Raw genomic sequence first — 57,147 nt, forward strand, 5'->3', positions numbered from 1 at the left:
AAAAATTCGGTGGAGCGGTAGTTCAGTCGGTTAGAATACCTGCCTGTCACGCAGGGGGTCGCGGGTTCGAGTCCCGTCCGTTCCGCCACTTATTTATATTAAGCCTGCTATATTAGCGGGCTTAATAGCGAGAAAGATTTAGGGGCGTAGCTCAGTTGGTAGAGCACCGGTCTCCAAAACCGGGTGTCGCGAGTTCGAGTCTCTCCGCCCCTGCCATATATAATCCTTTGCTTCGGCAAAGGATTTTTTTTGTCTTTAATTTCTCCTCTTACTCTGCCTTTCCTGTTGTTTTGTCACTCCGTCCATGGAGTCAGATCGCTATTCCAGGATGCTGCTTTTCAGAATCTCGCGAATATGGGCCTGCTTATCGCTATTTTGTAGCCAGATGGCATACAGAGGACGTGAAAGCGTCGCGCTATCGGTCACCGTGTGCAGGCCGGTTTTCTGCTGTGCCCAACTAACGGGTAACCATGTACAACCATTCAGCGTACTGAGTTGCTGATAAGCCAGTTCTGCGGAACTCGTCGTCAACAGGGGTACATCATCACTGCCGATCAAACCCACTTCGTTTTGCTGGAAATCCGGCCCCCATTCCAGCCGCAGATAGTTCAAATCATTCTTATTTTTTCCCGGTGCGGCACAATAGAGCGCCAGGGTGAAATGACCCAATAACTGGCTGCTTAATTCATCCATCTTCGGTGATTCTGTGGTGATCAGGAGATCGAGCTGGCGTTCATGCAACTGCTTAACTAACGACTGGCGCTGGGCTATCCGCGCCTCAAATTGCAGGTTATAGGGATCTTTGTAGAGCGTTCCCAGCCAACCGTTCAACAGGCATTCCCATAGCGACGCGCTGGCGCCGATCGAAAATTCATTATGGCGAGAAGAGTGGGCGACCTCCTTACGCGCGGCCTGCCAGGTATTCATCAACGTTTCTGCATAGGGCAGGAGCTTTTCGCCGGCTGACGTCAGACGAATATTGTTACGATGGCGGGTGAATAAATTTACGCCCAGCTGGTTCTCCAACTGACGAATGCGGAAGCTAACCGCTGATTGTGTTAAATAAAGCGCTTCCGCTGCCCGGCCAAAGTGGCGAGTTCTGCTCACTTCAAGGAAAGTTTTGAGCAATTCCGTGTCCACACTCTTCTCCGCAAAATTATTTGTCGTGATGATTTAAATGTTTTGTTTGACGCTCTGTCAAGCGTAACTAATACTCCGCGCCATAAATAGCTCGGCCAAAGAATCAGGAGCGTGTAGGATGGCGGAAAGCTTTACGACGACTAATCGTTTTTTCGACAATAAAAATTATCCACGCGGGTTCTCCCGTCACGGTGATTTCACCATCAAAGAGGCGCAACTGCTTGAACGTCATGGTTACGCCTTTAATGAGCTGGAATTGGGTAAACGCGAGCCTGTTACCGAAGATGAAAAACAATTCGTTGCGGTATGCCACGGCGAACGTGAGCCGGTAACCGAAGCGGAACGCGTTTGGATTAAGTATATGGCGCGAATCAAACGTCCGAAGCGTTTTCATACTTTATCTGGCGGCAAGCCGCAGGTTGAAGGCGCTGAAGACTACACTGAAAGCGACGATTAAAAAAAAGGGCGAAAGCCCTTTTTTTATGCCATCAGCGTCTGCAGGTGATTTAACATACGGTCGATAGCCCGGTAGCTTAGCGCCTCCTGCAAATGATGACGTTCGATATCCCTATCCTCATTCAGATCGGCGATAGTACGCGCAACTTTCAGTAAACGTTGCCATGCGCGGATTGAGAGCCCTAACGCTGAGAGCGTCTGTTCCAGCCAAATAGCGTCGTCTTCTTTCAGCTTGCACCAGACTTTTATCTCCCCGCTATCCAGTTGTGCATTAAGTTTATTCTGCCGTGCGATCTGTCTGTCGCGCGCCGCGAATACCCGTAGACGAATGGTGGCGCTTCGCTCTTCGCCAACGCCACCCCGGCTTAATACGCCCGGTGGAGGAAGTGGAATCTCAAGCGAGAGATCGAAGCGGTCGAGAAATGGCCCTGACAATCGGCCCAGGTAGCGCAGGGTCTGTTCCGGTGTGGCCCGATTATGCTGACCCTGGTAATGTCCTGTTGGGCTGGGATTCATGGCGGCAATCAGCTGAAATCGCGCAGGATAGTCAATCTTAGCCCGAGTGCGGGAAAGATGAATTTTTCCTGATTCAATGGGCTCTCGTAGTGCATCCAGAACCCGACGCTCGAATTCAGGTAGTTCATCAAGAAACAGAATACCGTTATGCGCGAGAGAGATCTCTCCAGGGGCCGGGATTGAGCCGCCGCCGACCATCGCCGTTAGCGACGCGCTATGGTGAGGGGCGCGAAAAGGCCGCCGACGCCACTGACGCGTGACGTAATGAGCATTGACGAGGCTGAGGATGGCCGCGCTTTCCAACGCTTCCTGGTTGCTTAGCGGCGGTAAAAGCCCCGGCAAACGGCTGGCGAGCATCGTCTTTCCTGTACCCGGTGGACCCATCAAGAGTACATTGTGACCGCCCGCTGCGACTATCTCCAGCGCGCGTTTTCCCTGCTGTTGGCCAATGACATCGCCGAGATCGTCATAATCGTCGTCTCCCGCTGTTATTTCGCCTGCCGGCGGATGCAGAGTATGTTTCCCTTCCAGAAACGCGCAGACTTCCTGCAGGTGCCTGGCCGTGAGGCACTCATTGCCGCCAATCAAGCCGACCTCTTCGGCGTTATCTCCAGCAACGACAATCTGCCTTCCGGCTTTTATCGCTTCCATGGCGCTGGATATTGCCCCAGGAACGCCGCGTAACGCGCCTGTAAGCGCCAATTCGCCAATAAACTCATACTGATTAAGTTTCGATGCGGCAAGCTGCTGCGAAGCGACCAGGAGCGCGAGAGCGATAGGTAAATCATATCTTCCACCCTCTTTCGGCAGATCGGCTGGCGCAAGGTTTATGGTTATCTTCTTTGCCGGATAGCTGTAGCCGCTGTTAATAATGGCGCTACGTACCCGATCGCGGGCTTCCTTTACCGTGGTTTCCGGCAGACCTACCATCGTCAAACCGGGGAGTCCGTTGCTGATATGGACTTCGACGGTAATTAGCGGCGCGCTGACCCCGAGCGCCGCGCGGGTATAGACAATTGCGAGTGACATAACGCCTCCTGAGCGGAATGATTATGTCTATTTCTGTGGTTTCATGAACCTATGAATGCTTAACTTTACGCTGCCTGTTCCAGACAATTGTCTGCAAAGTTTTGCATTTTCATTGTTTTCGGAGTGCGCGCGCAAATCCGTCATGACGCCGTTTTAATGCCGTAAAACACGGATGCAAAAGCGAGAATAAGCTGAATTTTTTTCATTTAATTTTTTTCTTTTTAAAAACAACTGGTTTAATAAAAATCGTTAGCAAGATCAGAAAATGGAACATAAAAAAATCTTGTGCTTAATGTGATGTCTGTGGTAACTCTTTAGGTATTCCTTCGAACAAGAAGCCAGAAAGAACAGAAAATGACAGCCCTTCTACGAGTGATTAGCCTGGTCGTGATTAGCGTGGTGGTGATTATTATCCCACCGTGCGGGGCTGCACTTGGACGAGGAAAGGCTTAGAAATCAAGCCTTAACGAACTAAGACCCCCGCACCGAAAGGTCCGGGGGTTTTTTTATAACTTAAAAAACATAAGCGAGGAGCAGAAGATGGGTTTTAGCATAAAATTCTGTTTCTCCCGATCTATGACGGGGAAGTAACTATGAACGGGGCGCAGTGGGTGGTACATGCTTTGCGAACACAGGGTGTCGACACGGTATTTGGCTATCCGGGTGGCGCGATTATGCCGGTTTACGATGCTTTGTATGATGGCGGCGTGGAACACCTGCTGTGTCGGCACGAGCAAGGCGCCGCAATGGCCGCCATCGGTTATGCCCGCGCGACCGGCAAAACTGGTGTTTGCATCGCCACTTCCGGCCCTGGCGCCACCAACCTGATCACCGGTTTGGCTGACGCGTTACTTGATTCTGTGCCTGTTGTCGCCATCACCGGTCAAGTGGCGGCGCCATTTATCGGCACCGATGCTTTTCAGGAAGTGGACGTTCTCGGTTTGTCGCTGGCCTGCACCAAACACAGTTTCCTCGTGCAGTCGTTGGAAGAGCTGCCGCGCGTGATCGCGGAAGCTTTCCAGGTGGCAAACTCAGGCCGTCCTGGCCCGGTACTGGTGGATATCCCTAAGGATATCCAGCTGGCTAAAGGCGAATTAGATCCGCATTTCTCTACCGTTCCTGACGATGTTGAGTTCCCGCACACACAAGTCGAGCAGGCGTTAGCGATGCTTGCACAGTCCCATAAGCCGATGCTGTACGTGGGCGGCGGCGTCGGAATGGCGCAAGCGGTGCCGGCCGTGCGCGAATTTCTGGCGGTGACGCAGATGCCTGTCACCTGCACACTGAAAGGGTTGGGCGCCGTTGCCGCAGATTATCCCTATTATCTCGGCATGCTGGGTATGCACGGTACCAAGGCGGCAAACCTGGCAGTGCAGGAGTGCGATTTATTGATCGCCGTCGGCGCCCGTTTTGATGACCGGGTGACCGGCAAGCTGAATACCTTTGCCCCGCACGCCAAAGTAATCCATATGGATATTGACCCGGCCGAGCTGAACAAGCTGCGCCAGGCGCACGTCGCTTTAACTGGAGATTTAAACGCCATGCTGCCAGCGTTGCAGCAGCCGTTGGCCATTGATGCGTGGCGCGAGCACAACGCACAGCTGCGCGCGGAGCACGCCTGGCGTTACGATCATCCCGGCGAGGCAATCTACGCGCCGCTGTTGCTCAAGCAGCTTTCCGATCGCAAACCGGCGGATTGCGTCGTGACGACCGATGTCGGCCAGCACCAAATGTGGTCGGCCCAGCACATGACCTATACCCGCCCGGAAAATTTCATCACTTCCAGCGGCCTGGGCACCATGGGCTTTGGTCTGCCGGCAGCCGTTGGCGCGCAGGTGGCCCGCCCGGACGATACGGTTATCTGTATCTCCGGCGATGGCTCTTTCATGATGAACGTGCAGGAGCTGGGCACCGTTAAACGTAAGCAGTTACCGTTGAAAATCGTGCTGCTGGATAACCAACGTCTAGGTATGGTTCGCCAGTGGCAGCAGCTGTTCTTCCAGGAGCGTTACAGCGAAACCACGCTTACCGATAATCCTGATTTTCTTACGCTGGCCAGCGCCTTCGGCATTCCAGGCCAGCACATCACCCGTAAAGACCAGGTTGAAGCGGCACTCGACACCATGCTTTCGAGCCAGGGGCCATACCTGCTTCATGTCTCAATCGATGAACTTGAGAATGTCTGGCCGTTGGTGCCGCCCGGCGCCAGTAATGCAGAAATGCTGGAGAAATTATCATGATGCAACATCAGGTCGCTTTACAGGCTCGCTTCAACCCCGAAACCTTAGAACGCGTGCTGCGCGTGGTGCGCCATCGCGGTTTTCAAATTTGCTCAATGAATATGGAAACCGCGTCGGATGCGCAAAACATAAATATCGAGCTGACCGTTGCCAGCCAGCGGCCCGTCGAATTACTGTTTAGTCAGTTACGCAAACTGGTCGACGTCGCCTGCGTCGAGATCCAGCAACCCACATCACAACAAATCCGCGCCTGAGCGCAGAGGAATAAAAAAAATGACGACGAAGAAAGCTGATTACATTTGGTTCAATGGCGAGATGACCCCATGGGGCGAGGCGAAAGTACACGTCATGTCCCACGCGTTGCACTACGGGACTTCGGTATTCGAAGGTATCCGCTGCTACGATTCTCACAAAGGGCCAGTGGTGTTCCGCCATCGTGAACACATGCAGCGTCTGCATGATTCAGCCAAAATCTACCGTTTCCCGGTTTCTCAGAGCGTTGACGAGCTGATGGAAGCCTGCCGCGAAGTTATTCGTACCAATAAACTGACCAGCGCTTATATCCGTCCGCTAGTGTTTGTTGGCGATGTTGGCATGGGCGTTAACCCGCCGGACGGTTACAAAACCGACGTTATCATCGCGGCGTTCCCGTGGGGTGCATACCTTGGCGCAGAAGCGCTGGAGCAGGGGATCGATGCGATGGTTTCTTCCTGGAACCGCGCGGCGCCTAACACCATCCCAACCGCAGCGAAAGCGGGCGGCAACTATCTCTCCTCTCTGCTGGTCGGCAGCGAAGCGCGTCGTCACGGTTATCAGGAAGGTATCGCGCTGGACGTTAACGGCTATATCTCCGAAGGCGCAGGCGAAAACCTGTTTGAGGTGAAAGATGGCGTGCTGTTTACTCCGCCGTTTACCTCTTCCGCGCTGCCGGGTATCACCCGCGACGCCATCATCAAACTGGCGAAAGATCTCGGTATCGAAGTCCGCGAGCAGGTGCTGTCCCGCGAATCTCTGTACCTGGCGGATGAAGTGTTCATGTCCGGTACCGCTGCGGAAATCACGCCGGTACGCAGCGTTGACGGTATCCAGGTCGGCGCAGGCCGCCGCGGCCCGGTGACCAAACGCATTCAGGAAGCCTTCTTTGGCCTCTTCACCGGTGAAACGGAAGATAAATGGGGCTGGCTGGATCCGGTAAGTAAGTGATTAAAAATGGGACGGCACGCACCGTCCCATTGCATAAACAGAGATGGGAGTAAAAAGAGCATGCCTAAGTACCGTTCCGCCACCACCACACATGGCCGCAATATGGCGGGCGCCCGCGCGCTGTGGCGCGCAACCGGGATGACCGATGCCGATTTCGGCAAACCGATCATCGCCGTTGTTAACTCCTTTACCCAGTTTGTACCTGGGCACGTGCATCTGCGCGATCTCGGCAAACTGGTTGCCGAGCAAATTGAAGCTGCGGGCGGCGTCGCTAAAGAATTCAACACCATCGCAGTGGATGATGGGATCGCCATGGGTCACGGGGGTATGCTCTATTCACTGCCATCCCGCGAGCTCATCGCCGATTCAGTCGAGTACATGGTTAACGCCCACTGCGCCGATGCCATGGTTTGTATCTCCAACTGCGACAAAATCACCCCGGGGATGCTGATGGCCTCCCTGCGTTTGAATATTCCGGTAATCTTTGTTTCCGGCGGCCCGATGGAAGCCGGGAAAACCAAGCTGTCTGACAAAATTATCAAGTTGGATCTGGTTGATGCCATGATTCAGGGGGCAGACCCGAAAGTCTCTGACGATCAAAGCGAACAGGTGGAGCGTTCCGCCTGTCCGACCTGCGGTTCGTGCTCGGGGATGTTCACCGCGAACTCAATGAACTGTCTGACCGAAGCATTAGGCCTGTCGCAGCCGGGTAATGGTTCTCTACTGGCGACCCATGCCGACCGTAAAGCGCTGTTCCTCAACGCCGGTAAACGTATCGTTGAACTGACCAAACGCTACTACGAGCAGGACGACGCCTCCGCGCTGCCGCGCAATATCGCCAGCAAGGCGGCATTCGAAAACGCCATGACTCTCGATATCGCAATGGGCGGCTCAACCAATACCGTTCTGCATCTGCTGGCGGCGGCGCAGGAAGCCGAAATCGACTTCACCATGAGTGATATCGACAAGCTGTCCCGCAAAGTGCCGCAGCTGTGTAAAGTGGCGCCGAGTACGCAGAAATACCATATGGAAGACGTGCATCGCGCCGGCGGCGTGCTGGGGATCCTCGGCGAGCTGGATCGCGCGGGGTTACTCAACCGCGATGTTAAAAACGTTCTTGGCCTGACGCTGCCGCAGACCCTGGAACAGTACGATGTGATGGTGACTCAGGACGACGCGGTGAAAAAAATGTTCCGCGCCGGCCCGGCGGGGATCCGTACCACCCAAGCGTTCTCGCAGGATTGCCGTTGGGATACGCTGGATGACGATCGCGCCGAGGGATGTATCCGTTCTCTGGAGCATGCCTATAGTAAAGACGGTGGCCTGGCGGTGCTGTACGGTAACTTTGCCGAAAACGGCTGTATCGTCAAAACCGCCGGCGTGGACGATAGCATCCTGAAATTTACCGGCCCGGCGAAAGTTTATGAAAGTCAGGACGAAGCGGTTGAGGCCATCCTCGGCGGCAAAGTCGTGGAAGGCGATGTCGTGGTTATTCGTTATGAAGGGCCGAAAGGCGGGCCAGGAATGCAGGAGATGCTCTATCCGACCACCTTCCTGAAGTCCATGGGTCTTGGCAAAGCGTGCGCGTTGATCACCGATGGCCGTTTCTCCGGCGGCACCTCCGGGCTTTCCATCGGCCACGTATCGCCGGAAGCGGCGAGCGGCGGCAACATCGCTATCATCGAAGATGGCGACATGATTGCTATCGATATTCCTAACCGCGGTATTCAGCTGCAGCTCAGCGATGCCGAAATCGCCGCCCGTCGCGAAGCGCAAGAAGCGCGTGGCGATAAGGCGTGGACGCCGAAAGACCGCGAGCGCCAGGTCTCCTTCGCGCTGCGCGCTTATGCCAGCCTCGCGACCAGTGCCGACAAGGGCGCCGTGCGCGATAAATCAAAACTTGGGGGTTAATCATGGCCGAATCGCAACCCCTATCCGCCGCCCCTGAGGGGGCGGAGTATCTCCGGGCGGTACTGCGCGCGCCGGTTTATGAAGCGGTGCAGAAAACGCCGCTGCAAAAAATGGATAAGCTCTCTTCGCGGCTGGATAACGTGATTCTGGTGAAACGCGAAGACCGCCAGCCGGTGCATAGCTTTAAGCTGCGCGGCGCTTACGCGATGATGTCCGGCCTGACGGCGGAACAAAAATCAAATGGCGTGATCACCGCTTCGGCGGGTAATCATGCGCAGGGCGTGGCGTTTTCCGCATCCCGGCTGGGTGTTAAGGCGCTGATCGTGATGCCGGTAGCGACCGCCGATATCAAAGTCGATGCCGTTCGCGGCTTCGGCGGCGAAGTGCTGCTGCACGGCGCCAACTTTGACGAAGCGAAAGCCCGCGCGATTGAGCTGGCGCAGCAGCAGGGTTTTACCTGGGTGCCGCCGTTCGATCACCCGATGGTGATCGCCGGTCAGGGAACGCTGGCGCTGGAGCTGCTGCAGCAGGATGCCCACATTGACCGCGTATTCGTCCCTGTTGGAGGCGGCGGTCTGGCGGCAGGCGTGGCGGTGCTGATCAAGCAGCTGATGCCGCAGATTAAAGTGATAGCGGTGGAAGCGGAAGATTCGGCGTGTCTGAAAGCGGCGCTGGATGCCGGTCATCCGGTGGATCTACCGCGCGTCGGTTTGTTTGCTGAAGGCGTGGCGGTGAAGCGCATCGGCGATGAAACGTTCCGTTTATGCCAGGAGTATCTGGACGATATCATCACCGTCGATAGCGATGCTATCTGCGCGGCGATGAAAGATCTGTTCGAAGATGTGCGGGCGGTGGCGGAGCCTTCCGGCGCGCTGGCGCTGGCGGGGATGAAAAAGTATATCGCCCAGCATAACATCCGCGGCGAGCGTCTGGCTCACATCCTGTCCGGCGCCAACGTCAACTTCCACGGACTACGCTACGTTTCTGAGCGTTGCGAGCTCGGGGAGCAGCGCGAAGCGCTGCTGGCGGTGACGATACCGGAAGAGAAAGGCAGCTTCCTTAAGTTCTGTCAGCTACTGGGCGGCCGTTCGGTTACCGAGTTCAACTACCGTTTTGCCGATGCCAAAGATGCCTGTATTTTCGTTGGCGTGCGGTTGAGCCGCGGGCTGGATGAGCGTAAAGAGATCCTCGATTTACTGAGCGAAGGCGGCTACAGCGTGGTCGATCTTTCCGATGACGAAATGGCGAAACTACACGTGCGCTATATGGTCGGCGGACGGCCGTCTAAACCGCTGCAGGAGCGCCTGTTTAGCTTCGAGTTCCCGGAATCACCAGGCGCGCTGCTCAAGTTTCTGCACACGCTCGGCACCCACTGGAATATTTCGCTGTTCCACTATCGTAGCCACGGCACCGATTTTGGCCGCGTTCTGGCGGCGTTTGAGCTTGGCGAGCATGAGCCGGACTTCGAAACCCGTCTTAATGAACTGGGCTACGAGTGTCATGACGAAACCCATAACCCGGCGTTCCGCTTTTTCCTCGCGGGCTAGTGGTTAGGCAGGATTTTCCAGAACGCATCAATAAGCGGCTCGTACAGCCGCTTTTTTTGTGCGCAGACGCCCAGCTCAAATGGCGTCTTCTCATCGCTGCGATCGAGGATCATCACGCGATTACGCACCGGCTCGGGGCTGTTTTCCAGCACCACTTCCGGCAGTAGCGCCACGCCGCAGCCGAGGGCGACCATAGATACCATGGCTTCATGGCCGCCGACGGTGGCGTAAATGGATGGATTGCTGATTTTATGGCGACGGAACCACAGCTCGATGCGGCGGCGCACCGGGCCCTGATCGGCCATGATAAACGGCACCGTTGCCCAGTCGGGATGCTCGACCGTGACCTGATTGCGCACCGGGCAGGGCAACGCCGGGGCAATCAGCACCACCGCAAGATTTTCCAGCATCGAAAACGCCACCGAGCCCGGCAGCGTCTCCGGCTTACCGGCAATGGCCAGATCGGCTTCTCCAGTGACCACTTTTTCCATCGCATCAGCGGCGTCGCCGGTCGATAACTTTATCTCTACTGAGGGATGCGCGGCGCGAAAGCGATCGAGAATCGGCGGCAAGTGACTGTAAGCGGCGGTCACGGAGCAGAAAATATGTAGCTCGCCGGAGAGCGACGGCCCCTGCTGGTCGATGGCGTGGCGCAGTTGCTGATACTGCAGTAAAGTCTGCTGGGCAAAGGTGCGAAGTTCTTCGCCGGCCTCGGTTAGGGTCACGGTACGATTATCGCGAACGAACAGCGGCTGGCCGAGGTCCTCTTCGAGGCGTTGAATCTGTCGCGAAAGCGTCGAGGGACTAACGTGCATAGCCCGCGCGCTGCGGCCAAAATGGCGGCTTTCCGCCAGATGCAGAAAGGTTTTCAGATCGCGTAAATCCATGGCTCAATCCCCTGAGAATAACGTTGCAGTTATTGCAATGTGATGTTGTGAATATATCAATTTTCGCAACAAAATTCCTGTCATATAGTGGGTTCATTCTCGCAAAACGCGAACCGAACAATAAGCACGACAACACAACATCACGAGGTATCACCATGGCTAACTACTTCAACACACTGAATCTGCGCCAGCAGCTGGCTCAGCTGGGTAAATGCCGCTTTATGGGGCGCGATGAATTTGCCGATGGCGCGAGCTATCTTCAGGGTAAAAAAGTAGTCATCGTCGGCTGTGGCGCGCAGGGCCTGAACCAGGGGCTGAACATGCGTGACTCCGGCCTGGATATCTCCTATGCGCTGCGTAAAGAAGCGATCGCCGAGAAGCGCGCATCCTGGCGTAAAGCGACGGAAAACGGCTTCAAAGTGGGTACCTATGAAGAGCTGATCCCGCAGGCTGACCTGGTTGTCAACCTGACTCCGGACAAACAGCACTCTGACGTTGTGCGTTCCGTACAGCCGCTGATGAAAGACGGCGCGGCGCTGGGTTACTCCCACGGCTTCAACATCGTTGAAGTGGGCGAGCAGATCCGCAAAGACATCACCGTGGTGATGGTGGCGCCGAAGTGCCCGGGTACCGAAGTTCGTGAAGAGTACAAACGCGGTTTCGGCGTGCCAACGCTTATCGCCGTACACCCGGAAAACGATCCGAAAGGCGAAGGTATGGCCATTGCTAAAGCGTGGGCGGCAGCGACCGGCGGCCATCGTGCGGGTGTTCTGGAATCCTCCTTCGTGGCGGAAGTGAAATCTGACCTGATGGGCGAACAGACCATCCTCTGCGGTATGCTGCAGGCGGGTTCTCTGCTGTGCTTCGACAAGCTGGTGGCTGAAGGTACCGATCCGGCCTACGCGGAAAAACTGATTCAGTTCGGTTGGGAAACCATCACCGAAGCGCTGAAGCAAGGCGGCATCACCCTGATGATGGATCGCCTGTCTAATCCGGCGAAACTGCGTGCTTACGCGCTGTCAGAACAGCTGAAAGAGATCATGGCGCCGCTGTTCCAGAAACATATGGATGACATCATCTCCGGCGAATTCTCTTCCGGCATGATGGCTGACTGGGCGAACGACGACAAAAAACTGCTGACCTGGCGTGAAGAGACCGGTAAAACCGCGTTCGAAACCGCGCCGCAGTATGAAGGTAAAATCGGCGAGCAGGAGTACTTCGATAAAGGCGTTCTGATGATTGCGATGGTGAAAGCGGGCGTTGAGCTGGCCTTCGAAACCATGGTTGATTCCGGCATCATCGAAGAGTCCGCTTACTACGAATCACTGCACGAGCTGCCGCTTATCGCCAACACAATCGCCCGTAAGCGCCTGTATGAAATGAACGTGGTTATCTCCGATACCGCGGAGTACGGCAACTACCTGTTCTCTTATGCTTGCGTACCGCTGCTGAAAGAGTTCATGGCTACCCTGCAGACCGGCGACCTGGGTAAAGCGATTGCCGAAGGCGCGGTAGATAACGCTCAGCTGCGTGACGTGAACGAAGCAATTCGCAGCCACGCTATCGAAGCGGTGGGTAAAAAACTGCGCGGGTATATGACCGATATGAAGCGTATCGCGGTTGCCGGCTGATAAAACAAAAGGTGCGGGCGGATGCCCTCACCCCACCCCTCTCCCACAGGGAGAGGGGGCAAACATTAAAGGCCTTCTCTTTGAGAAGGCCTTGTTGTTTATTTCCGGTACAGCACTTTGATGATGTGGTAACCGAACTGGGTATGCAGCGGGCCGGTTGGCTCCAGTTCAGGGCAGGAGAAGACCACTTTATCGAATGCCGGAACCATCTGGCCCTGGCGGAATTCGCCCAGATCGCCGCCGCGTTTTCCTGACGGGCAGATAGAGTGTTTTTTCGCCAGCTTGCCGAAGTCGGCGCCGTTTTTAAGCTGCTCAAGCAGATCGAGAGCTAGTTTCTCTTCTTTTACCAGGATATGCAGTGCTGCCGCTGTTTTAGCCATGATTGCGCCTTGATTGAGTTGGGATAAATCAGGGCGCCATAGTAACACGCGCTAGCGGCGATACAGCACCTTGATGATATGGTAGCCAAATTTGGTTTGTACCGGGCCATAGGGTTTGAGCAGCGGACAACTGAACACGGCTTTATCAAACGGAGCGACCATCGCGCCCTGCTGGAACTCCCCCAGATCGCCGCCATGACGTCCGGACGGACATTTTGAGTAGCGCTTCGCCAGATGATCGAAGCTGACGCCTCGTTCCAGCTTGGCGAGGATCTCGTGTGCCAGTTTTTCTTCTTTGACCAGAATATGCAGGGCCGCTGCGCTTTTTGCCATAACCGGAGCCTCAGGATAAATTGCGTGGCTGACACTTTACCATCAGCCGGTAAATCTCAGCCTCGCTTTCTGCTACAATCCACACCCCGTTCGAAGATTGAGCAATATTCCCATGCGTTTAAACCCTGGCCAACAACAAGCCGTCGAATTTGTTACCGGACCGTGCCTGGTGCTGGCGGGCGCCGGTTCCGGTAAGACCCGCGTTATTACGAATAAAATCGCCCACCTGATCCGCGGCTGCGGTTATCAGGCGCGCCATATCGCGGCCGTCACCTTTACTAACAAGGCCGCGCGCGAAATGAAAGAGCGCGTCGGGCAAACGCTGGGGCGTAAAGAGGCGCGCGGGCTGATGATTTCCACCTTCCACACCCTGGGGCTGGATATCATCAAACGTGAATACGCCGCGCTGGGAATGAAATCTAACTTTTCCTTGTTCGATGATACTGACCAGGTCGCGCTGCTGAAAGAGCTCACCGAAGGGTTGATCGAAGATGACAAAGTGGTGTTGCAGCAGCTGATCTCGACGATCTCCAACTGGAAAAACGATCTGAAAACGCCGGCGCAGGCGGCGGCTGGCGCGAAAGGCGAACGGGACCGCATCTTCGCCCACTGCTATGGCCTCTATGATGCGCATATGAAGGCCTGTAACGTCCTCGATTTTGACGATCTTATCCTGCTGCCGACGCTGCTGCTGCAGCGTAATGAAGAGGTGCGCGAACGCTGGCAGAACAAGATCCGTTACCTGCTGGTGGATGAGTATCAGGATACCAACACCAGCCAGTATGAGCTGGTGAAGCTGCTGGTGGGGCAGCGCGCGCGCTTTACCGTGGTGGGTGATGATGACCAGTCGATCTACTCGTGGCGCGGCGCGCGGCCACAAAACCTGGTACTACTGAGCCAGGATTTTCCGGCGCTGCAGGTGATCAAGCTTGAACAGAACTACCGTTCATCAGGGCGTATTCTGAAGGCCGCCAACATTTTGATCGCCAATAATCCGCACGTCTTTGAAAAGCGGTTGTTCTCTGAACTAGGCTACGGGGCTGAACTGAAGGTGCTCTCCGCTAACAATGAAGATCATGAAGCGGAACGCGTCGCAGGCGAACTGATTGCTCACCACTTTATTAATAAAACCAACTACAAAGATTACGCCATCCTTTATCGCGGCAATCACCAGTCGCGGGTCTTTGAAAAGATGCTGATGCAGAACCGTATCCCGTACAAAATCTCGGGCGGCACGTCGTTCTTCTCGCGTCCGGAAATTAAAGATCTGCTGGCCTATCTGCGCGTACTCACCAACCCGGATGACGACAGCGCCTTCCTGCGTATCGTCAATACGCCAAAGCGAGAGATTGGTCCGGCGACCTTGCAAAAACTGGGTGAATGGGCGATGAGCCGCAATAAAGGCTTATTCACCGCCAGCTTTGATATGGGGTTAAGCCAGACGCTGACCGGGCGCGGGTATGAATCCCTCACTCGTTTCACCCACTGGCTGCGGGAAATTCAGCAATTGACCGAGCGTGAACCGGTTAATGCCGTGCGGGATTTAATTCGTGGGATTGACTATGAGTCATGGCTATATGAAACCTCGCCGAGCCCGAAAGCCGCGGAAATGCGGATGAAAAACGTCAACCAGCTATTCACCTGGATGACCGAAATGCTGGAAGGCAGCGAGATAGATGAGCCGATGACGCTGACGCAGGTGGTTACCCGCTTTACCCTGCGCGATATGATGGAACGCGGCGAATCGGATGAAGAGCTGGATCAGGTGCAGTTGATGACCCTGCATGCCTCAAAAGGGCTGGAGTTCCCGTATGTTTACCTGGTGGGAATGGAAGAGGGATTGCTACCGCATCAGAGCAGCATCGATGAAGATAACGTCGATGAAGAACGGCGACTGGCCTATGTGGGTATCACCCGCGCGCAGAAAGAGTTGACCTTTACGCTCTGTAAGGAGCGTCGTCAGTATGGCGAGCTGGTGCGCCCGGAGCCGAGCCGTTTTCTGCTTGAGCTCCCGCAAGACGATCTGATTTGGGAGCAGGAGCGGAAAGTCATCTCTGCGGAAGAACGTATGCATAAAGGCCAGGCCAACGTCGCGAATATCAAGGCGATGCTGGCGAAGGCGAAAAAGGGCTAACGCTTCAGGCGACAAACTGCTGCCAGGCGGTAGAAAATGGCATCACCAGCAGCAGTGACGGTAGCATGTTGGCGGTAGGGAAATGGCGCATACCGCAAAGCCGAAAACCGGTCGCCAGCATAATAATACCGCCGCAGGCAGTAAAATCAGCGATCATCGATGGGCTTATCAACGTCATAATAAACGTGGCGGCGAAGAACAGAATCACGAAGATGATCAGCTGGGGAATAAAAATCGCAGTGATAATGTAGCCCAGCGTGGATGCGAAAATAGCGGCGGTGAAAAAGTCGAGTATCGACTTGGTCAGTAGAATGGTCGGGTCGCCGGTCATCCCTTCGGTTAGGGCGCCAAAAATACCGGTACCGCTAGCGCAGAACAGGATCAGCACCGCGATAAACTGGTTCATAAAATCTCCGCCTTCTACACCAGCGTTGTTTTGGCCTGGAAAAATGCGCTCGATGGGCGTGCGTAGTTTGGTGCCCGCCCGCTCAATCCACTTCTCAATATTCAACAGGCCGCCAATAATCGTGCCGATGATAACGGCCAGCGCAATGGGCGGCAGATTGATCAGTTTGTTAAGGAAGAAAACCCCCATGCTGATGGAGATTAACCCGGAAATGAGCGGTAGCGTTTTCTTAAAGTGGTCTGGGATAAATCGGTTGAGCGAGGCGCCTGCAATCGCGCCGACGAGTAATGAACCGCTACAAACAAAGATACCTACCGGCATAGTATATTCTCCCTGTAATAAACTCAGGGCCTGAAATCAGGCCCTGAAGAGTGTTTTTTTAATTATTTGATATTAAATACGCGGCTGGCATTGCCCCAGGCTATTTTATCTTTCAGCCCCGCATCCATTTCTAACGGATCAAACCAGTCGCAGGCCTGATGAATATCTTCATAGGGATAATCGACGGAGAACATTACGCGGTCGGCACCCATCACTTCAATCGCATTATTCAACGAGTGAGTATTAAAATGACCGCTGGTGGTGACGATAAAGTTATTTTGCAGATAGTGCATTAACGGTTTTTCCGCCTTGCCCAAACCGCAGCCGAAACGCTGACGATAGAGACGATGTTGAGTGCGCGGCAGCATGTGTACCAGCCCTTCACCGAGGTGTCCCAGCACCAGATTAAGGTTTGGATAACGGTCGAACAGGCCGCTCATCATCAGGCGAATGGCATGAACGGCGGTTTCCTGCGCAAAGCCCCAGGCGGAACCGATCAGGCTTTCGTAACCGGTATAAATACCGCGAGCCGGGCCTTCCAGCGGTTCACGCGGATGCAGGTACACCGGCACGTTTAACTCGTTAACTTTATCCCAGAATACCAACATGGATTCATCATCAAGATACAGGCCATGTTCGTTATCTTTGACGTTGGTATAGCCGTTAATCAACGCGCCTTTCATGCCCAGTTTTTTCACCGCGCGCTCCAGCTCTTCCGCCGCCGCTTCCGGGTTTTGTAACGCCAGCGTGGCGAAAGCGCTAAATTTATCCGGATTCGGTTTTACATAATTATCAACGATAAAGTCGTTAGTGTCGCGAGCGAAAGAGACCGCTTTGGCTTTATCTAAAATAGATTGCGCGCCGGGTGAAGTCAGAGAAAGAATTACGTGGTCAATATTACGTTGCGCCATCTCTTCGAGCTGAATACTGCGGTCTAGCAGGCGGCGTTCAACATCTTGCATATATTCGCTACCGTTACGGTTAGCCTCGCCGGTCGAATCCCACAAACGATTATTTTCAGGGGTGGATACATGTTCTTCTAAAGCGATTTTTCCGCGCATGATAAGTTCCTTTATTTATTCTATCGATATGAACTGATGCGAGGAGATTAAAATGTTTGACGTATTGACAGCAATAAACCAAATAGAATACGGCGTATCAGTAATACTAATACAGCCGATTCTTTTATGATTTAAATGCTAATAGAACCGCCAGAGGCGGCAAGGGCTACAATCTGCGTGCGCAGCCAGATATGCCCTGGGTCGCGGTGCAGGCGCTGGTGCCAGACCTGGCGAATCGCGATGTTAGCCAGTGAGAAAGGCAGCGGCCAGCTGCGGCAGGGGTAACGTCTGGTGATGTGGCGCGCCAGCTGTTCCGGCACCACCGCGATCATCTCGCTGCCGGCAACCAGCTCGCCTGCGCCTAAAAAGCTGGGCAGCGTCAATGCGATGCGTCGCGGCATACTGTGTTCCGCGAGCAGTTTATCAATATCACCGTGGGCGGTGCCGTTGACGCGAACCGCAAGATGCTTTTCCTGACGCCAGTCTTCGGCGCTGAAATGATGACGAATGCGCGGATGATTGTCCGCTGCCAGACAAACATACGATTGATCGAACAGATGCTGCTGATAGACGCTATCCGGCAACTGGGTAAGATACCCGATCGCCAAATCACATTTCCCGGATTCCAGCGCGCTAAGCGTTTGATCGTCAATATTCAGCACCGTAAAGGTGATGTCGCTGGCTTCCAGCCGTTGGATCTGGCTTTGCAGCAAAGGAAGAAGCGTCATCTGGCTGATATCGGTCATGCCGATGGTGAAGTTACGGTTGCTCTCTTGTGGGATAAATTCCGGCTTAGCCGCCAGATCGGTATCGGCCAATTGCAGCAGAGTAAAAATAGTGGGGGCGATAGCGTCCGCGCGCGGCGTTGGCGCCATTCGTTGACCAACGCGCACAAATAGCGGGTCGTCAAAGTGCTCGCGTAGCTTTTTTAGCAGCAGGCTTCCGGTTGGCTGGCTGATATCAAGCGCTTCCGCCGCCGGAGAGACATTCCCCAAACGGTAGAGCGCGGAGAAAAAGCGTAGTGATTTGAAATCCAGTTCTTCCCGCATGCGCCCTCCTGGCCGGAAATTACCTCGCCGCGTCGTCGTCGATCAGCAGCGCCCAGTGGACATAGCTTTGCCACTGGCACTCTTGCTCGACCATTTCCCGGCCCAGCGGATGTTCTTCCAGCCAGTCATCCGGCAGCGTCAGCGTCAGTTTTTCGTCGTCGGCGGTAAGCTGAATGGTTGGCAGGAGATCGTCGCGCCGGCGGCTGGCAAACAGAATCGCCAGTCGCAGCAGGCGACACAGATGTTCGGCAACGCGCGGCGGTACCGCGTTTTGCTGATGGAGCGAAGAAAGGTCGATGGCGTTAGTCTGGTTGAGCAGCAGCGTGGCGATGAGCTTCTTTTGCGCCGGGGTGAAGCCGGGTAGGTCGAGGTTATTGACCAGATAGGCAGCGTGCTGCGGCGCGCGTTTAAAATCAACGCTCAGGCCAATTTCATGTAGCGCGCAGGCGCTGACGAGTAAATCGCGGCTAAGCGGATCCAGCTCCCAGCCGCTTTCCAGTTGATCCACCAGATGGGTGGCCAGATTAGCAACCCGCTGCGCCTGTTCGGTATCGATCATAAAGCGCCGCTGAATATTACGCAGCGTGCGGCTACGAATATCCTGATCGACAGAAAGGTGCAACATGCCGTAGACCAGCCCTTCGCGTAAGGCGCCGCCAGCCAGCGTCATGCACTGAATATTCAGTTCGCTAAAGATAGCAATCAGAATGGCAAGGCCGCTTGGAAAAACCAGGGCGCGTTCGAGCGTCAGCCCTTCGATTTCCAGCTCTTCGAGTCGGCCGCACTGGATGGCGCGCTGCTTAAGCTGCTGTAGCTTGCTGAGGGTGATGCGCTCATCCATTCCCTGCGCCATCATAATTTCCTGCAGCGCCTGCACGGTGCCTGAAGCGCCGACGCACACTTTCCAGCCGTGATAACGCAGGACATCGGCGATCGGACGCAGCACATCGCGCGCCGCCGCTTCAGCGAGATCGAAGTTTTCTTTAGTCAGACTACGGTCGGCGAAGTAGCGTTCAAGCCAGGTGACGCAGCCCATCGACAGGCTGAACAGCGAGGTGGTTTGCGCGCCGGTGCCGGTCACCAGTTCAGTACTGGCGCCGCCGATATCCACCACCAGACGCTGATCGGCGCCGCCGGTGGTATGGGCTACGCCCTGGTAGATTAGGCGGGCTTCTTCTTCACCGCTAATCACCTGGACGGGGCAACCGAGGATTTCCTGCGCTTTCGCCAGAAACTCGCCGGCGTTGACCGCCAGACGCAGGGTGGCGGTGGCGACGACGCGAATTTGCGCCGAAGGAATATCCTGCAAACGCTCTGCAAACAGGCGTAAGCACTGCCAGCCGCGCTCCATCGCTTCCGCGGAGAGCGCATTATCGCTATTCAGGCCAGCGGCCAGACGCACCTTGCGCTTAATGCGGCTCAGCGTTTGAATACTGCCTGCCACCTCGCGCACCACCAACATATGAAAACTATTGGAGCCAAGGTCGATGGCGGCATACAGCGAGGTGGAACTCATACTCTTCATCTTTCAGGCGGCTCCTGTGTCGACTGGGCTTCGTTGCCCATTCCACTTATCTGAACGCGTTGCCCGGGATTATCTCCGTGGCGCATCCTGAAAGATTTCGCGTATGGCATAGATGTTAACCTGAACGACGACGATTGCGTGGCGGGCCATTACGGCGCGGGCCATTACCTGGGCGGGTACGCGTCAAACGCAACGGCTTCGGTAAATCGGTCATCAGCGCGTCCGGATTGTACTTGCTGACCGGGATCGAATGGCCGATATAGGTTTCGATTGCCGGCAGATTCAGCGCGTACTCTTCGCAGGCCAGACTGATGGAGTGTCCGCTGGCGCCCGCGCGGCCGGTACGGCCAATACGGTGGACATAGTCTTCGCAGTCATCCGGCAGGTCATAGTTAAAGACATGAGTGACGGCGGGGATATGCAGACCGCGAGCGGCTACGTCGGTCGCAACCAGAATATCGAGATCGCCGCGGGTGAACTCTTCGAGAATACGCAGGCGTTTTTTCTGCGCTACGTCGCCGGTCAGCAGGCCAACGCGATGCCCATCTGCCGCCAGATGGCCCCAGATATCTTCACAACGATGCTTGGTGTTGGCGAAAACAATAGCGCGGTCAGGCCATTCTTCTTCCAGCAGCGTCTGCAGCAGGCGCATTTTTTCGTCGTTGGAAGGGTAGAACAACTCTTCTTTAATGCGGTGGCCGGTTTTCTGTTCCGGTTCGACTTCAACGTACTCGGCGTTGTTCATTTGTTCGAACGCCAGTTCGCGTACGCGGTAAGACAGCGTGGCGGAGAACAGCATGTTCAGGCGCTGAGTGGCCGGCGGCATGCGGCGGAATAGCCAGCGGATATCTTTAATAAAGCCGAGATCGTACATGCGATCGGCTTCGTCCAGCACGACAACCTGAATGGCGCCGAGATTAATGTGGTTTTGTTTAGCGTAATCGATAAGGCGACCGGTGGTGCCGATCAGAATATCAACGCCGCTTTCCAGTACTTTCAGCTGCTTATCGTAGCCGTCGCCGCCATAAGCCAGACCGAGCTTCAGGCCGGTCGCCTGCGCCAGCGGTTCGGCGTCAGCGTGAATCTGTACCGCCAGCTCGCGCGTCGGCGCCATGATCAGCGCGCGCGGTTGGTTAACCTGGCGGTCTGCGATGGCCGGGTGAGAGAGAAGATAATGAAACGTTGACGTCAGAAACGCCATCGTTTTACCAGTACCGGTTTGCGCCTGCCCGGCGACATCGCGGCCTTCCAGCGTGAGCGGAAGGGCGAGAGCCTGAATGGGTGTGCAATTATGAAACCCTTTTTTTTCAAGGGCTTCGACAACTGCCGGGTGCAGGGCGAAGTCGGAAAACTTCTGTTCTGTCAAATGTGTTTTGCTCATAGTGTGGTAGAATATCAGCTAACTATTGCATTAAGAAAGCGTATCCGGTGAAATAACGTCAACCTTTCGTTGGCGATATACGAAATTATTCAAGGTGCGTCTCCGGCTACTGAATGGATCCCGGAAAGCTTAGACTACTAAGCGCAACGGGGGCGGTAAATCTGCCGCAGGTTGATTTGCAGACAGTGCGCTTAAGCATCGGCGGTGGTGGTCCATGGTGGATCCATTCCCGCAGGTAGCTTATAAAAGAGGCATCCTGAAGAATAGCGTGCATAACGTAGCATCAACACGTCGTTGATGACTGCGACACCAACACACCAGGCTTATTCCTGTGGAGTTATATATGAGCGATAAAATTATTCACCTGACTGACGACAGTTTTGACACGGACGTACTCAAGGCTGACGGGCTGACCCTCGTCGATTTCTGGGCAGAGTGGTGTGGTCCGTGCAAAATGATCGCCCCGATTCTGGATGAGATCGCTGAAGAGTATCAAGGCAAACTGACCGTGGCTAAACTGAACATCGATCAGAACCCGGGCACGGCGCCGAAGTACGGCATCCGCGGCATCCCGACGCTGCTGCTGTTCAAGAACGGCGAAGTCGCGGCGACTAAAGTCGGCGCGCTGTCCAAAGGCCAACTGAAAGAGTTCCTCGACGCCAACCTGGCGTAATCGGTTTGCCATTCCGGCGTCCGGATTCCTATTTTTTGTGGAACTCTGGACGCCCGGCCTGAGTCGTGCTAAGTTAATTCCAGACTTCGTTTTAAACATACCTATTGTTTGAATCTTGTTTTACCCAAAGCGTCCCGCAGACTATGCGCGTGAGGCTAATAATTCCGGGCTTATCACTCATTCCGTCTTGTCGTTTCAGTTCTGCGTTCTTTCCTGTGACCAGGCAACGTACAGACACGAGATGAAGCCGCTAACAGGCATGGATGTTCCTGCCATACCATTCACAACATTAAGTTCGAGATTTACCCCGAGTTTAAGAACCCACACCACTATGAATCTTACCGAATTAAAGAATACGCCGGTTTCTGAGCTGATTACTCTCGGCGAAAATATGGGGCTGGAAAACCTGGCTCGTATGCGTAAGCAGGATATTATTTTTGCCATCCTCAAGCAGCATTCAAAGAGTGGCGAAGATATCTTTGGCGATGGCGTACTGGAGATACTGCAGGATGGATTTGGATTCCTCCGCTCAGCAGACAGCTCCTACCTCGCCGGTCCAGACGACATCTACGTATCCCCCAGCCAAATCCGCCGCTTCAACCTCCGCACTGGTGACACCATTTCCGGTAAGATTCGTCCTCCTAAAGAGGGTGAACGTTACTTCGCGCTGCTGAAAGTTAACGAAGTTAACTACGACAAGCCGGAAAACGCGCGTAACAAGATTCTGTTCGAGAACTTAACGCCGCTGCACGCGAATTCACGCCTGCGTATGGAGCGTGGTAATGGTTCTACCGAAGACTTAACCGCCCGCGTACTGGATCTGGCATCGCCGATTGGCCGCGGCCAGCGTGGCCTGATCGTCGCGCCGCCGAAAGCCGGTAAAACCATGCTGCTGCAGAACATCGCGCAGAGCATCGCATACAACCATCCTGACTGCGTGCTGATGGTGTTGCTTATCGACGAACGTCCGGAAGAAGTGACCGAGATGCAGCGTCTGGTTAAAGGTGAAGTTGTCGCTTCTACCTTTGACGAACCCGCATCTCGTCACGTGCAGGTTGCCGAAATGGTTATCGAGAAAGCGAAACGTCTGGTTGAGCACAAAAAAGACGTTATTATCCTGCTCGACTCCATTACCCGTCTGGCCCGTGCCTACAACACCGTGGTTCCGGCTTCCGGTAAAGTGCTGACCGGTGGTGTGGACGCCAACGCCCTGCATCGTCCGAAGCGCTTCTTCGGTGCGGCGCGTAACGTGGAAGAGGGCGGCAGCCTGACTATCATCGCTACCGCGCTTATCGATACCGGCTCTAAAATGGATGAAGTTATCTACGAAGAGTTCAAAGGCACCGGTAACATGGAACTGCACCTCTCCCGTAAGATTGCGGAAAAACGCGTCTTCCCGGCTATCGACTACAACCGTTCCGGTACCCGTAAAGAAGAGCTGCTGACCACCCAGGAAGAGCTGCAGAAAATGTGGATCCTGCGCAAAATCATCCATCCTATGGGTGAAATCGACGCAATGGAGTTCCTCATTAATAAGCTGGCGATGACCAAAACTAACGACGACTTCTTCGATATGATGAAGCGTTCGTAGGACGGAATACGCCGAAAAAACGCCACGCGATTGCGTGGCGTTTTGTTTTGTAGCTTTGTATGATCCAGGCGGGAAAAGCGCCGCCAGCGTTGCCGTATGATATGCGCGGCGGGTAAGGCAGAAAGGACTTTAACAGTCTAAAATATATACAATAAATTTGTAATGTTCTGCTTTTCCCCTTCAGGAGTGGAGACATCATCGTTATACTCCCCGGATTAACTATGCTGAGAGCACATGTGTTGTGAATTTACTCACTGCTATTACTGAATTAATCAGTGTTTTCTTATTCACGACCCTGTTTATATTTGTTGCCCGTAAAGCAGCGAAAAAAATTGGGTTAGTGGATAAGCCAAACTATCGGAAACGGCATCAAGGTTTGATTCCGTTAGTTGGTGGTATCTCAGTTTATGCCGGTATTTGTTTTACCTTTGCGATTGCCGATTATTATATCCCTCATGCCACGCTGTATCTGGCCTGTGCGGGCGTGCTGGTGTTGGTCGGCGCGTTGGATGACCGATTTGATATCAGCGTAAAAATTCGTGCGGTTATTCAGGCCGCGATAGCCGTTATCATGATGACGGCGGGTAATCTGCATCTCAGCAGCCTCGGCTATATTTTCGGTTCGTGGGAGTTAGTCCTCGGCCCCTTTGGTTTTTTCCTCACGCTTTTCGCCGTTTGGGCGGCAATCAACGCCTTCAATATGGTGGATGGCATTGACGGGTTGCTCGGCGGGCTTTCGTCCGTTTCCTTCGCCGCAACCGGCATCATCTTATGGTTTGACGGCCAGTACAGCCTGGCGATGTGGTGTTTTGCGATGATCGCCGCCATCCTGCCCTATATTTTACTTAATCTCGGCGCGCTTGGCCGTCGCTATAAAGTGTTTATGGGCGATGCCGGCAGCACCATGATTGGCTTCACCATTATCTGGATCCTGCTGGAGACCACGCAGGGTAAAACGCATCCCATCAGCCCGGTGACGGCGCTGTGGATTATTGCGATTCCTTTGATGGATATGGTGGCGATTATGTATCGCCGCCTGAGAAAGGGGATGAGCCCGTTCTCGCCGGATCGTCAGCATATTCATCATTTGATAATGCGTGCCGGGTTTACTTCCCGGCAGGCCTTTGTCCTGATTACGCTGGCTGCCGCTTTACTGGCGCTGGTCGGCGTAGTGGCGGAATACACCCGTATTGTTCCTGAATGGGTGATGTTAATACTCTTTTTGTTTGCTTTTTTACTTTATGGCTACTGCATTAAGCGCGCATGGAAAGTGGCGCGTCTGGTTAAGCGCATTAGACGCAGAATTCGGCGACACAGCGGCAATAATCCAAATTTAACCAAGTAAAACTGGGGACGTGATGACTCAACCATTACCGGGAGCACAAGCAGTGAACGTTGAGAACGAACTGGATATTCGCGGGCTGTTTCGCGCCTTATGGGCAGGAAAAGGCTGGATAGTCGGCACCGCCGCGCTATTCGCGCTGATCGTTCTTATTTATTCCTTTTTTGCTCGCCAGGAGTGGAGCGCGACGGCAATTACCGACCGGCCGACCGTCAATATGCTGGGCGGATACTATTCGCAACAGCAGTTCTTACGTAACCTGGATATCAAAGCCGATCTGGCTTCGGTAGACCAACCTTCCGCCATGGATGAGGCATACAAAGAGTTCATTATGCAACAGGCGTCATGGGATACCCGCCGTGACTTCTGGCTGCAGACCGACTACTACAAACAGCGTCAGTCAGGTAACGCGCGCGCGGATGCGGCGATGCTTGACGATCTCATTAACGATATTCAGTTTATCCCGGGCGACCCGCTGAAAAGCGTCAATGACAGCATCAAGCTGACGGCGGAGACCGCGCCAGATGCCAATAATCTGCTGCGTCAGTACGTCGCTTTCGCCAGTCAGCGTGCCGCCGGTCATCTTAATGATGAGCTGAAGGGCGCCTGGGCGGCGCGTACCGTACAGATGAAAGCGCAGGTGAAGCGTCAGGAAGAGGTGGCGAGCGAGATCTACAACCGCCGCGTGCAGAGCGTCGAGCAGGCGTTGAAAATCGCCCAGCAGCATAACATTTCGCGCAGCGAGACCGATGTTCCAGCGGAGCAGCTGCCGGCCTCCGAACTCTTCTTACTGGGCCGGCCGATGCTGCAGGCGCGCCTCGAAAATCTGCAGGCCGTAGGGCCGGAATACGATCTCGACTATGACCAGAACCGCGCCATGCTGAACACGCTAAACGTTGGCCCGACGCTGGATCCACGTTTTCAGACTTACAGATATTTGCGTACGCCGGAAGAACCTGTAAAACGCGATAGCCCGCGGCGCGTATTTCTGATGATCATGTGGGGGATTGTGGGCGCGCTCATCGGCGCAGGCGTGGCGTTAGCACGTCGTCGTGTCCAGTGAATGGGGCCTGTGATGAAGGCTCCGCGCCATCATCACCTAATCGAAGAGAATCGATGTGAAAGTACTAACTGTATTTGGCACGAGACCAGAAGCCATCAAGATGGCGCCGCTGGTCCATGCGCTGGCAAAGGATCCTCATTTTGAGGCAAAGGTTTGCGTAACCGCGCAGCATCGGGAGATGCTCGATCAGGTGTTGAAACTGTTTTCGATTACGCCGGACTACGATCTGAACATTATGCAGCCGGGTCAGGGATTAACCGAGATCACCTGCCGCATTCTGCAAGGTTTAAAGCCGGTACTGGAGTCGTTTAAGCCGGACGTAGTGCTGGTACATGGCGATACCACGACGACGATGGCGGCCAGTCTGGCGGCGTTTTATCAGCGGATCCCGGTGGGCCACGTGGAAGCGGGCCTGCGTACCGGCGACCTGAACTCGCCGTGGCCGGAAGAGGGCAACCGCACGCTGACAGGGCGCCTGGCGATGTACCATTTCGCCCCGACCGCCACCTCGCGCGATAACCTGCTGCGGGAAAATATTGACGCAGAGCGCATTACCGTCACCGGCAATACGGTGATCGATGCGCTGTTCTGGGTTCGCGATCGTGTCCTTGGCGACGAGGCGTTGCGCAATGAACTGATGCAGCGCTACCCGTTCCTTGAAGAGGATAAGAAATTAATTCTGGTGACCGGCCACCGTCGCGAGAGCTTTGGTCTCGGCTTCGAGCACATTTGCCATGCGCTGGCGGATATCGCCAGCCATCATCCTGATGTGCAGATTGTTTATCCGGTTCACCTGAACCCGAACGTCAGCGAACCGGTCAACCGTATTCTTGGCCATGTCGCTAACGTGAAATTAATTGAACCGCAGGATTACCTGCCGTTCGTCTGGCTGATGAATCGGGCGTGGCTGATTCTGACCGATTCCGGCGGGATTCAGGAAGAGGCGCCGTCGCTGGGGAAACCGGTACTGGTGATGCGCGAAATGACTGAGCGCCCGGAGGCGGTCGCCGCTGGCACCGTGCGGCTGGTCGGCACCGACAGGCAGCGTATCGTCGATGAAGTCACCCGGCTGCTGCAGGATGATGCCGCCTGGCAGGCGATGAGTCGGGCCCATAACCCTTACGGCGATGGTCAGGCATGCGATCGTATTTTATCCGCCCTTAAAAATAATCAGGTAACGCTATGAGTTTTTCTACCATTTCAGTGATTGGCCTTGGGTACATTGGTCTGCCAACCGCTGCCGCATTTGCTTCCCGGCAACGGCGGGTGGTTGGCGTGGACATCAATCAACACGCCGTTGAGACCATTAACCGTGGTGAGATTCATATCGTCGAGCCGGATTTAGCGAGCGTCGTGAAAACGGCGGTTGAACAGGGATATTTAAGCGCCACCACCGTGCCGGTGGAGTCTGACGCCTACCTGATTGCCGTTCCGACGCCGTTTAAAGGCGGGCATGAGCCAGATATGGCCTTTGTTGAATCCGCCGCTAAATCTATTGCGCCGACCCTGAAGAAAGGGGCGTTAGTGATCCTGGAATCCACCTCGCCGGTCGGCTCGACTGAACAGATGGCCGAGTGGCTGGCGGCGATGCGCCCCGATCTCAGCTTCCCACAGCAGGTTGGCGAGGCGGCCGACGTTAATGTCGCCTACTGTCCGGAGCGCGTGCTGCCGGGGCAGGTGATGGTTGAGCTCATCAAAAACGACCGCGTTATTGGCGGAATGTCGCCGGTCTGCTCGGCGCGCGCCAGTGAGCTGTATAAAATTTTCCTTGAAGGCGAATGCGTAGTGACTAACTCGCGCACTGCGGAAATGTGCAAGCTGACGGAAAACAGCTTCCGCGACGTCAACATCGCCTTTGCTAACGAACTATCGCTGATTTGCGCCGATCAGGGGATCAACGTCTGGGAACTCATCCGCCTGGCGAACCGCCATCCGCGCGTCAATATTCTGCAGCCGGGTCCGGGCGTCGGCGGCCACTGTATCGCCGTCGACCCGTGGTTTATCGTGGCGCAAAACCCGCAGCAGGCGCGTCTGATTCGCACCGCGCGCGAGGTTAACGACCACAAGCCGGAATGGGTAATCGATCGGGTAAAAGCACAGGTTGCCGAGTGCCTGAATGCCAGCAATAAACGCGCCAGCGAACTGACTATTGCCTGCTTCGGCCTGGCTTTTAAGCCTAACATTGATGACCTGCGCGAAAGCCCGGCGATGGAAATTGCCGCGCAGATCGCCCGCTGGCACAGCGGCGCGACGCAGGTGGTTGAGCCCAACATTCATGCGCTGCCGAAGAAACTTGATGGCCTGTGTACGCTGGCGACCCTCGATGACGCGCTGGCGAGCGCCGATGTGCTGGTGATGCTGGTCGATCACAACGAGTTTAAAGCCGTTAGCGGCGATAGCGTTACTCAGGCCTATATCATCGACACCAAAGGAGTGTGGCGGTGAGAACGATTCTGGTCACCGGCGGCGCGGGCTTTATTGGCTCCGCGGTAGTGCGTGAAATCATCCAGCACACCGCCGATCGCGTCGTGGTCGTGGATAAGCTGACCTACGCCGGCAATTTGATGTCGCTGGCGCCGGTGGCGCAGGATGCGCGTTTTGCCTTTGAACAGGTGGATATCTGCAACCGAGCCGAGCTGGATCGCATCTTCCGCCAGCATCAACCCGATACGGTGATGCACCTCGCGGCGGAAAGCCATGTCGATCGTTCCATCGATGGCCCGGCGGCGTTCATCGAAACCAATATCGTCGGTACCTATACGCTGCTGGAAGCCGCACGCAGCTGGTGGAATACGCTGGCGGCGGAGCAAAAATCGGCGTTTCGCTTCCATCATATCTCGACGGATGAAGTGTATGGCGATCTGCACGGCAGCGATGATTTCTTTACCGAGACCACGCCCTATGCGCCAAGCAGTCCTTATTCGGCCTCGAAAGCCAGCAGCGACCATCTGGTGCGCGCCTGGCAGCGTACCTATGGCCTGCCGACGCTTATCACTAATTGCTCGAATAACTACGGCCCGTATCACTTCCCGGAGAAGCTGATCCCGTTGATTATTCTCAACGCGCTGGCGGGAAAACCGCTACCGGTTTACGGTAACGGCCAACAGATTCGCGACTGGCTGTACGTCGAGGATCACGCCAGAGCGCTGTATCTGGTGGCGACCCGCGGCGAGCCGGGCGAAACTTACAATATCGGCGGTCATAACGAGCGTAAAAACATCGAGGTGGTGGAAACCATTTGCGAACTGCTCGAAGAGCTGGCGCCGCATAAACCGCAGGGCGTGGCGCACTATCGCGATCTGATTACCTTCGTCGCTGACCGGCCGGGCCACGATCTGCGTTATGCGATTGACGCGGCGAAGATTGCACGCGAGCTGGGCTGGACGCCGGATGAGACCTTTACTTCCGGCATGCGCAAAACCGTCCAGTGGTATCTGGCAAATGAGGCATGGTGGCGACAGGTTCAGGACGGTAGCTATCAGGGCGAGCGTCTTGGGCTGCACGGCTAACTGGCCCAGGGGGGCATGATGAAAGGTATTATTCTGGCAGGCGGTTCCGGTACGCGCCTGCATCCCATCACGCGCGGCGTGTCGAAACAGCTGCTGCCGATTTACGACAAGCCGATGATTTACTACCCGCTGTCGGTGTTAATGCTGGCCGGGATCCGTGAAATCCTTATCATCACCACGCCGGAAGATCAGCGCGATTTCCAACGCCTGCTCGGCGATGGTTCCGAGTTCGGTATCCAATTGCAGTATGCCGTTCAGCCGACGCCGGATGGTTTAGCCCAGGCGTTTATCATCGGCGAAGCGTTTCTCAACGGCGAACCGGCGTGCCTGGTGTTGGGCGATAATATCTTCTTTGGCCAGAGCTTTAGTCCTAAGCTGCGTAGCGTCGCAACCCGCACCGAAGGGGCGACGGTATTTGGCTATCAGGTGATGGATCCTGAGCGCTTCGGCGTGGTGGAGTTTGATGACAACTTCCGCGCCTTGTCGCTGGAGGAAAAGCCGAAACAACCGAAGTCGAACTGGGCGGTCACCGGGCTTTATTTCTACGATGGCAAAGTGGCCGAGTACGCCAAACGGGTCAAACCGTCCGAGCGCGGCGAGCTGGAAATTACCTCCATCAACCAGATGTATCTTGAGGATGGCGCGTTAACCGTCGAGCTGCTTGGGCGCGGCTTTGCGTGGCTGGATACCGGCACGCACGATAGCCTGATTGAAGCCAGCATGTTTGTGCAAACGGTAGAAAAGCGGCAAGGTTTTAAAATCGCCTGTCTGGAAGAAATCGCCTGGCGTAACGGTTGGCTTGACGATGATGGCGTCAAACGCGCCGCGAAGCGGCTGGAAAAAACCGGCTATGGCCAATACTTGCTGGATCTCCTCCGTGCCCGCCCGCGCCAGTATTGAAGCGCTGGAGTGGGAAAACCGCTTCTTCGCCGTTAATAGCGGCATCGTTCGCTTTGACGAACGCGCGCCGCAGCTCACCGCTGAAGCCCTGGCGGGATGGTCGCGAGTGCAGGCGAAAGTCGCCGCCAGCGACACCGCCCGGCTGGATGCGCTACAGGAGATCGGTTTTCAACTGGTAGAAGGCGAGGTCGATCTGGCGTTGCCGGTAGGCGAGCCGGCTGATGCCGGCGCCGAATGGGCCGTTGAAGGCGACATTGCGCGACTGCGTGAACTGGCGGCGCAGGCATTTGCCATGAGCCGTTTTCGCGCTCCCTGGTACGCCGCTGACGCCAGCGGCCGGTTCTACGCGCAATGGATCGAAAACGCGGTACTGGGAACCTTTGACCACCAGTGTCTGTTATTTCGCGCGTCCGATGGCGACATCCGCGCATTTGTTTCTTTGCGTCAGCTCAATGACACCGACGCGCGTATCGGCCTGTTGGCCGGACGCGGCGCTGGAGCCGAGCTTATGCAGGCGGCGCGCCACTGGGCGGCGCAACGCGGGCTTTCTACACTGCGGGTGGCGACCCAAATGGGCAACACCGCCGCGCTTAAACGTTATATTCTCAGCGGTGCGAATGTGGAAAGCACCGCGTACTGGTTATACAGGTGACACGATGATTCCATTTAACGCACCGCCGGTGGTGGGGACTGAGCTCGATTACATGCAATCGGCGATGAACAGCGGCAAGCTTTGCGGCGACGGCGGTTTTACCCGTCGCTGCCAGCAGTGGTTTGAACAGCGCTTCGGCACCGCCAAAGCGCTGCTGACGCCATCCTGCACCGCGTCGCTGGAGATGGCGGCGCTGCTGCTGGATATTCAGCCGGGCGATGAAGTCATCATGCCCAGCTATACCTTTGTTTCCACCGCCAATGCTTTTGTACTCCGCGGGGCGAAAATCGTCTTTGTCGATATCCGTCGCGACACGATGAATATTGATGAATCGCTGATTGAAGCGGCGATCACCGATAAAACCCGGGCGATCGTGCCGGTGCATTATGCTGGCGTGGCCTGTGAGATGGACACCATCATGGCGCTCGCCGCCAAATATAACCTGTACGTGGTGGAAGACGCCGCGCAGGGCGTGATGTCCACCTATAAGGGCCGCGCGCTGGGCACCATCGGCCATATTGGCTGCTTTAGCTTCCATGAGACGAAAAACTACACCGCCGGCGGTGAAGGCGGCGCAACGCTTATCAACGATCGTAAACTGGTGGAACGCGCGGAGATCATTCGCGAAAAAGGCACTAACCGTAGCCAGTTTTTCCGCGGTCTGGTGGATAAGTACACCTGGCGCGATATCGGTTCCAGCTATTTGATGTCCGATCTGCAGGCCGCCTATCTCTGGGCGCAGCTGGAAGCCGCTGAACGTATTAACCAGCAGCGTCTGATGCTGTGGCAAAATTATTATGACGCGCTGCTGCCGCTGGCGCGCGCGGGCCGTATCGATCTGCCGGCGGTACCGGCGGATTGCGGGCAAAACGCGCATATGTTCTACATTAAGCTGCGGGATAACGATGACCGCGCGGCGCTGATTAACTGGCTGAAAGAGGCAGAAATACTGGCGGTGTTCCACTATATTCCGCTCCATAGCTGCCCGGCTGGCGAACAGTTCGGCGAGTTCTGCGGGGAAGATCGTTATACCACCCAGGAGAGCGAACGCCTGCTGCGTTTGCCGCTGTTCTATAACCTGTCTGCGGTAAACCAACGGACGGTGATTAACTCGCTGCTGAGCTACTTCTCCTGATATGTCGTTGGCAAAAGCGTCACTGTGGACCGCGGCGTCCACCTTAGTCAAAATAGGCGCCGGTCTGCTGGTGGTAAAGCTGCTGGCGGTCTCATTTGGCCCGGCGGGCGTGGGCCAGGCCGGTAACTTCCGGCAATTGGTCACCGTCCTTGGCGTACTGGCGGGCGCCGGGATTTTTAATGGCGTCACTAAGCTGGTTGCCCAACATCACGACGATCCGCTACGCCTGAAGCAGGTGGTCGGGACGTCGTCATCAATGGTGCTCGGCTTTTCCACCCTGTTAGCGCTGGTCTTTTTGCTGGCGGCGGCGCCCATAAGCCAGGCGCTGTTCGGCCATTCGCACTACCAGAATCTGGTACGTCTGGTGGCGCTGGTGCAGATGGGGATTGCGTGGGCCAACTATTTGCTGGCGCTGATGAAAGGTTTTCGCGATGCTGCGGGTAACGCTTTTTCGCTGATTGCCGGTAGCCTAATTGGCGTTGCGGCCTATTACGCCTGTTACTACTTCGGTGGTTATCAGGGGGCGCTGTTAGGGCTGGCGTTAGTCCCCGCGTTGGTGGTGGTTCCGGCCGCCATTATGCTATGGCGGCGTGGCGCGATCCCGTTGAGCGCGCTACGCCCGCGTTGGGATAACGGGCTTGCAGGGCAGCTATCGAAATTTACCCTGATGGCGCTGATTACCTCGGTGACGCTGCCAGTGGCCTATGTGATGATGCGTAATCTGCTGGCGGCGCATTACGGCTGGGAGGCGGTCGGTATCTGGCAGGGGGTGAGCAGTATCTCAGATGCCTACCTGCAGTTTATTACCGCCTCCTTTAGCGTGTATCTGCTGCCTACGCTGTCGCGGCTGAGCGCCAAAACGGACATCACGCGTGAGATAGTGAAGTCGTTGAAATTCGTTCTGCCGGCGGTGGCGGCGGCGAGCCTGACGGTCTGGCTGCTGCGCGATTTTGCTATCTGGTTACTGTTTTCCGCGCGCTTCACCGCGATGCGCGACCTGTTCGCCTGGCAGTTGGTGGGCGATGTTTTAAAAGTTGGCGCTTACGTCTACGGCTATCTGGTGATCGCCAAAGCGTCATTGCGCTTTTATATTCTGACGGAAATCAGCCAGTTCACGCTGCTGACCGCATTTTCACACTGGCTTATTCCGGCGCACGGCGCACTTGGCGCGGCGCAGGCGTATATGGCCACTTATATTGTTTATTTCGCCCTTTGTAGTGGCGTGTTTTTACTCTGGCGTAAACGGGCATGACAGCACTGATACACGTACTGGGATCGGATATCCCGCACCACAACCAGACCGTATTGCGGTTCTTTAACGACGAACTGGCCGCCGACGCGCGGGCCAGGACGTTTATGGTCGTGGGTGATGCGACAGGTATGCGCGAGGCGTATCCGGCGCTGGAAATTACCTGCTATCCGGGTAAGAAATCGCTGGCGCAGGCGGTGATTGCCAAAGCGAAAGCCGATCGCCAGCAGCGCTTTTTTTTCCACGGCCAGTTTAATACCGGTCTGTGGCTGGCGTTGTTGAGCGGCGGGATCCGCCCGTCGCAATTTAACTGGCATATCTGGGGCGCGGATCTGTATGAAAACTCAGCCAGCCTGAAATTCCGTCTGTTTTATCCTCTGCGCCGCATGGCGCAAGGGCGGGTAGGACGCGTTTTCGCCACCCGCGGCGATCTCAGCTGGTTTGCTAACCGCCATCCGCGAGTGCCGGGCGAACTGCTGTACTTCCCGACGCGTATGGATCCGTCGCTAAATTCCCTTGCCGATACCGCCCCGCGCGGTGACACGCTGACCATACTGGTGGGGAACTCCGGCGATCGTAGTAATGAGCATATTGCGGCGCTAAGGGCGATTCATCAGCAATTTGGCGATACGGTGAATGTCATCGTGCCGATGGGTTATCCGGCCAACAATGAAGCCTACATTGATGAAGTGCGTCAGACGGGAGCGGCACTGTTTAGTCGCGAGCATCTGCAGATCCTTAGCGAGAAGCTTGAGTTTGATGATTATCTGGCGCTGCTGCGCCGCTGCGATCTGGGTTATTTCCTGTTTGCGCGCCAGCAGGGTATCGGCACGCTGTGCCTGCTGATTCAGGCGGGTATTCCCTGCGTGCTCAATCGCGAAAATCCGTTCTGGCAGGATATGACCGAACAACAGATCCCGGTGCTGTTTACCACCGATACCCTGGACGCCAACGTGGTGCGCGAAGCACAGCGTCAGTTAGCGAGCGTTGATAAAACGCAAATCGCCTTCTTCCGCCCGAACTATCTGGCGGGCTGGCAGCGGGCGCTACAGCTGGCAGCGGAGGCGCGGGTATGACGTTAATGCAATTTAGCGGGCTGTTGGTGGTCTGGCTGCTGTCGACGCTGTTTATCGCCACCGCCACCTGGTTTGAGTTCCGCCGCGTGCGCTTTAACTTCAACGTCTTTTTCTCGTTGTTGTTCCTGCTCACCTTTTTCTTCGGCTTCCCGTTAACCAGTATCCTGGTATTCCGCTTTGACGTCAGCGTGGCGCCGCCGGAGATTTTGCTGCAGACGCTGCTGGTTGCGGTATGCTTCTATGCCATCTACTACGTGACCTACAAAACGCGATTGCGTCCGGCATCGCGCGATGTTGCACGTCGTCCGCTGTTTACCATGAACCGGGTTGAAACCCATCTGGCCTGGGGGATTTTGATGGGGCTGGCGCTGCTGTGCGTCGGTATCTTCTTCGCCCACAACGGTTTCCTGCTATTTAAGCTCAATTCATACAGCCAGATATTCTCCGCGGAAGTGTCCGGCGTGGCGTTGAAGCGCTTCTTCTACTTCTTTATTCCGGCGATGCTGGTGATCTATTTCCTGCGTCAGGATTACAAGGCGTGGATTTTCTTCCTGGTGAGCACCGTCGCCTTTGGTCTGCTGACCTACGCGATCGTCGGCGGTACCCGCGCCAACATCATTATCGCTTTCGCTATCTTCCTGTTTATCGGCATTATTCGCGGCTGGATCAGCCTGTGGATGCTGGCGGCGGCGGGCGTGCTGGGTATTGTCGGCATGTTCTGGCTGGCGTTGAAGCGCTATGGGATGAACGTTAGCGGCGATGAAGCGTTTTATACATTCCTCTATCTCACGCGCGATACCTTCTCGCCGTGGGAGAACCTGGCGCTGTTGCTGCAGAACTACGACAAGATTGAGTTCCAGGGGCTGGCGCCGATGATCCGCGACTTCTACGTCTTTATCCCCAGTTGGATGTGGCACGGTCGCCCGACAATGGTGCTGAATACCGCCAATTACTTCACCTGGGAAGTGTTAAATAACCATTCGGGGCTGGCGATATCGCCGACGCTGATTGGTTCGCTGGTGGTGATGGGCGGCGTATGGTTCGTACCGCTGGGCGCCGTCGCGGTAGGGCTCATCATTAAATGGTTCGACTGGCTGTACGAACTGGGCAACCGGGAGAGCAATCGCTACAAAGCGGCTATCCTGCACAGTTTCTGTTTCGGCGCTATCTTCAACATGATAGTGCTGGCGCGCGAAGGGTTGGATTCGTTTGGCTCCCGCGTGGTGTTTTTCCTCGTGATCTTTGGTATCTGCTTGTTAGCGGCGAAATTGCTGTACTGGCTCCTGGACAGCGCAGGATTGATTCATAAGCGGTTGAAGCCGCTTTCGCAACCGCAGGTATGATAAGGATGAACATGACTGATAACACTTCCGCGCCGCAGTATGCGCTGCGAGGGCTGCAGCTTATTGGTTGGCGCGACATGCAGCATGCGCTCAACTATCTCTTCGCCGACGGCGAACTGCGTCAGGGAACGCTGGTTGCGATCAACGCCGAAAAAATGCTGGCGGTAGAAGATAACCCGGAAGTGCGAGCGCTGATTGAGGCCGCCGAGTTTAAATATGCCGACGGCATCAGCGTCGTGCGCTCATTACGCAAAAAATATCCGCAGGCTGAGGTGTCGCGCGTTGCCGGCGCCGATCTGTGGGAGGCCTTAATGGAGCGCGCCGGGGCGCAGGGAACGCCGGTGTTTCTGATTGGCGGTAAGCCCGAGGTGCTGGCGGAGACGCAAGCGAAGCTGCGTGAGCGCTGGAAGGTGAATATCGTCGGCAGTCAGGACGGCTATTTTTCCGCCGATCAGCGCCAGCAGCTGTTTGAGCGGGTACGCGACAGCGGGGCGAAAATTGTCACCGTCGCGATGGGATCGCCGCGCCAGGAAATTCTGATGCGCGACTGCCGACTGGTGTATCCTGCAGCGCTGTATATGGGCGTTGGCGGCACTTATGACGTCTTTACCGGCCACGTACACCGAGCGCCCAAATTCTGGCAGAACCTGGGGCTGGAGTGGTTCTATCGCCTGCTCCTGCAGCCGAGCCGCATTAAAAGACAGTTCCGTTTACTGCGCTATTTACGTTGGCATTATTCCGGCAAGCTCTGATATTCCACTGCAACCAGAAGAGATTGCATACATATTCTGTGTAATCTCTTCACTCGCCTGATACTTTATTTGCCATTTCCGTAAAATTAATTAACCATTCGCATGCTTCAAACGCGTGGGGGAGACCTGCGCGTCGGCAAGGCTATGGTTTCAATTAATAACAATAACCGGCAGTACCCGGAATACAGCAAACACAAGAGGCTTTATGACTGAGAAAAAAGCGGAACTCCAGCGTGGACTGGAGGCCCGACATATTGAGCTAATCGCGCTAGGCGGGACGATTGGCGTAGGGTTATTTATGGGGGCGGCAAGTACGCTGAAGTGGGCCGGTCCGTCCGTCCTGCTGGCGTATATTATCGCCGGTTTATTTGTCTTCTTTATCATGCGTTCGATGGGCGAAATGTTGTTCCTCGAACCGGTAACCGGCTCGTTCGCCGTTTACGCACACCGTTATATGAGCCCGTTCTTCGGCTATCTCACGGCCTGGTCATACTGGTTTATGTGGATGGCGGTGGGGATATCTGAGATCACCGCCATCGGAGTATATGTGCAGTTCTGGTTCCCGGAGATGGCGCAGTGGATCCCGGCGCTGATTGCCGTCGGGCTGGTCGCGTTAGCGAACCTGGCGGCAGTACGTCTTTACGGTGAGATCGAGTTCTGGTTTGCAATGATTAAAGTCACCACCATTATCGTGATGATTGTCATCGGCCTGGGCGTTATCTTCTTTGGCTTCGGCAATGGCGGACAGTCGATCGGTTTTGGCAACCTGACCGAACACGGCGGCTTCTTCGCCGGCGGCTGGAAAGGCTTCCTGACGGCGCTGTGTATTGTCGTCGCCTCTTATCAGGGCGTTGAACTTATCGGTATCACCGCCGGAGAAGCGAAAAATCCGCAAGTCACGCTGCGTAGCGCGGTGGGCAAAGTGCTTTGGCGTATCCTGATTTTCTATGTGGGGGCGATTTTCGTTATCGTGACTATCTTCCCTTGGAACCAGATTGGCTCGACTGGAAGCCCGTTCGTCCTCACCTTCGCCAAAATCGGCATTACCGCGGCGGCGGGGATTATCAACTTCGTGGTGCTGACCGCAGCGCTGTCAGGGTGCAACAGCGGGATGTATAGCTGTGGGCGTATGCTGTACGCGCTGGCGCGCAACCGCCAGCTACCGGCGGCAATGGCCAAAGTGTCGCGTCAGGGCGTACCGGTAGCGGGCGTCGCGCTGTCGATCGTGATTCTGCTCATCGGTTCGTGCCTGAACTACATTATTCCTAACCCGCAGCGCGTGTTTGTCTATGTTTATAGCGCCAGCGTATTGCCGGGGATGGTGCCGTGGTTTGTGATCCTGATTAGCCAGCTGCGTTTCCGTCGCGAGCATCAGCAGGCGATGGCCAGCCATCCGTTCCGTTCGCTGTTGTTCCCGTGGGCGAACTATTTGACGATGGCATTCCTCGTTTGTGTGCTAATCGGCATGGGAATTAACGATGAAACCCGGATGTCGCTCTTTGTCGGAATTATTTTCCTCGCCCTGGTGACCCTTATTTATAAGGTTTTCGGCCTCGGCAAGCGGGGGAATCTTGATAAAACGGCGGAATAAGCGCCAAAGCGCACAAACTGTGAGCAAATAGAAATTTTATTTAAAAAGGCACTAGACAGGGGTGGGGGAAGTCCGTATTATCCACCCCCGCAACGGCGCTAAGCGCCCGTAGCTCAGCTGGATAGAGCGCTGCCCTCCGGAGGCAGAGGTCTCAGGTTCGAATCCTGTCGGGCGCACCATTTACCCGGTGCTGGAGCTGCGGTGGTTTTAATACCGCGTAAAAGAATTGTTGTGGTGGCTATAGCTCAGTTGGTAGAGCCCTGGATTGTGATTCCAGTTGTCGTGGGTTCGAATCCCATTAGCCACCCCATTATTTGATAGAGTTGTGAATTGCGAAGGTGGCGGAATTGGTAGACGCGCTAGCTTCAGGTGTTAGTGTTCTTACGGACGTGGGGGTTCAAGTCCCCCCCCTCGCACCACGACTTTAAAGAATTGAACTAAAAATTCAAAAAGCAGTATTTCGGCGAGTAGCGCAGCTTGGTAGCGCAACTGGTTTGGGACCAGTGGGTCGGAGGTTCGAATCCTCTCTCGCCGACCAATTTTGAACCCCGCTTCGGCGGGGTTTTTTGTTTTCCGGATTTGCTCAATTATCTTTTATCCCGCTGATCTTCCTCGTAAAAAATAGTTTCTATCTCTGCGAATTATTGTCCGGAATTGTCCCAAATGATTGCTGCGATAGATGCAATCTCGCTGGATCCTGTGCGATAATAACCGGGTAGATGCTCATTCCATCTCTTATGTTCGCCTTCGTGCCTCATAAACTCGGGAATGATGCAGAGCCGTACTTACGGTGCTTATCGTCCACTGATAGATGTCGCATTTTATATGTCTCATCAAACACCATGGACATAACGTTGAGTGAAGCACCCAATTTGTTGTCAAACAGACCTGTTTTAACGCCTGCCCTGATTTCAGTGCAGGCGTTTTTTTCTTTCAGGGGAAGGCTATCTTTTCGCGAGAGAAGGGCGCTATCGCCCCGAACGAGGCGATAGCGTTATCGTGCATTACTGCTGAGGGTTATTGTGCAGCGTCAACAGCAGGCCGTCACGACGCATGGTCGCCGCTTCTTCCGGCTGATGCAGGCGGTCCAGCGCATCGGCAAGCCATGCGTAATCAAAGGCATCCGGACGCTGCTTAAGCGCGGCGCGGAAGGCGATACTGGCCTCCTGCCATTCACCGTGACGCATCAGCGACTGGCCCAGGGTGCTCCACAGCAGCGGACGGTCGCCGACGGCTTTGATCTGCTGGCGCAGCACTTTCTCCAGTTGCTCCGGATTATTGGTCTTCAGTCGCGGGATCGGCATGACCAGGCGGTCGTCATACTGTTTCTTCAGACCATCGATAATAATCTGCTGTGCGGTATCGTGATCGTCGCTCTCGATAAGGCGTTCGGCCATTGCCACCTGCAGCGGTATCAGCGCGCGCGTTTTACGGCTCTGGTTGCGCCACCATTCGCGTAGCCCTTCGCTACCGCCGTCGGCCAGCGCTTTGTCCATCAGGCCAATCCACGCCAGCTGTTCCAGCGCGGCGCGGTGCTCTTCATCCCCCACGTTGGCTTTCGCCATGGATGGAATGATGTCCAGCAGTGAATTCCACGCGCCGGTGCGGGTATAGGCCTGCTCGGCAAGACGCAGCACCTCCGGATGACGCGGGGTCACTTCCAGCAGCTTATCGATGCCGTGACGAGCGGCGTGGTTTTCGTTCCGCGCCAGCTGTAGGCGCACGCGGGTAATTTCGACCGGGATGAGATCGTCGCCGGCCAGTTCGGCGGCGCGCTCAAGGTGCTGATTGGCGCGAGCTTCATCGCCGCGCTGTTGGGCCGCTTCCGCCGCTAACAGATAGTTCACGACCGGTTGTTCGGCGTGATCGGCATTTTTCGCCATCAGCTTTTCAACCTGTTGGTAATCGCCTTCCGCCAGTTTCAGCAGCGCTTGCTCGGTTTGCTTACGCGCGCGGCGGCGCTTACGGCCGACGAACCAGCCGCGCGTGTGCGCGCCGGTACGGAAAATGCGGCGCAGAAGCCACTCGATAGCGAACAGCACCACCATTGCGAGGATCAGGATGATCACAAGGCCCGTCACGCTGGTTTCGATATTGTAGTTATCGGTCTGGATCAGAACGTAGCCCTGGTGGCCCGCGATCATCGGGCCGACGACGATCCCGGCGATCAGCAGTGCGAAAAGCAGGAGAATTTTCAGCATCGGTTATTCTCCTTGCGGCGCAGGGGCTGGCGCGGTCGCTGCTGGCGCTGGCGCCGGAGCGGCTGCCGCAGGCTGGGCCATCAAATTACGCACCCGGGTTTGCATCAGCTTTTCCAGCAGGCTCTGGCTCTGCAGCGTTTCCGGCACGCTCATGGTGATACTCTGCTGACTGAGCTTATCCACCTCTTCAAGGAAAGCCTTGGTGGTGGCGTCTTCAGTATCGTAATAGGCGCGTACCCAGGTGGAGACGTTTTCCAGCGCCTGCTTATAGGTTTCTTCCTGATGACGCGGCACCGCCTGCGCGGCAACCAGCAGACGAGAGCGGATATTTTCGCGCAGATAGACATCCTGATTTGGCGCTAACAGCGGCACCGCCGTTTCGTCGCGGCGACGTATGGTAATAAAGCTATCCATAAAGTTCTGCCAGCTTTTCTGCAGGTTAACGCGCCATTCGCCGATGGAGCTGGAGAGCTCATCGCTGTCGGCATCCATCGGGGAATCATCGTCGTTATTATCAGCCAGACGCAGATTGTCGATTTGGTTCGCCAGCTGGTTAACCTTGAGGATAATGCCGTCGTAATCGACCTGGCTTACCGCCGACAGCGAAGCGATGTCATCGGTGATGGCGCGGCGCGCGCCGATAAGGCTTGGGTCGTTCATGTCGGCGAGGCTGGCATCGGCGCTTTTCAGCAGCGCGGCGGCGGTCGTCACATCCTGATCGCTCCACAGTTTACGTCCCGCCAGCTTGACCAGGAAATCAGCCTGCGCCAGCAGCCAGGTTTTGGCGTCGCTGCCGGAAATCACGGCAACTTTTTGCTGTAGCTCATCAAGCTGTTTCGTCAGGGTTTCCTGTTCACGTTTGGCTTCGCTCAACTGGTCGGCCTGCTGTTTGATGACGCTTTCCAGCTCGCTCTTTTGGCTGTCCTGCGCTTTTTGCAGCGCCGCGAGCTGGCTTGCTAATTCAGAGCTGGTTTCGTTTTGCCGAGTAACCTGTTGCTTATTTAAGCCATACAGGCCAATACCGGCGGCGAGGGCGATAGCGATAGCAATCGCGCTGAGCGCCAGGCTGGTTTTGTTGCCGGCCTTTTTCTTCTCGTTGTTTTCTGGCTGTGGCGTGGTTTCCACGGCCTCCCTGGTCTCTTCAACCACGGCGGATTGATTTTGTTGTTCCGTCATTATGGCTTCCAATGTTGAGAGTTATTGTAATGCGCGTAGCAGCGCATCGTTGTCGGCGTTATCGGCAACCTGAATATCCTGCCAGCCCAATTCCCGGGCCTGTAGGGCCAGACGTTCGCTGACAACGACAAGGCTACAGTGCAGCAGCCACTGTTCGCGATACCACTGGGGTATTAACGACCACAGCTGCTGCAGCATCTCGCCGCTGGTGACCACCAGCGTAGTGACTCCACGAGATTGCCAGCGCATAGCCTCTTCCGCACCATCATAGTACTTCGCACAACGTTGATAACATTCACAAAATGTTACTTCGGCGCCGCGTTCACGCAGCGTGTCGCCTAATAATTCCCGCCCGCCGTTGCCGCGCAGAATCAGGGCTTTCTTGCCCGCAATGTTTTGTAATTCAGGTAATTGTAGCAAGACTTCGCTGATTTCCCGATCTAACGGGTAACGGATATTTTTACCACTGACCGTATGCAGGGCCAGCGCGGTGGTGCGGCCTATCGAGAAATAGGCCGGGTCGGAGGGCCAGCGTTGGCTCTCCTGCAGCAGACGGGCATGGGCGAATTCCACCGCATGCTGCGACAGCGCAAACAACAAATCGTCCGCGCCTAATGCCGCCAGCTGGCGCGGGAGCGCTGCCAGTTCTCGACCCGGCGTGAATTCAATCAGCGGAAAGCTCCAGGCCACGCGTCCCAGCGCGCGCAGGCGGCTGACTAACTCTTCACCTTGCGGTAGCGGACGAGTGACCAGGATGCTCATCGTGGGGCTTCTCCATCATAGACCGCCGCGAGGATGTCTCGGGCGCCGTTATCCAGTAGCTCTTCCGCCAGCGAGACGCCGAGCGCCTCTGCCTCTTCCGGCCGCCCGCGACGTTCGCCGCGCACGACCCGCGACCCATCCGGCGCGCCTACCAGCGCCCGTAGCCACAGCTCACCATCGCGCAGTTCGGCATAGCTGCCAATCGGCACCTGACAACCGCCTTCGAGACGGGTGTTCATCGCCCGCTCGGCACGTACGCGCACGGCGGTCTCTGTATGGTTAAGCGGCGCTAATAGCGCTTTGGTCCATTCATCGTCAAGGCGGCATTCGATACCCACCGCGCCCTGGCCGACTGCCGGCAGAGATTGCTCAGGCGAGAGCGGCTGGCGAATACGCGCTTCCAGTTTCAGGCGCTTCAGACCGGCGGCGGCGAGAATAATAGCGTCATATTCGCCGTTATCGAGTTTGCCTAATCGCGTGCCGACGTTGCCGCGTAGCGAGCGGATCACCAGATCGGGACGCTCTGCCGCCAACTGGCACTGGCGACGTAAACTTGACGTGCCAACGATGCTGCCAGCCGGCAGCGCGTCGATTGAGGCATAGTGATTGGAAACAAAGGCGTCGCGCGGATCTTCACGTTCGCAGATGGTGACCAATCCCAGGCCTTCAGGGAATTCGACCGGGACATCTTTCATCGAATGGACGGCAATATCGGCGCGCCCCTCAATCATGGCGAGCTCTAACTCTTTTACAAATAAGCCCTTGCCGCCCACTTTCGCCAGCGGGGTATCAAGGAGCACGTCGCCGCGGGTGACCATGGGCACCAGCTCAACGGAAAGCCCCGGATGACAGGACTCCAGACGCTCTTTCACATAATGTGCCTGCCATAGCGCAAGCGGGCTTTGCCGTGTGGCAATTCTCAAAACTTTGTCTAACATGCTTGTTACCGTCATTGTCGACCATGAGCCATCCTAACATTGTTGCTTTAGGGATGTTAGTTTCGCGGTTAATGTGGGATGCTGGCATGATGACCTTTAGCGTTTCATGCGGATGCGGTTGCCGCAAGCGTAGTGGGGAATTTACACCCGGCAAACGGTGCTACACTTGTATGTAGCGCATCTTTCTTTACGGTCAATCAGCAAGGTGTTAAATTGATCACGTTTTAAACCATTTGTCAGCCAGCAGTTCATCACAACCACACCGATGACGAATGGTGACGGTTCTTGTTGAAATACTGAAATCCTCCGTACTATTGTACGTCGGATTTTTGAACATCAGGCGATATGTCTTGTACCTCTATATTGAGACACTGAAACAGAGACTGGATGCCATCAATCAATTGCGCGTGGATCGCGCGCTTGCTGCCATGGGACCCGCTTTCCAGCAGGTTTACAGTCTTCTGCCGACATTACTACATTATCATCACCCGCTGATGCCGGGTTACCTTGACGGTAACGTTCCCCGCGGCATTTGCCTCTACACGCCTGATGAAACCCAACGCCACTATCTTGACGAACTCGAACTGCATCGCGGCCTGCTAACGCAGGAGCCGCCGAAAGGCGAACTGCCGATTACCGGCGTCTATTCGATGGGCAGTACCTCTTCCGTTGGGCAAAGCTGCTCTTCCGATCTGGATATCTGGGTATGCCATCAGGCCTGGCTGGATAACGAAGAACGCCAACTGCTGCAGCGTAAATGCAGCCTGCTTGAAAGCTGGGCGGCGTCGCTCGGCGTCGAGGTCAGTTTCTTCCTGATCGACGAAAACCGCTTCCGCCATAACGAAAGCGGCAGCCTGGGCGGCGAAGACTGTGGTTCGACCCAGCATATTTTGTTGCTCGATGAATTTTACCGCACCGCCGTGCGTCTTGCCGGGAAACGTATTCTGTGGAATATGGTGCCGGGCGATGAAGAAGATCATTACGATGATTACGTGATGGGGCTGTATGCCCAGGGCGTGCTGACGCCAAACGAATGGCTCGATCTCGGCGGCCTCAGTTCGCTGTCGGCGGAAGAGTACTTCGGCGCCAGCCTGTGGCAGCTGTATAAAAGCATCGACTCCCCGTATAAAGCGGTGTTGAAAACGCTGTTGCTGGAAGCCTACTCCTGGGAATACCCCAACAACCGCCTGTTGGCGAAAGATATTAAACAGCGCCTGCACGATGGCGAGATTGTCTCATTCGGTCTCGACCCTTACTGCATGATGCTGGAGCGCGTAACCGCCTATCTGCAGGCTATCGAAGACGACACCCGTCTCGATCTGGTTCGTCGCTGCTTCTATTTGAAAGTCTGTGAAAAACTCAGCCGCGAGCGCGCCTGCGTGGGCTGGCGTCGTGAAGTCGTCAGCCAACTGGTGAAAGAGTGGGGCTGGGATGAAAAGCGTCTGATGATGCTTGATAACCGCGCTAACTGGAAAATCGATGAAGTGCGCAAAGCGCACAACGAACTGCTCGACGCGATGATGCAGAGCTATCGTAATCTGATCCGCTTCGCTCGGCGCAATAACCTTAGCGTCTCCGCCAGCCCGCAAGATATCGGCGTGCTGACGCGCAAGCTGTATGCGGCCTTTGAAGCGCTACCGGGCAAGGTCACCCTGGTGAACCCGCAAATTTCACCGGACCTGTCGGAGCCGAATCTGACCTTTATCCACGTGCCGCCGGGCCGCGCCAACCGTACCGGTTGGTATCTGTATAACCGCGCGCCGGATATGGAATCGATTATCAGCCATCAGCCGCTGGAATATAACCGTTATCTTAATAAGCTGGTGGCCTGGGCCTGGTTTAACGGCCTGCTGACCTCACGCACCCGTCTGTTTATTAAGGGCAACGGTATCGTCGATTTGCCGAAGCTGCAGGAGATGGTGGCCGACGTGTCGCACCACTTCCCGCTGCGCCTGCCGGCGCCGACGCCAAAAGCGCTGTACAGCCCGTGCGAAATTCGCCACCTGGCGATTATCGTCAACCTCGAATATGACCCGACGGCGGCTTTCCGCAATCAGGTGGTGCATTTCGACTTCCGTAAGCTCGATGTTTTCAGCTTCGGCGAAGAGCAAAAATGCCTGATTGGCAGCGTCGACCTGCTGTATCGCAACTCGTGGAACGAAGTGCGCACGCTGCACTTTAACGGCGAGCAGGCGATGATCGAAGCGCTGAAGACTATTCTCGGCAAAATGCATCAGGACGCTGCGCCGCCGGATAGCGTGGAGGTGTTCTGCTATAGCCAGCATCTTCGCGGCCTTATCCGCACCCGCGTGCAGCAGATGGTCTCCGAGTGCATCGAACTGCGCCTCTCTAGTACCCGTCAGGACACCGGGCGCTTCAAAGCGCTGCGCGTCTCCGGCCAGACCTGGGGCCTGTTCTTCGAGCGCCTGAACGTTTCGGTGCAGAAGCTGGAAAACGCCATTGAGTTCTACGGCGCTATCTCGCACAACAAGCTCCACGGCCTGTCGGTACAGGTAGAAACCAATCATGTTAAGCTGCCGGCGGTGGTGGATGGCTTCGCCAGCGAAGGGATTATTCAATTCTTCTTTGAAGATGCGGATAACAATGACAGCGGCTTTAACATCTACATTCTCGACGAAAGCAACCGCGCAGAGGTCTATCATCACTGCGAAGGCAGCAAAGAAGAGCTGGTGCGCGACGTCAGCCGCTTCTACTCGTCATCGCACGATCGCTTCACCTACGGCTCAAGCTTCATTAACTTCAACCTGCCGCAGTTCTATCAGATAGTCGAAGTTGACGGACGCACGCAGGTGATCCCGTTCCGCAGTCAGGCGATTGCCGCCGCGGTGCCGCCGGGCCAGGAAGCGGTCGCCTCACCGGTGCTGCAGCAGCGCTACTCGTAGATTTGCCCCGGATAAGGCGCGAGCCGCTATCCGGAGATATTCCCTGCTGGCGCTGCGCTTAGCAGGGCTACGGTTGTATGTCGTCGGGTAGCCCGGATAAGGCGCGATGCGCCGCCATCCGGGAAAGACGTCATTAACGGAAGCTCACCGTCTCGCCGGCCTGATTGCTCGCCGCCTGCTCCAGCAGATCCCAGAAGCGTTCGCCGCTGCGATCGCAGATCCACTCATCGCCTTGCAGATCGAAGTGATAGCCGCCTTGCTTGGTCGCCAGCCAGACCTGATGCAGCGGCTCCTGACGGTTAATAATGATCTTACTGCCATTTTCGAAGCTGATGGTCAGCACGCCGCCATTGATTTCGCAGTCGATATCGCTGTCGCCGTCCCAGTCGTCCAGACGTTCTTCGATGGTCATCCACAGGCTATCGGCCAGGCGATGGAATTCACTGTCGTTCATGGTTATATACCCTAAATAATTCGAGTTGCAGGAAGGCGGCGACGCAGGGAGTCCCAGGAGCTTACTCCAGTAAGTGACTGGGGCGAGCGAGGAAAGCCAACGTACATGCAGCTTGAATTATAACGGGTATAGCCTGCTTTTTTGAAGATGGCCGCAGCATAACGCGAAACAAAAGCGCGTGCAGTCAGATGCTAAACGCTTGCTTTTACGTCTTCTCCTGCGATGATAGAAAGCAGTAACGAATGAATCATGGGCAACTATCAATGAAAAACGTTTTACCCACGCTTGCCGTTCTGTTTGCAATCTTCAGCCTGACCGGCTGCGGTTTGAAAGGGCCGCTGTATTTCCCGCCGGCAGACAAAACCGCGCCGCCGCCGACCAAGCCGGTTAACCCAGGCATTCAGAGCGCGACGCCGGATCGTAACGATCGCGGCGATAATGGCGGTCCGACCCAGGTTAACTATTAACGATAACGTTCTGTTCCGCGCAATTGGAGTAGATAATGCAGTTCTCTAAAATGCATGGCCTCGGCAACGACTTCATGGTTGTTGATGCGGTAACGCAGAATGTTTTCTTCTCACCGGAGCTGATTCGTCGCCTGGCGGATCGGCATCTTGGTGTCGGCTTCGACCAGCTGTTGGTTGTCGAGCCGCCGTACGATCCCGATCTGGACTTCCACTACCGTATCTTCAATGCTGACGGTAGCGAAGTCTCTCAGTGCGGCAACGGCGCGCGCTGCTTCGCCCGCTTTGTCCGTTTAAAAGGCCTGACCAATAAACGTGATATCCGCGTGAGCACCGCCAACGGTCGTATGGTATTAAGCGTAACGGAAGATGATCTGGTGCGCGTTAACATGGGTGAGCCGAATTTCGAACCTTCTCAGGTCCCGTTCCGCGCCAACAAAGCGGAAAAGACCTATATTATGCGCGCGGCTGAACAGACAGTATTGTGCGGCGTCGTCTCAATGGGCAACCCGCACTGCGTGATTCAGGTCGATAACGTGGATACCGCTGCGGTGGAAACCCTCGGTCCGGTGATGGAAAGCCACGAACGTTTTCCGGAACGCGCCAATATCGGCTTTATGCAGGTAGTGGAACGCTCTCATATTCGTCTGCGCGTCTATGAACGCGGCGCAGGTGAAACGCAGGCCTGCGGCAGCGGCGCCTGTGCGGCGGTGGCGGTCGGTATCCAACAAGGATTACTCGCCGAAGAGGTACGCGTGGAATTGCCAGGCGGGCGTCTCGACATCGCCTGGAAAGGTCCGGGTCAACCGTTGTATATGACTGGCCCGGCGGCACACGTCTACGACGGATTTATTCATCTATGAAACAGATCGGGGAAGAACAGCAGGAACTCGCCACAGCGCTCGACGACAGCGCGGTAGTAGATTATCTGCTGCAAAATCCTGAGTTCTTTATTCGTAATGCGGCGCAGGTAGAGCATATCCGCGTCCCGCATCCGGTGCGTGGCACCATCTCGCTGGTAGAGTGGCATATGCTGCGGGCGCGTAACCATATCAACATGTTGGAAGAGAACATGACGCTGCTGATGGAACAGGCGACGGCCAATCAAAGCCTGTTTCAGCGCCTGTTCCATCTGCAGACGCGTCTGGCGTCCGCCGATAGCCTGGATGAAATGCTCAACCGCTTTCATCGTTGGGCGCGCGAGCTGGGCCTGGCAGGTGCGACGGTGCGCCTGTTTCCGGACAGCTGGCATCTCGGCGCGCCGTCTAAATTCACCCATCTGGCGTTGAGCCGGCAGGCGTTCGAACCCATTCGTATCCAGCGGCTGGGCCAGGCTCGTCACTATCTTGGGCCGCTGAATGGGCCAGAGCTGCTGGTGGTGCTGCCGGATGCGAAAGCTATCGGCTCGGTGGCGATGTCGCTACTGGGCGATGATGACGCGCCGGGGGTGATGTTTTTCAGCAGCCGCGATCCGCAGCATTATCAGCAAGGTCAGGGGACGCAGCTACTGCAGGAGATCGCCCGTATGCTGCCCGGCCTGCTGGAGCGCTGGATTGAACGCGCATGAGCCACTCCCCGCTATTATCCTGCGTCGATCGCTTTCTGCGCTATCTCGGCGTTGAGCGCCAGCTTAGCCCCATTACGCTCACGAATTACCAGCGTCAGTTAGAAGCGCTGATCGCGCTGGCGGAGGATGCCGGGGTGACAAGCTGGCAGCAGTGTGATGCCGCTCAGGTGCGTAGCTTTGCCGTGCGTAGCCGCCGCGCGGGCTTAGGGCCGGCGAGCCTGGCGCTGCGGCTTTCCGCCCTGCGCAGCTTTTTCGACTGGATGGTCAGCCAGGGCGAGCTGGCCGCTAACCCGGCGAAGGGGATTGCGGCGCCCAAGATCCCCCGCCATTTGCCGAAAAATATCGACGTTGATGATGTGAATCGGCTGCTGGATATCGACCTCAACGACCCGCTCGCGGTGCGCGACCGGGCGATGCTGGAAGTGATGTACGGCGCGGGGCTGCGTCTTTCTGAGTTAGTTAACCTTGATATTAAGCACCTTGATCTTGAGTCAGGGGAAGTGTGGGTGATGGGGAAAGGCAGCAAAGAGCGCCGCCTGCCAATTGGACGCAACGCGGTGGCGTGGATCGAACACTGGCTGGATTTGCGCGGCTTGTTCGGCGGCGATGACGACGCGCTGTTTTTGTCGAAGCTGGGTAAGCGCATTTCAGCGCGCAACGTGCAGAAGCGGTTTGCCGAGTGGGGTATCAAGCAGGGGCTCAATAGCCATGTGCATCCGCATAAGCTGCGGCACTCCTTCGCGACGCATATGCTGGAGTCGAGCGGCGATCTGCGCGGCGTGCAGGAGCTGCTGGGGCATGCCAATCTCTCCACCACCCAAATCTATACTCATCTCGATTTTCAACACCTTGCCTCGGTGTACGATGCCGCGCATCCGCGCGCTAAACGGGGGAAATAATGCGTTTTTACCGACCTCTGGGCCCGATCTCCGCGCTGACGTTCGACCTGGATGACACCCTTTACGATAACCGTCCGGTGATTGACCGGACGATGCAGGAATCGCTGACGTTTGTGCGCAATTACCATCCGGCGCTGAGCCAGTTTGATGCCCATGCGCTTAATCAGCTGCGACAAACGCTATTGTCCTCAGAACCTGAGATTTATCATGACGTCACCGTCTGGCGCCACCGCGCGCTGGAGTTAGGGATGCGTAACGCCGGGCTCTCCGCCGCCGAGGCGAAAGCCGGCGCCGATGCGGCGATGGAAAACTTCGCCCACTGGCGCAGCCGCGTCGATGTGCCGCAGGAGACGCACGATACGCTGGCGAAGCTGGCGCAGAAATGGCCGCTGGTGGCTATCACCAACGGTAACGCCCAGCCGGAACTGTTCGGCCTGAACGACTATTTCCGTTTCGTGCTGCGCGCGGGTCCGGATGGCCGCTCCAAGCCGTTTGCCGATATGTACCATCTGGCGGCGGAGCGTCTGGATTTGCCGCTCGGGCAGATTCTGCACGTCGGCGATGATCTGACCACCGACGTAGCTGGCGCTATTCGCTGTGGAATGCAGGCCTGCTGGATCAAGCCGCAGGACGCCTCGCTGATGAAAACCGCCGATAGCCGCCTGCTGCCGCATATTGAAATTTCACGGTTGGCATCTCTGACCTCGCTGATATAATCACCAGTAACTCTGTATATATTAACAGGGGTTCGTGGAACCCCTTCTCTTCCGGCGGTGCCAATGGACGTTTCTTACCTGCTCGACAGCCTTAATGACAAACAGCGTGAAGCCGTAGCGGCCTCGCGCACCAATATGCTGGTTCTGGCAGGGGCGGGCAGTGGTAAGACGCGCGTACTGGTGCACCGTATCGCCTGGCTGCTGAGCGTAGAGAACTGCTCGCCATATTCCATTATGGCGGTGACCTTTACCAACAAAGCGGCGGCGGAAATGCGCCACCGTATCGGCCAACTGATGGGCACCACCCAGGGCGGTATGTGGGTCGGCACCTTCCACGGCCTGGCCCATCGCCTGCTACGCGCCCATCATCTGGATGCCAACCTGCCGCAGGATTTCCAAATCCTCGATAGCGAAGACCAGCTACGCCTGCTGAAGCGCCTGATTAAGGCGATGAACCTGGATGAGAAGCAATGGCCGCCGCGTCAGGCGATGTGGTACATCAACAGCCAAAAAGATGAAGGGCTGCGCCCGCACCATATTCAGAGCTACGGCAACCCGGTCGAACAGACCTGGCAGAAGGTGTATCAGGCCTATCAGGAAGCCTGCGATCGCGCCGGGCTGGTGGACTTTGCCGAGCTGCTGCTGCGCGCGCACGAACTGTGGCTGAACAAACCGCATATCCTGCAGCACTACCGCGAGCGCTTCACCAATATTCTCGTCGACGAATTCCAGGATACCAACAACATTCAATATGCCTGGATCCGCCTGCTGGCGGGCGATACCGGCAAAGTGATGATTGTCGGCGATGATGATCAGTCGATTTACGGCTGGCGCGGCGCGCAGGTTGAAAACATTCAGCGCTTCCTGAATGACTTCCCCGGCGCGGAAACCATCCGCCTGGAGCAAAACTACCGTTCGACCAGCAATATTCTCAGCGCGGCTAACGCCCTGATTGAAAACAACAACGGGCGATTGGGCAAAAAACTGTGGACCGACGGCGCCGACGGCGAACCCATTTCGCTTTACTGCGCCTTCAACGATCTCGATGAAGCGCGTTTCGTCGTTAACCGAATTAAAACCTGGCAGGAGAACGGCGGAGCGCTGGAGCAGTGCGCCATTCTCTATCGTAGCAACGCCCAGTCGCGCGTGCTGGAAGAGGCGCTGCTACAGGCCAGCATGCCTTACCGTATCTACGGCGGCATGCGCTTCTTCGAACGTCAGGAAATCAAAGATGCGCTCTCTTATCTGCGCCTGATTGCCAACCGCAACGATGACGCGGCGTTTGAGCGCGTGGTCAATACGCCTACCCGCGGCATCGGCGATCGTACCCTGGATGTGGTGCGCCAGACCTCGCGCGATCGTCAGCTGACGCTGTGGCAGGCCTGCCGCGAGCTGCTGAAAGAGAAAGCGCTGGCTGGCCGCGCTGCCAGCGCGCTGCAGCGTTTTATGGAGCTTATCGACGCGCTGGCGCAGGAAACCGCCGATATGCCATTGCATGTCCAGACTGACCGGGTCATTAAAGATTCCGGCCTGCGTATGATGTACGAGCAGGAGAAAGGCGAGAAGGGCCAGACCCGTATCGAAAACCTGGAAGAACTGGTGACGGCGACGCGCCAGTTCAGCTACAACGAAGAAGATGAAGATCTGATGCCGCTGCAGGCGTTCCTCTCCCACGCCGCGCTGGAAGCCGGCGAAGGGCAGGCGGATACCTGGCAGGATGCGGTACAGCTGATGACTCTGCACTCGGCGAAAGGGCTGGAGTTCCCGCAGGTGTTTATCGTCGGCGTTGAAGAGGGGATGTTCCCGAGCCAGATGGCGCTTGATGAGGGCGGTCGTCTGGAGGAAGAGCGTCGTCTGGCCTACGTCGGCGTGACGCGCGCGATGCAGAAACTGACGCTGACCTACGCCGAAACCCGTCGTTTGTACGGCAAAGAGGTTTACCATCGCCCATCGCGCTTTATCGGCGAGCTGCCGGAAGAGTGCGTGGAAGAGGTACGGCTGCGGGCGACGGTGAGCCGCCCGGTTAACCATCAGCGCCTCGGTACACCGGTGGCGGAGAACGATACCGGCTATAAGCTGGGCCAGCGGGTTCGGCATCCGAAGTTCGGCGAAGGCACCATCGTAAACCTTGAGGGCAGCGGTGAACATAGCCGGCTGCAGGTGGCATTCCAGGGGCAGGGAATTAAATGGCTGGTTGCCGCCTATGCCCGGCTGGAAACGGTGTAACTTTAAGAAAAATATAATTTTTTTGTAATAATCTGCTAGCCTTATATGCTAAAGGGCAGGATTTGCTCTTTAGCGTTCCCTTGCGTGTTGACGCCGTTTTGGCGCTGGCGTAACATGCGCGCACGATTACGCTAAGAGGACATTCGCCTTGGACACACCCAGTAGATGCTGGCTCAACTTCCTGTCATTCAGGAACAACTCCTAAGGCTATCCCCTTATGCCGATAGCCTTAGCGGTTGTCGGCGACTCGTCCTATCCCCGTCGCTCTGAGTCAGGCTTAATGGTCTGAAACCCAAATAGTTTCTGTGTGCCCATCGAACTGTCCGATAAATTTTTTGTATTGGGAGTCCCGGTCATGCTGAGCGCATTTCAACTGGAAAATAATCGTTTAACGCGCCTTGAGGCCGATGAGATCAAGCATCTTGCCAGCTCGGTGTGGGTCGATCTGGTCGAGCCAGACGATGACGAACGTAGCCGTGTGCAAACGGAGCTAGGGCAGAACCTGGCGACGCGCCCGGAACTGGAAGACATCGAAGCGTCAGCGCGTTTCTTTGAAGACGAAGATGGTTTACACATCCACTCCTTTTTCTTTTTCGAAGATGCTGACGATCACGCCGGCAACTCAACCGTGGCGTTTACTATCCGCGAAGGCCGCCTGTTTACCCTGCGCGAGCGTGAACTGCCCGCTTTTCGCCTGTACCGCATGCGCGTGCGTAACCAGACGCTGGTCGACGGCAACGCCTATGAGCTGCTGTTAGACCTGTTCGAGACCAAAATCGAACAGCTGGCGGATGAAATAGAAAACATCTACAGCGACCTGGAAAAGCTGAGCCGCGTGATTATGGAAGGCCATCAGGGCGACGAGTATGACGAAGCGCTGTCGACGCTGGCGGAACTGGAAGATATCGGCTGGAAGGTTCGCCTCTGTCTGATGGATACCCAGCGCGCGCTCAACTTCCTCGTGCGCAAGGCGCGTCTGCCGGCAGGCCAACTGGAACAGGCGCGAGAGATCCTGCGAGATATCGAATCCCTGCTGCCGCACAACGAATCGCTGTTCCAGAAGGTGAACTTCCTGATGCAGGCGGCAATGGGCTTTATCAATATCGAGCAGAACCGCATTATCAAGATCTTCTCGGTGGTCTCAGTGGTGTTCCTGCCGCCGACGCTGGTGGCGTCCAGCTACGGGATGAACTTTGAGTTTATGCCGGAACTCCACTGGAGCTTTGGTTATCCGGGAGCCATCGTGTTTATGATGTTGGCCGGCCTGGCGCCGTATCTCTACTTCAAGCGTAAAAACTGGCTGTAGTTGTTGTGCCGGATGCGCTTCGCTTATCCGGGCCTACGTGTTGTGCTTTTGTAGGCCGGATAAGGCGTAGCCGACATCGGGTAATATCCTATCCCCGACGCCCCCGTCTTTGCGTATATACCGCATCCATCACGAATATCGCCAGCGCCACCCAGATAAAGGCGAAGGTTACCATTTTATCCGTGCCCGGCACTTCACCGTAGAACGTTACCGCCAGCAGGAACATCAGCGTCGGGCCGATGTACTGGAAAAAGCCCAACGTCGACAAGCGCAGGCGGGTCGCCGCGCCGGTGAAGCACAGCAGGGGGATGGTGGTTACCACGCCCGCGGCCATTAGCAGCAAATTGAGCGACCAGGGGTTGTCTCCCATATGGCTGGTTGGGCTATCGGTGATGCCGAAAAGCCAGATCGCCGCCACTGGCAGCAGCCATAGCGTTTCCACCAACATGCCGGTCTGCGCATCGACGGCGATTTTCTTACGTACCAGTCCGTAGAAGGCAAAGCTGAAGGCTAGCCCAAGGCCGATTACCGGCAGTGAGCCAAAGGTCCACAACTGCACCAGCACGCCGCAGAAGGCGAGGATCACCGCCAACCACTGCAGCCGACGAAAGCGTTCGCCGAGGAAAACCATCCCGAGCACGATATTAACCAGCGGGTTAATAAAGTAGCCGAGGCTGGCTTCCAGCATATGGTGGTTATTGACCGCCCAGATAAAGAGCAGCCAGTTGCCGCCGACCAGCACTGCAGAGAGCGCGAGCAGGAAGATCTTGCGCGGGGTTTTTAGCAGTTTTTTTACCTGCGGCCACTGGCGGCTGACGCTGATGAGCGCCACCATGAAAAAGAAAGACCAGATCACGCGATGCGTGAGGATTTCATCGGCGGGAACGTAGTAAATAAGTTTGAAGTACGCCGGTGCGATACCCCAGATAAAATAGGCGGCCAGCGCCAGCATAACGCCCAGCCGCGTTTGTTTTGCGTCCATTGGTAGAATCCATTGCCAAAGAGAGTGATGTTACTCGATCTGCGGCAATCAACCCACCATATAGGTGGCCGTGGCGCTGGCGATATAAACCTGCTCTTCGTTATGCAGCTCGACGCGGGCCACCGCGACTTTGTTTCCAGCGCGCAGCAGGCTGCTGGTGGCGGTAAAGCGCTCGCCGCGGCCAGGGCGTAAGTAATCGACGCGCAAATCGATAGTTCCCATCCGCGAGAGGCGCTGGCGCAGCTCTTCTTCATTGATAGTGTCATGGCGAGTCAGGGTGCTGCCGACGCAGACCAGCCCAGCGGCGACATCCAGCGCAGAGGCGATAACGCCGCCGTGCAGGATACTCTGTGCCCAGTTGCCAACCATCATCGGCTGATTATTAAAGCTGAGCTGGGCAAATTCCTTTTCATAACGCTCCAGCTCAAGCCCCAGCGCGCGGTTAAAAGGCATGTGATAAACAAAAATCTCTCCCACCAGCTTTAGCGCGGCGGCGGCGGTCAGTTCAGACATAGCAGAGGTCCATTTCGTTAATGAAATGTTGATTTTATGCTTCAAAAATATTGATTTCCACTTTCGGAGGCGATAACGCAGCGGGAGGTGGATAAATAGGTAGAATGGCAGCAGGACAAAACATTAAATAAGAACCCTTCTTCAGGAGAACAGTAATGCGTATCTCTTTAGCCTGGCTGCTGGCGCTTAGCGCGCTGCCGGTGGGCGTTCTGGCGCAGGACGCGCCGATTGAACAATCCGTTCATGACAAACCCGCGGTACGGGGCAGTATTATCGCCAACCTGCTGCAGGACCATGATAATCCGTTCCTGCTTTATCCTTATGAGAGCAACTATCTGCTCTATACGTGGACCAGCGATCTCAATAAAGAGGCTATTCGTAGTTACGACTGGGCAGATGACGCGCGTAAGGATGAGGTGAAGTTCCAGCTCAGCCTGGCATTCCCGTTATGGCGCGGCATTCTCGGCGATAATTCGCTGCTTGGCGCTTCCTATACGCAAAAATCCTGGTGGCAGCTCTCTAACAGTAAAGGCTCGGCGCCGTTTCGCGAAACTAACTACGAGCCTCAGCTCTTCCTTGGCTTCGCGACGGATTATGAGTTTGCCGGCTGGACCTTGCGCGATATCGAAGTCGGCTATAACCACGACTCTAACGGCCGTTCCGATCCAACGTCACGTAGCTGGAACCGCCTGTATACTCGCCTGATGGCGCAAAACGGTAACTGGCTGGTTGAAGTGAAGCCGTGGTATGTGGTCGGTAGCACCGATGATAACCCGGATATTACGAAATACATGGGGTACTACCGCCTGAAGATTGGCTACCAGCTGGGGGAAGCTATTTTTAGCGCTCAGGGGCAATATAACTGGAATACGGGCTACGGCGGCGCGGAAATCGGGGTCAGTTACCCTATTACCAAACACGTGCGCGCCTATACTCAGGTGTACAGCGGTTATGGCGAGTCGCTCATCGACTATAACTTCAATCAGACGCGGGTCGGCGTCGGCGTGATGCTCAACGATCTGTTTTAATCGTTGCACTCTGGCTCTCAGGCGCTGAAAATAGCGCCTGTTTTCTTTTCAGGCGGATGGGGTCAACGTGGCACAGGCGGAAGTATTAAATCAGGAATCGCTGGCTAAGCAGGTTTTACAAGAGACCTTCGGCTACCAGCAGTTCCGCCCGGGCCAGGAATCGATCATCGCCACGGCGCTGGAAGGCCGCGATTGCCTGGTGGTGATGCCGACCGGCGGCGGTAAGTCGCTGTGCTATCAGGTGCCTGCATTGGTGCTAGGCGGCCTGACGGTTGTCGTGTCGCCGCTGATTTCGCTGATGAAAGACCAGGTCGATCAGCTGCTGGCTAACGGCGTCGCCGCGGCTTGTCTTAACTCGACTCAGAGCCGCGAGCAGCAGCAAGAGGTGATGGCGGGGTGCCGCAGCGGGCAGATTCGTCTGCTGTATATCGCGCCGGAACGCCTGATGCTGGACAACTTCCTGGAGCATCTGAGCCACTGGAACTTAGCGATGCTGGCGGTGGATGAGGCGCACTGTATCTCGCAGTGGGGCCATGATTTCCGCCCGGAATATGCCGCGTTGGGCCAGCTGCGTCAGCGGATGCCGCATATTCCGTTTATGGCGCTCACCGCCACCGCGGATGACACCACCCGCCGCGATATTGTTCGCCTGCTGGGGCTTAACGATCCGCTGATTCAGGTTAGTAGCTTCGATCGCCCCAATATCCGCTATATGCTGATGGAGAAATTTAAGCCGCTCGATCAGTTGATGCGATACGTCCAGGATCAGCGCGGTAAATCAGGGATTATCTACTGCAACAGCCGTTCTAAAGTTGAAGACACCGCAGCCAGGCTGCAAAGCCGCGGCATCAGCGCGGCGGCCTATCATGCTGGCCTGGAAAATGATATTCGTGCCGACGTGCAGGAGAAATTCCAGCGTGACGATCTGCAGATCGTGGTGGCGACGGTGGCCTTCGGTATGGGCATTAACAAGCCGAACGTCCGCT

General features: G+C 55.9%; 53 protein-coding genes and 6 tRNA genes (1 of these 59 only partly in view). 42 read left to right on the top strand and 17 right to left on the bottom strand.

All coding sequences use genetic code 11. The features are described from left to right. Window positions 1-11 precede the first annotated feature (11 nt). Both PGR29_RS23795 and PGR29_RS23800 read left to right on the top strand, forming a co-directional pair. A tRNA-Asp gene (locus PGR29_RS23795) sits at window positions 12-88 on the top strand. A gap of 52 nt (window positions 89-140) precedes the next feature. Beyond that, window positions 141-216 (top strand) — tRNA-Trp (locus PGR29_RS23800). A gap of 102 nt (window positions 217-318) precedes the next feature. Here PGR29_RS23800 and hdfR read toward each other — a convergent pair. Next, entirely contained in the window at window positions 319-1,140 is an 822-nt protein-coding gene (gene hdfR / locus PGR29_RS23805) for an HTH-type transcriptional regulator HdfR (protein WP_045389306.1), read from the bottom strand. 118 nt (window positions 1,141-1,258) lie between these two features. Between hdfR and PGR29_RS23810 the strand changes: the two genes are divergently transcribed. After that, window positions 1,259-1,597, top strand: a complete 339-nt coding sequence (locus PGR29_RS23810) for a DUF413 domain-containing protein (protein ID WP_015368901.1) — start codon at window positions 1,259-1,261, stop codon at window positions 1,595-1,597. 23 nt (window positions 1,598-1,620) lie between these two features. On the opposite strand, the gene PGR29_RS23815 is transcribed toward PGR29_RS23810, so the two are convergent. Then, the gene (locus PGR29_RS23815; protein WP_316425483.1) at window positions 1,621-3,141 is read right to left on the bottom strand and encodes a YifB family Mg chelatase-like AAA ATPase; all 1,521 of its coding nucleotides are present in this window, start codon (window positions 3,139-3,141) and stop codon (window positions 1,621-1,623) included. A gap of 354 nt (window positions 3,142-3,495) precedes the next feature. Between PGR29_RS23815 and ilvL the strand changes: the two genes are divergently transcribed. From ilvL to ilvA, 6 genes are all read left to right on the top strand, one after another. Then, window positions 3,496-3,594, top strand: coding sequence for an ilv operon leader peptide (ilvL, locus tag PGR29_RS23820; protein WP_001311244.1), 99 nt, complete (start codon window positions 3,496-3,498; stop codon window positions 3,592-3,594). A 140-nt stretch (window positions 3,595-3,734) separates the two neighbouring features. Further along, complete coding sequence (gene ilvG, locus PGR29_RS23825; protein ID WP_015368898.1) at window positions 3,735-5,381, top strand: acetolactate synthase 2 catalytic subunit; 1,647 nt, start codon at window positions 3,735-3,737, stop codon at window positions 5,379-5,381. Continuing rightward, on the top strand, window positions 5,378-5,635 hold the full coding sequence (gene ilvM / locus PGR29_RS23830) for an acetolactate synthase 2 small subunit (protein ID WP_015368897.1): 258 nt from the start codon (window positions 5,378-5,380) through the stop codon (window positions 5,633-5,635). The genes ilvG and ilvM overlap by 4 nt, the downstream gene beginning before the upstream one ends. Window positions 5,636-5,654: 19 nt before the next feature. Further along, window positions 5,655-6,584 carry a branched-chain amino acid transaminase gene (locus PGR29_RS23835; protein WP_008807980.1) on the top strand — a complete coding sequence of 310 codons (930 nt, stop codon included), beginning with the start codon at window positions 5,655-5,657 and terminating at the stop codon, window positions 6,582-6,584. 60 nt (window positions 6,585-6,644) lie between these two features. Next, window positions 6,645-8,495, top strand: a complete 1,851-nt coding sequence (gene ilvD, locus PGR29_RS23840; protein ID WP_015368896.1) for a dihydroxy-acid dehydratase — start codon at window positions 6,645-6,647, stop codon at window positions 8,493-8,495. 2 nt (window positions 8,496-8,497) lie between these two features. Beyond that, on the top strand, window positions 8,498-10,042 hold the full coding sequence (gene ilvA / locus PGR29_RS23845) for a threonine ammonia-lyase, biosynthetic (RefSeq protein WP_049056424.1): 1,545 nt from the start codon (window positions 8,498-8,500) through the stop codon (window positions 10,040-10,042). Here ilvA and ilvY read toward each other — a convergent pair. Then, window positions 10,039-10,929 carry an HTH-type transcriptional activator IlvY gene (ilvY, locus tag PGR29_RS23850; RefSeq protein ID WP_015703964.1) on the bottom strand — a complete coding sequence of 297 codons (891 nt, stop codon included), beginning with the start codon at window positions 10,927-10,929 and terminating at the stop codon, window positions 10,039-10,041. The genes ilvA and ilvY overlap by 4 nt on opposite strands. A 155-nt stretch (window positions 10,930-11,084) precedes the next feature. Between ilvY and ilvC the strand changes: the two genes are divergently transcribed. Next, window positions 11,085-12,560, top strand: coding sequence for a ketol-acid reductoisomerase (gene ilvC / locus PGR29_RS23855; RefSeq protein WP_316425486.1), 1,476 nt, complete (start codon window positions 11,085-11,087; stop codon window positions 12,558-12,560). A 98-nt stretch (window positions 12,561-12,658) separates the two neighbouring features. Here the strand turns inward: ilvC and ppiC (PGR29_RS23860) are convergent, their stop codons facing one another. Both ppiC (PGR29_RS23860) and ppiC (PGR29_RS23865) read right to left on the bottom strand, forming a co-directional pair. Next, window positions 12,659-12,940 (bottom strand): peptidylprolyl isomerase PpiC, encoded by a 282-nt coding sequence (gene ppiC / locus PGR29_RS23860; protein WP_002883180.1) that lies wholly within the window; start codon window positions 12,938-12,940, stop codon window positions 12,659-12,661. Between the two features lie 51 nt (window positions 12,941-12,991). Then, window positions 12,992-13,273 (bottom strand): peptidylprolyl isomerase PpiC, encoded by a 282-nt coding sequence (gene ppiC, locus PGR29_RS23865; protein ID WP_032709514.1) that lies wholly within the window; start codon window positions 13,271-13,273, stop codon window positions 12,992-12,994. Between the two features lie 112 nt (window positions 13,274-13,385). On the opposite strand from ppiC (PGR29_RS23865), the gene rep reads away from it, so the two are divergent. Beyond that, window positions 13,386-15,407, top strand: a complete 2,022-nt coding sequence (rep, locus tag PGR29_RS23870; RefSeq protein ID WP_087858715.1) for a DNA helicase Rep — start codon at window positions 13,386-13,388, stop codon at window positions 15,405-15,407. A gap of 4 nt (window positions 15,408-15,411) precedes the next feature. Here the strand turns inward: rep and PGR29_RS23875 are convergent, their stop codons facing one another. The 5 genes from PGR29_RS23875 to rhlB form a co-directional block, all read right to left on the bottom strand. Continuing rightward, a complete protein-coding gene (locus PGR29_RS23875; protein ID WP_316425488.1) occupies window positions 15,412-16,134 on the bottom strand; it encodes a DUF554 domain-containing protein in 723 nt (240 codons plus the stop codon). Between the two features lie 62 nt (window positions 16,135-16,196). Next, the gene (locus tag PGR29_RS23880) at window positions 16,197-17,195 is read right to left on the bottom strand and encodes an amidohydrolase family protein (RefSeq protein WP_045395549.1); all 999 of its coding nucleotides are present in this window, start codon (window positions 17,193-17,195) and stop codon (window positions 16,197-16,199) included. A gap of 131 nt (window positions 17,196-17,326) precedes the next feature. Beyond that, complete coding sequence (locus PGR29_RS23885; RefSeq protein ID WP_213794871.1) at window positions 17,327-18,244, bottom strand: LysR family transcriptional regulator; 918 nt, start codon at window positions 18,242-18,244, stop codon at window positions 17,327-17,329. A 19-nt stretch (window positions 18,245-18,263) separates the two neighbouring features. After that, window positions 18,264-19,769, bottom strand: a complete 1,506-nt coding sequence (gene gppA, locus PGR29_RS23890) for a guanosine-5'-triphosphate,3'-diphosphate diphosphatase (RefSeq protein ID WP_213317857.1) — start codon at window positions 19,767-19,769, stop codon at window positions 18,264-18,266. A 115-nt stretch (window positions 19,770-19,884) separates the two neighbouring features. Then, complete coding sequence (gene rhlB / locus PGR29_RS23895; protein WP_015368886.1) at window positions 19,885-21,150, bottom strand: ATP-dependent RNA helicase RhlB; 1,266 nt, start codon at window positions 21,148-21,150, stop codon at window positions 19,885-19,887. 343 nt (window positions 21,151-21,493) lie between these two features. Between rhlB and trxA the strand changes: the two genes are divergently transcribed. The 20 genes from trxA to PGR29_RS23990 all read left to right on the top strand — a co-directional run bounded on the left by trxA (window position 21,494) and on the right by PGR29_RS23990 (window position 38,564). After that, window positions 21,494-21,823, top strand: coding sequence for a thioredoxin TrxA (trxA, locus tag PGR29_RS23900; RefSeq protein WP_002883224.1), 330 nt, complete (start codon window positions 21,494-21,496; stop codon window positions 21,821-21,823). A gap of 143 nt (window positions 21,824-21,966) precedes the next feature. After that, a complete protein-coding gene (locus PGR29_RS24960; RefSeq protein ID WP_049245627.1) occupies window positions 21,967-22,068 on the top strand; it encodes a rho operon leader peptide in 102 nt (33 codons plus the stop codon). An 86-nt stretch (window positions 22,069-22,154) separates the two neighbouring features. Further along, window positions 22,155-23,414 carry a transcription termination factor Rho gene (gene rho, locus PGR29_RS23905; protein ID WP_002883293.1) on the top strand — a complete coding sequence of 420 codons (1,260 nt, stop codon included), beginning with the start codon at window positions 22,155-22,157 and terminating at the stop codon, window positions 23,412-23,414. A gap of 241 nt (window positions 23,415-23,655) precedes the next feature. Then, a complete protein-coding gene (wecA, locus tag PGR29_RS23910; RefSeq protein ID WP_015368885.1) occupies window positions 23,656-24,759 on the top strand; it encodes a UDP-N-acetylglucosamine--undecaprenyl-phosphate N-acetylglucosaminephosphotransferase in 1,104 nt (367 codons plus the stop codon). A 13-nt stretch (window positions 24,760-24,772) separates the two neighbouring features. Beyond that, complete coding sequence (gene wzzE, locus PGR29_RS23915; RefSeq protein ID WP_087858711.1) at window positions 24,773-25,819, top strand: ECA polysaccharide chain length modulation protein; 1,047 nt, start codon at window positions 24,773-24,775, stop codon at window positions 25,817-25,819. A gap of 55 nt (window positions 25,820-25,874) precedes the next feature. Further along, window positions 25,875-27,005 (top strand): non-hydrolyzing UDP-N-acetylglucosamine 2-epimerase, encoded by a 1,131-nt coding sequence (gene wecB, locus PGR29_RS23920; protein WP_072059450.1) that lies wholly within the window; start codon window positions 25,875-25,877, stop codon window positions 27,003-27,005. Next, on the top strand, window positions 27,002-28,264 hold the full coding sequence (wecC, locus tag PGR29_RS23925; protein ID WP_087858710.1) for a UDP-N-acetyl-D-mannosamine dehydrogenase: 1,263 nt from the start codon (window positions 27,002-27,004) through the stop codon (window positions 28,262-28,264). The genes wecB and wecC overlap by 4 nt, the downstream gene beginning before the upstream one ends. Further along, window positions 28,261-29,328, top strand: coding sequence for a dTDP-glucose 4,6-dehydratase (gene rffG, locus PGR29_RS23930; RefSeq protein ID WP_047038438.1), 1,068 nt, complete (start codon window positions 28,261-28,263; stop codon window positions 29,326-29,328). Before wecC ends, rffG begins: the two co-directional genes overlap by 4 nt. Window positions 29,329-29,346: 18 nt before the next feature. Further along, window positions 29,347-30,228 carry a glucose-1-phosphate thymidylyltransferase RfbA gene (rfbA, locus tag PGR29_RS23935; RefSeq protein ID WP_087858709.1) on the top strand — a complete coding sequence of 294 codons (882 nt, stop codon included), beginning with the start codon at window positions 29,347-29,349 and terminating at the stop codon, window positions 30,226-30,228. Next, complete coding sequence (gene rffC, locus PGR29_RS23940) at window positions 30,206-30,880, top strand: dTDP-4-amino-4,6-dideoxy-D-galactose acyltransferase (RefSeq protein WP_087858708.1); 675 nt, start codon at window positions 30,206-30,208, stop codon at window positions 30,878-30,880. The genes rfbA and rffC overlap by 23 nt, the downstream gene beginning before the upstream one ends. A 4-nt stretch (window positions 30,881-30,884) precedes the next feature. After that, window positions 30,885-32,015 carry a dTDP-4-amino-4,6-dideoxygalactose transaminase gene (gene rffA, locus PGR29_RS23945; RefSeq protein ID WP_113374967.1) on the top strand — a complete coding sequence of 377 codons (1,131 nt, stop codon included), beginning with the start codon at window positions 30,885-30,887 and terminating at the stop codon, window positions 32,013-32,015. Window position 32,016: 1 nt separating this feature from the next. Then, window positions 32,017-33,267, top strand: a complete 1,251-nt coding sequence (gene wzxE, locus PGR29_RS23950) for a lipid III flippase WzxE (RefSeq protein ID WP_045378694.1) — start codon at window positions 32,017-32,019, stop codon at window positions 33,265-33,267. Further along, the gene (locus PGR29_RS23955; protein ID WP_015368876.1) at window positions 33,264-34,340 is read left to right on the top strand and encodes a TDP-N-acetylfucosamine:lipid II N-acetylfucosaminyltransferase; all 1,077 of its coding nucleotides are present in this window, start codon (window positions 33,264-33,266) and stop codon (window positions 34,338-34,340) included. Before wzxE ends, PGR29_RS23955 begins: the two co-directional genes overlap by 4 nt. Further along, entirely contained in the window at window positions 34,337-35,683 is a 1,347-nt protein-coding gene (gene wzyE / locus PGR29_RS23960; protein WP_316425493.1) for an ECA oligosaccharide polymerase, read from the top strand. Before PGR29_RS23955 ends, wzyE begins: the two co-directional genes overlap by 4 nt. Window positions 35,684-35,694: 11 nt before the next feature. Continuing rightward, window positions 35,695-36,435 (top strand): lipopolysaccharide N-acetylmannosaminouronosyltransferase, encoded by a 741-nt coding sequence (gene wecG / locus PGR29_RS23965; RefSeq protein ID WP_015368874.1) that lies wholly within the window; start codon window positions 35,695-35,697, stop codon window positions 36,433-36,435. A 205-nt stretch (window positions 36,436-36,640) separates the two neighbouring features. Continuing rightward, window positions 36,641-38,026 carry a bifunctional threonine/serine APC transporter ThrP gene (gene thrP / locus PGR29_RS23970; protein WP_087858704.1) on the top strand — a complete coding sequence of 462 codons (1,386 nt, stop codon included), beginning with the start codon at window positions 36,641-36,643 and terminating at the stop codon, window positions 38,024-38,026. A 102-nt stretch (window positions 38,027-38,128) separates the two neighbouring features. Continuing rightward, window positions 38,129-38,205 (top strand) — tRNA-Arg (locus tag PGR29_RS23975). 55 nt (window positions 38,206-38,260) lie between these two features. Then, a tRNA-His gene (locus PGR29_RS23980) sits at window positions 38,261-38,336 on the top strand. A gap of 22 nt (window positions 38,337-38,358) precedes the next feature. Further along, a tRNA-Leu gene (locus PGR29_RS23985) sits at window positions 38,359-38,445 on the top strand. Between the two features lie 42 nt (window positions 38,446-38,487). Beyond that, window positions 38,488-38,564 (top strand) — tRNA-Pro (locus tag PGR29_RS23990). Between the two features lie 466 nt (window positions 38,565-39,030). On the opposite strand, the gene hemY is transcribed toward PGR29_RS23990, so the two are convergent. From hemY to hemC, 4 genes are read right to left on the bottom strand one after another with little or no spacing between them, the layout of a single operon-like run. Beyond that, complete coding sequence (gene hemY, locus PGR29_RS23995; protein ID WP_042894676.1) at window positions 39,031-40,227, bottom strand: protoheme IX biogenesis protein HemY; 1,197 nt, start codon at window positions 40,225-40,227, stop codon at window positions 39,031-39,033. A gap of 3 nt (window positions 40,228-40,230) precedes the next feature. Further along, complete coding sequence (hemX, locus tag PGR29_RS24000; RefSeq protein ID WP_213198567.1) at window positions 40,231-41,403, bottom strand: uroporphyrinogen-III C-methyltransferase; 1,173 nt, start codon at window positions 41,401-41,403, stop codon at window positions 40,231-40,233. A 21-nt stretch (window positions 41,404-41,424) separates the two neighbouring features. Beyond that, complete coding sequence (gene hemD, locus PGR29_RS24005) at window positions 41,425-42,165, bottom strand: uroporphyrinogen-III synthase (RefSeq protein WP_113374971.1); 741 nt, start codon at window positions 42,163-42,165, stop codon at window positions 41,425-41,427. Beyond that, window positions 42,162-43,103: a hydroxymethylbilane synthase gene (gene hemC / locus PGR29_RS24010; RefSeq protein ID WP_032715387.1), complete on the bottom strand. Its 942-nt coding sequence runs from the start codon at window positions 43,101-43,103 to the stop codon at window positions 42,162-42,164. The genes hemD and hemC overlap by 4 nt, the downstream gene beginning before the upstream one ends. A 350-nt stretch (window positions 43,104-43,453) precedes the next feature. Between hemC and cyaA the strand changes: the two genes are divergently transcribed. Further along, window positions 43,454-46,006: a class I adenylate cyclase gene (gene cyaA / locus PGR29_RS24015; protein ID WP_015368868.1), complete on the top strand. Its 2,553-nt coding sequence runs from the start codon at window positions 43,454-43,456 to the stop codon at window positions 46,004-46,006. Window positions 46,007-46,139: 133 nt separating this feature from the next. On the opposite strand, the gene cyaY is transcribed toward cyaA, so the two are convergent. After that, window positions 46,140-46,460 carry an iron donor protein CyaY gene (cyaY, locus tag PGR29_RS24020; RefSeq protein ID WP_015368867.1) on the bottom strand — a complete coding sequence of 107 codons (321 nt, stop codon included), beginning with the start codon at window positions 46,458-46,460 and terminating at the stop codon, window positions 46,140-46,142. A 263-nt stretch (window positions 46,461-46,723) separates the two neighbouring features. Here cyaY and lptM point away from each other — a divergent pair, with 263 nt between their 5' ends. The 8 genes from lptM to corA all read left to right on the top strand — a co-directional run bounded on the left by lptM (window position 46,724) and on the right by corA (window position 53,638). Continuing rightward, complete coding sequence (gene lptM, locus PGR29_RS24025; RefSeq protein WP_020077593.1) at window positions 46,724-46,927, top strand: LPS translocon maturation chaperone LptM; 204 nt, start codon at window positions 46,724-46,726, stop codon at window positions 46,925-46,927. 35 nt (window positions 46,928-46,962) lie between these two features. Continuing rightward, the gene (gene dapF, locus PGR29_RS24030; RefSeq protein ID WP_015703982.1) at window positions 46,963-47,787 is read left to right on the top strand and encodes a diaminopimelate epimerase; all 825 of its coding nucleotides are present in this window, start codon (window positions 46,963-46,965) and stop codon (window positions 47,785-47,787) included. Then, window positions 47,784-48,491 carry a DUF484 domain-containing protein gene (locus PGR29_RS24035; protein ID WP_316425496.1) on the top strand — a complete coding sequence of 236 codons (708 nt, stop codon included), beginning with the start codon at window positions 47,784-47,786 and terminating at the stop codon, window positions 48,489-48,491. The genes dapF and PGR29_RS24035 overlap by 4 nt, the downstream gene beginning before the upstream one ends. Next, window positions 48,488-49,390 (top strand): tyrosine recombinase XerC, encoded by a 903-nt coding sequence (gene xerC / locus PGR29_RS24040; protein WP_113374972.1) that lies wholly within the window; start codon window positions 48,488-48,490, stop codon window positions 49,388-49,390. Before PGR29_RS24035 ends, xerC begins: the two co-directional genes overlap by 4 nt. After that, complete coding sequence (yigB, locus tag PGR29_RS24045; RefSeq protein WP_015368862.1) at window positions 49,390-50,106, top strand: 5-amino-6-(5-phospho-D-ribitylamino)uracil phosphatase YigB; 717 nt, start codon at window positions 49,390-49,392, stop codon at window positions 50,104-50,106. Before xerC ends, yigB begins: the two co-directional genes overlap by 1 nt. Before the next feature lie 63 nt (window positions 50,107-50,169). Beyond that, window positions 50,170-52,332, top strand: a complete 2,163-nt coding sequence (uvrD, locus tag PGR29_RS24050; RefSeq protein WP_015368861.1) for a DNA helicase II — start codon at window positions 50,170-50,172, stop codon at window positions 52,330-52,332. Window positions 52,333-52,480: 148 nt separating this feature from the next. Continuing rightward, window positions 52,481-52,537 carry a YsgD/CorL family protein gene (ysgD, locus tag PGR29_RS24965; protein WP_349815745.1) on the top strand — a complete coding sequence of 19 codons (57 nt, stop codon included), beginning with the start codon at window positions 52,481-52,483 and terminating at the stop codon, window positions 52,535-52,537. A gap of 150 nt (window positions 52,538-52,687) precedes the next feature. After that, complete coding sequence (gene corA, locus PGR29_RS24055) at window positions 52,688-53,638, top strand: magnesium/cobalt transporter CorA (RefSeq protein WP_002883400.1); 951 nt, start codon at window positions 52,688-52,690, stop codon at window positions 53,636-53,638. Between the two features lie 88 nt (window positions 53,639-53,726). On the opposite strand, the gene rarD is transcribed toward corA, so the two are convergent. Both rarD and yigI read right to left on the bottom strand, forming a co-directional pair. Further along, window positions 53,727-54,620 (bottom strand): EamA family transporter RarD, encoded by an 894-nt coding sequence (gene rarD, locus PGR29_RS24060; RefSeq protein WP_113374973.1) that lies wholly within the window; start codon window positions 54,618-54,620, stop codon window positions 53,727-53,729. A 48-nt stretch (window positions 54,621-54,668) separates the two neighbouring features. After that, on the bottom strand, window positions 54,669-55,133 hold the full coding sequence (yigI, locus tag PGR29_RS24065; protein WP_004097567.1) for an acyl-CoA thioesterase YigI: 465 nt from the start codon (window positions 55,131-55,133) through the stop codon (window positions 54,669-54,671). A 155-nt stretch (window positions 55,134-55,288) separates the two neighbouring features. Between yigI and pldA the strand changes: the two genes are divergently transcribed. Next, window positions 55,289-56,161 carry a phospholipase A gene (gene pldA, locus PGR29_RS24070; protein ID WP_113374974.1) on the top strand — a complete coding sequence of 291 codons (873 nt, stop codon included), beginning with the start codon at window positions 55,289-55,291 and terminating at the stop codon, window positions 56,159-56,161. A 67-nt stretch (window positions 56,162-56,228) separates the two neighbouring features. Then, window positions 56,229-57,147 carry the 5' portion of an ATP-dependent DNA helicase RecQ gene (gene recQ, locus PGR29_RS24075; protein WP_015368858.1) on the top strand. It continues 908 nt past the right edge of the window, so the window shows 919 of its 1,827 coding nt (coding positions 1-919); it begins with the start codon at window positions 56,229-56,231; its stop codon lies beyond the right edge, outside the window.

The organism is Klebsiella sp. 141203, from assembly GCF_032601985.1.
Classification (GTDB): Bacteria; Pseudomonadota; Gammaproteobacteria; order Enterobacterales; family Enterobacteriaceae; genus Klebsiella; species Klebsiella aerogenes.

Excerpts from the sequence above, each read along its gene's own strand:
- PGR29_RS23810 (WP_015368901.1), top strand. The coding sequence starts at position 1,259 with ATGGCGGAAAGCTTTACGACGACTAATCGTTTTTTCGACAATAAAAAT.
- PGR29_RS23815 (WP_316425483.1), bottom strand. The coding sequence starts at position 3,141 with ATGTCACTCGCAATTGTCTATACCCGCGCGGCGCTCGGGGTCAGCGCG.
- ilvL (WP_001311244.1), top strand. The coding sequence starts at position 3,496 with ATGACAGCCCTTCTACGAGTGATTAGCCTGGTCGTGATTAGCGTGGTG.
- ilvG (WP_015368898.1), top strand. The coding sequence starts at position 3,735 with ATGAACGGGGCGCAGTGGGTGGTACATGCTTTGCGAACACAGGGTGTC.
- ilvM (WP_015368897.1), top strand. The coding sequence starts at position 5,378 with ATGATGCAACATCAGGTCGCTTTACAGGCTCGCTTCAACCCCGAAACC.
- PGR29_RS23835 (WP_008807980.1), top strand. The coding sequence starts at position 5,655 with ATGACGACGAAGAAAGCTGATTACATTTGGTTCAATGGCGAGATGACC.
- ilvD (WP_015368896.1), top strand. The coding sequence starts at position 6,645 with ATGCCTAAGTACCGTTCCGCCACCACCACACATGGCCGCAATATGGCG.
- ilvA (WP_049056424.1), top strand. The coding sequence starts at position 8,498 with ATGGCCGAATCGCAACCCCTATCCGCCGCCCCTGAGGGGGCGGAGTAT.
- ilvY (WP_015703964.1), bottom strand. The coding sequence starts at position 10,929 with ATGGATTTACGCGATCTGAAAACCTTTCTGCATCTGGCGGAAAGCCGC.
- ilvC (WP_316425486.1), top strand. The coding sequence starts at position 11,085 with ATGGCTAACTACTTCAACACACTGAATCTGCGCCAGCAGCTGGCTCAG.
- ppiC (WP_002883180.1), bottom strand. The coding sequence starts at position 12,940 with ATGGCTAAAACAGCGGCAGCACTGCATATCCTGGTAAAAGAAGAGAAA.
- ppiC (WP_032709514.1), bottom strand. The coding sequence starts at position 13,273 with ATGGCAAAAAGCGCAGCGGCCCTGCATATTCTGGTCAAAGAAGAAAAA.
- rep (WP_087858715.1), top strand. The coding sequence starts at position 13,386 with ATGCGTTTAAACCCTGGCCAACAACAAGCCGTCGAATTTGTTACCGGA.
- PGR29_RS23875 (WP_316425488.1), bottom strand. The coding sequence starts at position 16,134 with ATGCCGGTAGGTATCTTTGTTTGTAGCGGTTCATTACTCGTCGGCGCG.
- PGR29_RS23880 (WP_045395549.1), bottom strand. The coding sequence starts at position 17,195 with ATGCGCGGAAAAATCGCTTTAGAAGAACATGTATCCACCCCTGAAAAT.
- PGR29_RS23885 (WP_213794871.1), bottom strand. The coding sequence starts at position 18,244 with ATGCGGGAAGAACTGGATTTCAAATCACTACGCTTTTTCTCCGCGCTC.
- gppA (WP_213317857.1), bottom strand. The coding sequence starts at position 19,769 with ATGAAGAGTATGAGTTCCACCTCGCTGTATGCCGCCATCGACCTTGGC.
- rhlB (WP_015368886.1), bottom strand. The coding sequence starts at position 21,150 with ATGAGCAAAACACATTTGACAGAACAGAAGTTTTCCGACTTCGCCCTG.
- trxA (WP_002883224.1), top strand. The coding sequence starts at position 21,494 with ATGAGCGATAAAATTATTCACCTGACTGACGACAGTTTTGACACGGAC.
- PGR29_RS24960 (WP_049245627.1), top strand. The coding sequence starts at position 21,967 with ATGCGCGTGAGGCTAATAATTCCGGGCTTATCACTCATTCCGTCTTGT.
- rho (WP_002883293.1), top strand. The coding sequence starts at position 22,155 with ATGAATCTTACCGAATTAAAGAATACGCCGGTTTCTGAGCTGATTACT.
- wzzE (WP_087858711.1), top strand. The coding sequence starts at position 24,773 with ATGACTCAACCATTACCGGGAGCACAAGCAGTGAACGTTGAGAACGAA.
- wecC (WP_087858710.1), top strand. The coding sequence starts at position 27,002 with ATGAGTTTTTCTACCATTTCAGTGATTGGCCTTGGGTACATTGGTCTG.
- rfbA (WP_087858709.1), top strand. The coding sequence starts at position 29,347 with ATGAAAGGTATTATTCTGGCAGGCGGTTCCGGTACGCGCCTGCATCCC.
- rffA (WP_113374967.1), top strand. The coding sequence starts at position 30,885 with ATGATTCCATTTAACGCACCGCCGGTGGTGGGGACTGAGCTCGATTAC.
- wzxE (WP_045378694.1), top strand. The coding sequence starts at position 32,017 with ATGTCGTTGGCAAAAGCGTCACTGTGGACCGCGGCGTCCACCTTAGTC.
- PGR29_RS23955 (WP_015368876.1), top strand. The coding sequence starts at position 33,264 with ATGACAGCACTGATACACGTACTGGGATCGGATATCCCGCACCACAAC.
- wzyE (WP_316425493.1), top strand. The coding sequence starts at position 34,337 with ATGACGTTAATGCAATTTAGCGGGCTGTTGGTGGTCTGGCTGCTGTCG.
- wecG (WP_015368874.1), top strand. The coding sequence starts at position 35,695 with ATGACTGATAACACTTCCGCGCCGCAGTATGCGCTGCGAGGGCTGCAG.
- thrP (WP_087858704.1), top strand. The coding sequence starts at position 36,641 with ATGACTGAGAAAAAAGCGGAACTCCAGCGTGGACTGGAGGCCCGACAT.
- hemY (WP_042894676.1), bottom strand. The coding sequence starts at position 40,227 with ATGCTGAAAATTCTCCTGCTTTTCGCACTGCTGATCGCCGGGATCGTC.
- hemX (WP_213198567.1), bottom strand. The coding sequence starts at position 41,403 with ATGACGGAACAACAAAATCAATCCGCCGTGGTTGAAGAGACCAGGGAG.
- hemD (WP_113374971.1), bottom strand. The coding sequence starts at position 42,165 with ATGAGCATCCTGGTCACTCGTCCGCTACCGCAAGGTGAAGAGTTAGTC.
- hemC (WP_032715387.1), bottom strand. The coding sequence starts at position 43,103 with ATGTTAGACAAAGTTTTGAGAATTGCCACACGGCAAAGCCCGCTTGCG.
- cyaY (WP_015368867.1), bottom strand. The coding sequence starts at position 46,460 with ATGAACGACAGTGAATTCCATCGCCTGGCCGATAGCCTGTGGATGACC.
- lptM (WP_020077593.1), top strand. The coding sequence starts at position 46,724 with ATGAAAAACGTTTTACCCACGCTTGCCGTTCTGTTTGCAATCTTCAGC.
- dapF (WP_015703982.1), top strand. The coding sequence starts at position 46,963 with ATGCAGTTCTCTAAAATGCATGGCCTCGGCAACGACTTCATGGTTGTT.
- PGR29_RS24035 (WP_316425496.1), top strand. The coding sequence starts at position 47,784 with ATGAAACAGATCGGGGAAGAACAGCAGGAACTCGCCACAGCGCTCGAC.
- xerC (WP_113374972.1), top strand. The coding sequence starts at position 48,488 with ATGAGCCACTCCCCGCTATTATCCTGCGTCGATCGCTTTCTGCGCTAT.
- yigB (WP_015368862.1), top strand. The coding sequence starts at position 49,390 with ATGCGTTTTTACCGACCTCTGGGCCCGATCTCCGCGCTGACGTTCGAC.
- uvrD (WP_015368861.1), top strand. The coding sequence starts at position 50,170 with ATGGACGTTTCTTACCTGCTCGACAGCCTTAATGACAAACAGCGTGAA.
- corA (WP_002883400.1), top strand. The coding sequence starts at position 52,688 with ATGCTGAGCGCATTTCAACTGGAAAATAATCGTTTAACGCGCCTTGAG.
- rarD (WP_113374973.1), bottom strand. The coding sequence starts at position 54,620 with ATGGACGCAAAACAAACGCGGCTGGGCGTTATGCTGGCGCTGGCCGCC.
- yigI (WP_004097567.1), bottom strand. The coding sequence starts at position 55,133 with ATGTCTGAACTGACCGCCGCCGCCGCGCTAAAGCTGGTGGGAGAGATT.
- pldA (WP_113374974.1), top strand. The coding sequence starts at position 55,289 with ATGCGTATCTCTTTAGCCTGGCTGCTGGCGCTTAGCGCGCTGCCGGTG.